Annotated in this window: 45 protein-coding genes and 1 tRNA gene (1 of these 46 running past the window's edge); 17 read left to right on the forward strand and 29 right to left on the reverse strand. The window is 61.0% G+C overall.

All coding sequences use genetic code 11. The features are described from left to right. Window positions 1-173 (forward strand): metallopeptidase family protein (locus tag LKK40_RS00005; protein ID WP_304308912.1); only part of this gene is annotated, 173 nt, incomplete at its 5' end. Window positions 174-266: 93 nt separating this feature from the next. On the opposite strand, the gene LKK40_RS00010 is transcribed toward LKK40_RS00005, so the two are convergent. The 3 genes from LKK40_RS00010 to LKK40_RS00020 are packed head-to-tail and all read right to left on the reverse strand — an operon-like array spanning window position 267 to window position 5,355. Next, window positions 267-1,802 carry a DUF5719 family protein gene (locus LKK40_RS00010; RefSeq protein WP_304308125.1) on the reverse strand — a complete coding sequence of 512 codons (1,536 nt, stop codon included), beginning with the start codon at window positions 1,800-1,802 and terminating at the stop codon, window positions 267-269. Continuing rightward, the gene (locus LKK40_RS00015; RefSeq protein ID WP_304308127.1) at window positions 1,799-5,017 is read right to left on the reverse strand and encodes a glycosyltransferase family 2 protein; all 3,219 of its coding nucleotides are present in this window, start codon (window positions 5,015-5,017) and stop codon (window positions 1,799-1,801) included. Before LKK40_RS00015 ends, LKK40_RS00010 begins: the two co-directional genes overlap by 4 nt. 32 nt (window positions 5,018-5,049) lie before the next feature. Further along, a complete protein-coding gene (locus LKK40_RS00020; protein ID WP_152579873.1) occupies window positions 5,050-5,355 on the reverse strand; it encodes a WhiB family transcriptional regulator in 306 nt (101 codons plus the stop codon). Window positions 5,356-5,663: 308 nt separating this feature from the next. On the opposite strand from LKK40_RS00020, the gene LKK40_RS00025 reads away from it, so the two are divergent. From LKK40_RS00025 to LKK40_RS00035, 3 genes are all read left to right on the forward strand, one after another. Beyond that, window positions 5,664-7,043 carry an LCP family protein gene (locus tag LKK40_RS00025; protein ID WP_304308131.1) on the forward strand — a complete coding sequence of 460 codons (1,380 nt, stop codon included), beginning with the start codon at window positions 5,664-5,666 and terminating at the stop codon, window positions 7,041-7,043. 66 nt (window positions 7,044-7,109) lie between these two features. Further along, window positions 7,110-8,642 carry an LCP family protein gene (locus tag LKK40_RS00030; protein ID WP_304308133.1) on the forward strand — a complete coding sequence of 511 codons (1,533 nt, stop codon included), beginning with the start codon at window positions 7,110-7,112 and terminating at the stop codon, window positions 8,640-8,642. A 382-nt stretch (window positions 8,643-9,024) separates the two neighbouring features. Beyond that, complete coding sequence (locus tag LKK40_RS00035; RefSeq protein WP_304308135.1) at window positions 9,025-10,977, forward strand: TcaA 3rd/4th domain-containing protein; 1,953 nt, start codon at window positions 9,025-9,027, stop codon at window positions 10,975-10,977. 50 nt (window positions 10,978-11,027) lie between these two features. Here LKK40_RS00035 and LKK40_RS00040 read toward each other — a convergent pair whose 3' ends face one another. Further along, window positions 11,028-11,186, reverse strand: coding sequence for a hypothetical protein (locus LKK40_RS00040; protein ID WP_304308137.1), 159 nt, complete (start codon window positions 11,184-11,186; stop codon window positions 11,028-11,030). Window positions 11,187-11,195: 9 nt separating this feature from the next. Here LKK40_RS00040 and LKK40_RS00045 point away from each other — a divergent pair, with 9 nt between their 5' ends. Both LKK40_RS00045 and LKK40_RS00050 read left to right on the forward strand, forming a co-directional pair. Then, entirely contained in the window at window positions 11,196-13,139 is a 1,944-nt protein-coding gene (locus LKK40_RS00045; protein WP_368491384.1) for an FtsK/SpoIIIE domain-containing protein, read from the forward strand. Window positions 13,140-13,248: 109 nt separating this feature from the next. After that, window positions 13,249-13,527, forward strand: coding sequence for a WhiB family transcriptional regulator (locus LKK40_RS00050; protein WP_024462875.1), 279 nt, complete (start codon window positions 13,249-13,251; stop codon window positions 13,525-13,527). A 90-nt stretch (window positions 13,528-13,617) separates the two neighbouring features. Here the strand turns inward: LKK40_RS00050 and LKK40_RS00055 are convergent, their stop codons facing one another. The 6 genes from LKK40_RS00055 to LKK40_RS00080 form a co-directional block, all read right to left on the reverse strand. Then, a complete protein-coding gene (locus LKK40_RS00055) occupies window positions 13,618-16,584 on the reverse strand; it encodes a PQQ-binding-like beta-propeller repeat protein (RefSeq protein ID WP_304308141.1) in 2,967 nt (988 codons plus the stop codon). 180 nt (window positions 16,585-16,764) lie between these two features. Then, window positions 16,765-16,983, reverse strand: a complete 219-nt coding sequence (locus tag LKK40_RS00060) for a hypothetical protein (protein ID WP_304308142.1) — start codon at window positions 16,981-16,983, stop codon at window positions 16,765-16,767. A 334-nt stretch (window positions 16,984-17,317) separates the two neighbouring features. Next, window positions 17,318-17,830, reverse strand: coding sequence for a hypothetical protein (locus tag LKK40_RS00065; RefSeq protein ID WP_304308144.1), 513 nt, complete (start codon window positions 17,828-17,830; stop codon window positions 17,318-17,320). A gap of 190 nt (window positions 17,831-18,020) precedes the next feature. Beyond that, entirely contained in the window at window positions 18,021-20,069 is a 2,049-nt protein-coding gene (locus LKK40_RS00070; RefSeq protein WP_304308146.1) for a leucine-rich repeat domain-containing protein, read from the reverse strand. A gap of 759 nt (window positions 20,070-20,828) precedes the next feature. After that, entirely contained in the window at window positions 20,829-23,120 is a 2,292-nt protein-coding gene (locus LKK40_RS00075) for an InlB B-repeat-containing protein (protein WP_304308148.1), read from the reverse strand. 657 nt (window positions 23,121-23,777) lie between these two features. Further along, complete coding sequence (locus tag LKK40_RS00080) at window positions 23,778-25,292, reverse strand: sensor histidine kinase (RefSeq protein ID WP_304308150.1); 1,515 nt, start codon at window positions 25,290-25,292, stop codon at window positions 23,778-23,780. A gap of 229 nt (window positions 25,293-25,521) precedes the next feature. On the opposite strand from LKK40_RS00080, the gene trhA reads away from it, so the two are divergent. Further along, window positions 25,522-26,406 (forward strand): PAQR family membrane homeostasis protein TrhA, encoded by an 885-nt coding sequence (gene trhA, locus LKK40_RS00085; RefSeq protein WP_304308152.1) that lies wholly within the window; start codon window positions 25,522-25,524, stop codon window positions 26,404-26,406. 125 nt (window positions 26,407-26,531) lie between these two features. On the opposite strand, the gene LKK40_RS00090 is transcribed toward trhA, so the two are convergent. The 5 genes from LKK40_RS00090 to LKK40_RS00110 all read right to left on the reverse strand — a co-directional run bounded on the left by LKK40_RS00090 (window position 26,532) and on the right by LKK40_RS00110 (window position 30,344). Next, window positions 26,532-27,011 carry a GreA/GreB family elongation factor gene (locus tag LKK40_RS00090; protein ID WP_304308154.1) on the reverse strand — a complete coding sequence of 160 codons (480 nt, stop codon included), beginning with the start codon at window positions 27,009-27,011 and terminating at the stop codon, window positions 26,532-26,534. Between the two features lie 121 nt (window positions 27,012-27,132). Next, window positions 27,133-27,540, reverse strand: coding sequence for an FKBP-type peptidyl-prolyl cis-trans isomerase (locus tag LKK40_RS00095; protein ID WP_304308156.1), 408 nt, complete (start codon window positions 27,538-27,540; stop codon window positions 27,133-27,135). A gap of 147 nt (window positions 27,541-27,687) precedes the next feature. After that, window positions 27,688-29,157: an L-serine ammonia-lyase gene (locus tag LKK40_RS00100; protein ID WP_304308157.1), complete on the reverse strand. Its 1,470-nt coding sequence runs from the start codon at window positions 29,155-29,157 to the stop codon at window positions 27,688-27,690. Window positions 29,158-29,452: 295 nt separating this feature from the next. After that, entirely contained in the window at window positions 29,453-30,019 is a 567-nt protein-coding gene (locus LKK40_RS00105; protein WP_304308159.1) for a 4-hydroxybenzoate polyprenyltransferase, read from the reverse strand. A gap of 160 nt (window positions 30,020-30,179) precedes the next feature. Then, window positions 30,180-30,344: a hypothetical protein gene (locus LKK40_RS00110; RefSeq protein ID WP_304308161.1), complete on the reverse strand. Its 165-nt coding sequence runs from the start codon at window positions 30,342-30,344 to the stop codon at window positions 30,180-30,182. A 396-nt stretch (window positions 30,345-30,740) separates the two neighbouring features. Here LKK40_RS00110 and LKK40_RS00115 point away from each other — a divergent pair, with 396 nt between their 5' ends. The 3 genes from LKK40_RS00115 to LKK40_RS00125 are packed head-to-tail and all read left to right on the forward strand — an operon-like array spanning window position 30,741 to window position 34,377. Then, window positions 30,741-32,378: an efflux RND transporter periplasmic adaptor subunit gene (locus LKK40_RS00115; protein ID WP_304308162.1), complete on the forward strand. Its 1,638-nt coding sequence runs from the start codon at window positions 30,741-30,743 to the stop codon at window positions 32,376-32,378. 2 nt (window positions 32,379-32,380) lie between these two features. Continuing rightward, window positions 32,381-33,151 carry an ABC transporter ATP-binding protein gene (locus LKK40_RS00120; RefSeq protein WP_304308164.1) on the forward strand — a complete coding sequence of 257 codons (771 nt, stop codon included), beginning with the start codon at window positions 32,381-32,383 and terminating at the stop codon, window positions 33,149-33,151. After that, window positions 33,148-34,377, forward strand: coding sequence for an ABC transporter permease (locus LKK40_RS00125; protein WP_304308166.1), 1,230 nt, complete (start codon window positions 33,148-33,150; stop codon window positions 34,375-34,377). The genes LKK40_RS00120 and LKK40_RS00125 overlap by 4 nt, the downstream gene beginning before the upstream one ends. A gap of 24 nt (window positions 34,378-34,401) precedes the next feature. Here the strand turns inward: LKK40_RS00125 and LKK40_RS00130 are convergent. The 12 genes from LKK40_RS00130 to LKK40_RS00185 form a co-directional block, all read right to left on the reverse strand. Further along, window positions 34,402-34,482, reverse strand: a tRNA-Leu gene (locus tag LKK40_RS00130). A 49-nt stretch (window positions 34,483-34,531) separates the two neighbouring features. Beyond that, window positions 34,532-35,563, reverse strand: a complete 1,032-nt coding sequence (locus LKK40_RS00135) for a Ppx/GppA phosphatase family protein (RefSeq protein WP_304308167.1) — start codon at window positions 35,561-35,563, stop codon at window positions 34,532-34,534. 113 nt (window positions 35,564-35,676) lie between these two features. Next, window positions 35,677-36,294, reverse strand: coding sequence for a DUF501 domain-containing protein (locus tag LKK40_RS00140; protein WP_434735117.1), 618 nt, complete (start codon window positions 36,292-36,294; stop codon window positions 35,677-35,679). Between the two features lie 92 nt (window positions 36,295-36,386). After that, window positions 36,387-36,947, reverse strand: a complete 561-nt coding sequence (locus LKK40_RS00145; RefSeq protein WP_304308170.1) for an FtsB family cell division protein — start codon at window positions 36,945-36,947, stop codon at window positions 36,387-36,389. Window positions 36,948-37,057: 110 nt separating this feature from the next. After that, window positions 37,058-38,353 (reverse strand): phosphopyruvate hydratase, encoded by a 1,296-nt coding sequence (eno, locus tag LKK40_RS00150; RefSeq protein ID WP_273222076.1) that lies wholly within the window; start codon window positions 38,351-38,353, stop codon window positions 37,058-37,060. 411 nt (window positions 38,354-38,764) lie between these two features. Next, window positions 38,765-42,388: a transcription-repair coupling factor gene (gene mfd, locus LKK40_RS00155; RefSeq protein WP_304308172.1), complete on the reverse strand. Its 3,624-nt coding sequence runs from the start codon at window positions 42,386-42,388 to the stop codon at window positions 38,765-38,767. A 49-nt stretch (window positions 42,389-42,437) separates the two neighbouring features. Further along, window positions 42,438-43,037 (reverse strand): aminoacyl-tRNA hydrolase, encoded by a 600-nt coding sequence (gene pth / locus LKK40_RS00160; protein ID WP_304308174.1) that lies wholly within the window; start codon window positions 43,035-43,037, stop codon window positions 42,438-42,440. A 298-nt stretch (window positions 43,038-43,335) separates the two neighbouring features. Further along, window positions 43,336-44,991, reverse strand: coding sequence for an ABC transporter substrate-binding protein (locus tag LKK40_RS00165; RefSeq protein WP_304308176.1), 1,656 nt, complete (start codon window positions 44,989-44,991; stop codon window positions 43,336-43,338). A 36-nt stretch (window positions 44,992-45,027) separates the two neighbouring features. After that, window positions 45,028-46,044, reverse strand: coding sequence for an ABC transporter permease (locus LKK40_RS00170; protein ID WP_304308178.1), 1,017 nt, complete (start codon window positions 46,042-46,044; stop codon window positions 45,028-45,030). A gap of 2 nt (window positions 46,045-46,046) precedes the next feature. Next, entirely contained in the window at window positions 46,047-47,090 is a 1,044-nt protein-coding gene (locus tag LKK40_RS00175; protein WP_273222066.1) for an ABC transporter permease, read from the reverse strand. Next, complete coding sequence (locus tag LKK40_RS00180; protein ID WP_304308181.1) at window positions 47,077-47,949, reverse strand: ABC transporter ATP-binding protein; 873 nt, start codon at window positions 47,947-47,949, stop codon at window positions 47,077-47,079. Before LKK40_RS00180 ends, LKK40_RS00175 begins: the two co-directional genes overlap by 14 nt. Before the next feature lie 3 nt (window positions 47,950-47,952). Next, window positions 47,953-48,834, reverse strand: a complete 882-nt coding sequence (locus LKK40_RS00185; protein ID WP_304308183.1) for an ATP-binding cassette domain-containing protein — start codon at window positions 48,832-48,834, stop codon at window positions 47,953-47,955. Between the two features lie 491 nt (window positions 48,835-49,325). Between LKK40_RS00185 and LKK40_RS00190 the strand changes: the two genes are divergently transcribed. Then, window positions 49,326-50,282 carry a LysR substrate-binding domain-containing protein gene (locus tag LKK40_RS00190; RefSeq protein WP_304308184.1) on the forward strand — a complete coding sequence of 319 codons (957 nt, stop codon included), beginning with the start codon at window positions 49,326-49,328 and terminating at the stop codon, window positions 50,280-50,282. 56 nt (window positions 50,283-50,338) lie between these two features. Here the strand turns inward: LKK40_RS00190 and LKK40_RS00195 are convergent, their stop codons facing one another. Continuing rightward, window positions 50,339-51,349 carry a LacI family DNA-binding transcriptional regulator gene (locus LKK40_RS00195; RefSeq protein ID WP_304308187.1) on the reverse strand — a complete coding sequence of 337 codons (1,011 nt, stop codon included), beginning with the start codon at window positions 51,347-51,349 and terminating at the stop codon, window positions 50,339-50,341. A gap of 233 nt (window positions 51,350-51,582) precedes the next feature. On the opposite strand from LKK40_RS00195, the gene LKK40_RS00200 reads away from it, so the two are divergent. The 3 genes from LKK40_RS00200 to LKK40_RS00210 all read left to right on the forward strand — a co-directional run bounded on the left by LKK40_RS00200 (window position 51,583) and on the right by LKK40_RS00210 (window position 54,587). Next, entirely contained in the window at window positions 51,583-52,335 is a 753-nt protein-coding gene (locus tag LKK40_RS00200) for an SDR family oxidoreductase (RefSeq protein WP_273328372.1), read from the forward strand. Window positions 52,336-52,389: 54 nt separating this feature from the next. Next, entirely contained in the window at window positions 52,390-53,310 is a 921-nt protein-coding gene (locus LKK40_RS00205) for an AEC family transporter (protein ID WP_304308189.1), read from the forward strand. 68 nt (window positions 53,311-53,378) lie between these two features. Further along, window positions 53,379-54,587, forward strand: coding sequence for an aminotransferase class I/II-fold pyridoxal phosphate-dependent enzyme (locus LKK40_RS00210; protein ID WP_304308191.1), 1,209 nt, complete (start codon window positions 53,379-53,381; stop codon window positions 54,585-54,587). A 112-nt stretch (window positions 54,588-54,699) separates the two neighbouring features. Here the strand turns inward: LKK40_RS00210 and LKK40_RS00215 are convergent, their stop codons facing one another. Then, a complete protein-coding gene (locus tag LKK40_RS00215) occupies window positions 54,700-55,740 on the reverse strand; it encodes a LysR substrate-binding domain-containing protein (RefSeq protein WP_304308193.1) in 1,041 nt (346 codons plus the stop codon). A 197-nt stretch (window positions 55,741-55,937) separates the two neighbouring features. Between LKK40_RS00215 and LKK40_RS00220 the strand changes: the two genes are divergently transcribed. The 3 genes in view from LKK40_RS00220 to LKK40_RS00230 are tightly spaced (each overlapping or abutting the next) and all read left to right on the forward strand, a layout consistent with a single transcriptional unit that may run on beyond the window. After that, window positions 55,938-56,717 (forward strand): LamB/YcsF family protein, encoded by a 780-nt coding sequence (locus LKK40_RS00220; RefSeq protein ID WP_304308195.1) that lies wholly within the window; start codon window positions 55,938-55,940, stop codon window positions 56,715-56,717. Next, window positions 56,717-57,433, forward strand: a complete 717-nt coding sequence (locus LKK40_RS00225) for a 5-oxoprolinase subunit B family protein (protein ID WP_304308197.1) — start codon at window positions 56,717-56,719, stop codon at window positions 57,431-57,433. Before LKK40_RS00220 ends, LKK40_RS00225 begins: the two co-directional genes overlap by 1 nt. After that, window positions 57,430-57,671, forward strand: the 5' end (the start) of a protein-coding gene (locus LKK40_RS00230) for a biotin-dependent carboxyltransferase family protein (protein ID WP_304308198.1). It continues 757 nt past the right edge of the window; only the first 242 of its 999 coding nucleotides appear in the window; its start codon is at window positions 57,430-57,432; the stop codon falls past the right edge of the window. Before LKK40_RS00225 ends, LKK40_RS00230 begins: the two co-directional genes overlap by 4 nt.

The raw sequence follows: 57,671 nt of genomic DNA on the forward strand, positions 1-57,671 counted from the left end.
TCCCCGCCCAGCATGGCGTGCCCGCCAGAATCGTGCTGTACCGCATGGCGTTGCAGATGCAGGTGACGACCCGCATGGAGCTGCAATGGGCGATTCGCGACGAGCTGGTGTCGCGCATCGCCGAACTCTATGGCCGTCGCCCTGAGGAGATCGACCCCGACTGGGGCATGTAGGAGGCAAGCACACTACAGGTGCGCTACAGACGCAATCCCAGCACGCACCGACTAGTATTCGCTGACTGGTATTCGCAACTCGCACGCACCCGCCTAGTGCGCGATCTGCTGGCTCGCAGCGGCGCGCACATGCGCGTGCCGTGGTTCAAGCGGCTGCGGACCCAGCCAGGACACGCCGGGCAGATTGGCGTTGCTCACATCATCCTGCGAAAGCCTGATGCCCCACTGCAAGCCGGCGTTGCCGCTGAGCACGAACAGCTTGGCCTTGTCTGAGAAATCCTTGGAGCTCAGCCGCGACACGCCGTGCGCACCGACTTTCAGCGCATTGTCGCTCACCTGCCGGCCATCGGCGTCGTAGGCGGTAAGCGTCGCCTTGCGCATCCCATCGGAGGGATTGCCCACGATGACGTCGCCCCCGACCTTGTCCGGCAGCGCGATGGCCGAGGACGCGACGGCTGGCGCAGAATCAACCAATCCGAAGTCCTCGATGCCGTCATGGCCGGAGTCGGTGACCTTCGCTGCAACATACAGCGCCGAATCCGAGGTGACCCGCAGCGCCGAAGCATCCTTGGGGGCCTGCCCCAGATCGATTGCCGAGACCTTGCCGCCGGTCAACTGGGCGGTGTGCAGCTTGCCGCCTTCCGAGCCGCCCACCCATGAAGCCTCGACCGCTGCATTCGCCTCGCTGAAGCCAAGCAGAGTGACCGAATCGCCTTTGTTGAAGCCGTTCAACGTCGTCGATTTCGTCGAGGAATTCAACGGCATGGCGAAATCCGACCCCTTGGAGGTCAGCCCATCCATATGCACGATCCGCACCACTGCGGCGACGGGTGCCTCCTGGCTCGACACCGTGACGAACAGAGCGTCCTGATCGCTTGCTCCAGCAGCCAGGTCGAGGGTTGACTCGCCGTAGGCCGCGACGTTGAGCGTTCTACCGGTCGACAGCGTCATCGTACCGGTCTGCTTGGATCCCCAGACGTCAACGCGCAGCGAAGTCGCCTTGGCTGAGGGATTGGCCACGACCAGCTGCTGCGTGGTGCCTGTAGAGGTATCGGGCAAGAGGAAGGACTGCTGCAGGCCAGTGGGCACGCAGGACGCGGCGGACATGCCCTTGAGATCTCCACTCGTGGCCCACGCGGCAATCGACGCTGCGCTGCCAGTGCCTGACTGCGCCTGCAGCAGCCGCGTGTCCACGAGCCGGGCACCGTGATCGGCGTCCCCTGCGGCGACTTTCACATCCGTCTGGTCCTGAGAGTCGACATCCTTGAGCAGCGTCTGCGTGCCGTTGCCGTCCAACGCTCCGACGCTTGACTGGTAGACCGAGCCGAAAGCGGCATACCGCGCCGAAGAGGCGATATTGCCTTGCGAGACATGGTATTGGCTATCGCCATACGATGCGTCGTCCGAAAGCGCCATGCGCGCAGGGCAGTACGCGGTGACCTGCCGTTGCGACACGTCATAGCCGCGTGCCGATGCGGACACACCCGTGGCGTCCGTCCACTGCGGCACAAGCCGCAATACGCTCAGCGCGGCGAACAGCGCGACCAGCAGCACCGTAGTGATCACGGCGAGTATGATGCGGCGGATCCGGCCGGTGCCACGCGATTTGCGTCGAGGTGTTTCGCTCATGATTCCTCCCTGAAACGACGACCGGGCCGCGGCATGGCGACCAAGCCATACAGCACCAGCAGCAGACCGGCGCTCCATAGCCAGGCTCGTCTCCACGCGCTGCCTTCGATCGCCTGCTGCCGGGTCATGTCGATGCCCGGGGCCTGCGGTCCCAGCGCAGTAAGCCGGTAATAGGTCCCCGAAGCGTTGGAGACGACGGACTGCACGCCGTCGGAGGCGGTGATATGGGTGATAAGCGCCTCACTGAGTCGGCTTTGGACAGTGCTGCCCCCGGTCGCGACGTAAATGCCGCCGAAACCGAGCCGCACGATGCTTGTCACGGCATCGTTGTCCATGTCGGTCAGCAGTCTCGCGCTCGCCTCGCTGAGCGTGGCATCATCGGCGTTGCCCACCCCCGAGACGACTTGCGCCCGCTGCGCGGCAGAGGAATCGAGCAGATCGCCCCGGCCGGTTCGCAGAACGCCATACGACACGCCGGCTGCGGAATCGACCCGCAGCGCAAGAATGCGATGCCCGGCACCGTTGCCCAAGTAATCGACGGCGACCGCAGGAAGCCCCCCATTGCTCACGCTCACCTGATGCGCATTCGAACTCGTGATGCCCAATGCGAGCCACAAGGCCGAGCCAAGGGCGAGCAGGATGACAAGCAAGGCGCGGCCTGCGCGTATGGGCAGCGCTGTGGCAGATACGCCGCCAGCGATGCGATGACGCTCAGGTGCTGGTGTTGACGACGACGTTAGCGATGTCGCTGATACCGACGCTGGCAAAGCCGGCGAAGCCGATGAAGACAGTGGTAAAGCAGGCGAAGCTGGCGACGACAACGGCTCGTAGCGCTTGACGGCACCGCCTGCCACCTGACATGAGCAGCACAGTACTGCGAACAGCGCCAGCACGAATCCCGGCGCCACCGAACCGGCCACAGGACCGTCAGCATCCACCGCAATAACGATTCGCGTCGAAACCAAGCCAAGCGCGATGCCGAACACGGCGAGAACCCACATCATGCGCGAGACGCGCAGCGCGAAGGGCAGAAACAGCGCGATGACCGCAAGCGCCACCAGCACGACCAGCACAATGATCGCGCCAATGCCCAGCCAGTACTCCCAGCCGCCTGTGGCTTCGCCGGTCACGGATACGCCATGCAGCGGCACGCCGAAGGCCGAAGCCGCCATATCCATGAAACTCATCGCCCGAGGACGCCCATTGAGCGCAACGGACGGCATCGTGATGTCGCCGAATAGCTGACGCCAGAAGCCCTGCCTGGCATAGCGCACCGCATTGAGCAGCGTCGGGGCCACCATGAACGCCGCCGGCAGCGGAATGAGCAGCAGCATGGCACGATGCCTCGGCACCAGCATCAGAAATACGAGGAACGCCAGCACCAGCGCCAGCAGCAACTGCGGTTCGGCAGCCACCACAGGGATGAAGCACAGCGCCGAGCATGCGGCAGCCTGCACCGAAGAGCGCGGCTGCACCGGGTCCTCGGTGCGGTAGACGGCCACGGCCCGGAATACGAAGGCGAAGGCCGCAGGCAGGAACATCATCACCGTGAGCATGGCAAGGTCGGCGCTGCCGTAGAAGCCCAAGGCCAGCGCGGCGGCGAACCACAGCAGTCCAGAAACTACGCGGACCGCATCGGAGCGCGTGAAGATGCCGGCCAGGGCCCAGAACGACAAGGCGCATACCGGAGCGGAGGCGAAGAACAGCAAGGAAAGCGCCGCTGCGGTGTGTCCCAGCGTGAGCAGCGAGGTCAGCAGCCAGACCAGCAGCCACGGCGCGGGCGGTGCCGGCACCCCGGTCGAGACGCCGAATACCCACGGCGTAGTAGCGGACTGAACAAGCTGAAGGAAGCTGGCCTGCGTGGGTATGAGCCGCGGCGAAAGCAGCGAACCTCCTGCCAGCGCGGAGCGCAGAACATCCCAATACAGCACAACGACCACAGCGCATGCTGCAAGGGCCATCGCCCCGGCGGCACCAAATCTCGCCAGGGCACGCCGACGCAGATGGGCTTTGGCCAACGGATTGAGCAGCACCGTGTGCTGCTGGCTTTCCAGCGCATCGCGCCGCTGCCGCCATTGCGCCAGCTGATGGCGATCCGCCACCAAGGTCGGCAGCTTCTTGAGTGTCGTGGAACTTTGCCGCCGCACGGTGCCCCGCGCCTTGAAGGCTGTCGGCATATCCACCAGCGCATACCAGGGCAGCCGCAGCGCGCACCACGCCGCGTATGGTCTTTTAGCGAAGAAGTGGCGCACGGCAAGCCCCAGCACCTGAATCAGGCTCCACAGCCACACCAGCGGCCACCATGCCCGATGCATGTCCGTGTAGCGATAGCGCTGCTCGGCACGCAGCACCGACATGGCAGGATCCTGCGGATAGCGCTCGTCGACGGGCTCGCCATCCCGCGTTCGGACCCCCTCGAAGCGGGCGCGCCGATGGGCGATGCGCGCGGCAGGAACCACCACCACGCGCGCACCGCCAAGGCAGACGCGCCGCGAGAAGTCGGCGGCTTCGCCATAGGTGCCGAACCACGGGTTCACGCCATCCAGCGCATGCAGCGTCCGCATCGGCACCAGGGCGCCGGCCAGGGAAACCGCAAACACATCCTGTCTGCCGTCGTACTGCTCCTGATCGGGCTCGCCGTCCACGACAAGGCTTTCGAGGCGATGCCTGCCGGCATAGAAGCCCACGTCGTGCAGATTTTCGGCCTGCCAGTCCAGCTGCTTGGCACCAAGCAGCGCCGCAGTCGGCGCATTGCGCCATGTCTCAAGCAGATGCTCAAGGCAGCGTTCGTCGGCAGGGCGCGAATCGTCGTGCAGCATCCATACGCAGCGCAGGCCATTATCCAGATGCACGGCGTCCAAAGCCTTAGACACCGCGTCGCCGAAGGAGGCGGCGTCCTCGACCCCGACAAGCCGCACGCTGACCGTCTTCGTCTCGGGAACCTGGCTGGCCGGCCCCGCAGGAGTGGGAATGACCTCGAATTGCGATTGCACGGGGAGGCCTACCCGGCCTGCGCAGTCGGCGACCACGATGAACTCCGGCAATACGCTCTGGGTCAGCACCGCCCCCAACGTGGCTTCGAAAAAGCGCATGTCCTCTGCGAGCGTAATGACCGCCGCCACGCCGCGTTCCACATCCTGACGATGCGAATAGGGACGAGCCGCTATGATCCGAGCCAATACCTGCTGGATATCGACGCTGCCTGTTGCATTCATACGTCCAGTGTACGCAGGAGTTCGATCGAGGCTCAGGCCTGCTCCCTGCGCTCCCTTTTGTAGCGCCGGCGCTCCCGCTCGCTCATGCCGCCCCATATGCCGAACCGTTCGTCGTGTTCCAGCGCCCATTGCAGGCATTGCTCGCGCACCTCGCATTGTGCGCATACGCGCTTGGCATCCCGTGTGGAGCCGCCTTTCTCGGGGAAGAAGGCCTCGGGATCCGTCTGCGAGCACAACGCCTGATGCTGCCACGACAGATCGTCGTCCGGGCGGAACAATCCCCATAGCGCGCCCTCGGCCTGTGTTCCCTCCTCGGAATCATCAATGACACCCCACATGTCGTATCCTGCCTACGTTTGGATTCATGTCAGCTACGCTAAATTACACACGTGCCACTTGGCCTTTGTCAAATTCCATGCGTGTCAATGCTGCATTTTCCCAGACTTTGTGATATTGCACGAAGACCGCCTTTTCACGAGGGGAATTCAAGGGTCCAGGGGCGGATTTCGTAAACGTATGGCCTTTGAAGACTCGCGTTCCCAGTTTTTCACAAGCTGGTGGCATACAATCTAGGGGTTCAACTACTTATCAGGCTCTCGGCAGGAACATGCGCAATGCATACGCCGGACGGCAGGAAGGCTACAGCGTGACTTCTCATCGCAGCGATGACCGGCTCCCCAATCTGCACGGCTGGCGCGACACACGGCCGCGTCACAGCCCCGGCTACCGTGTGCGGCATACGGCACGCACCGTGGTCGCCTCCGTGCTTGTGGCGGTGCTCGTCCTCTTTGCGACCGTCGCCTCCGCCACAGCCCTCGATCTGATGAACGCGGCTACTGTGATTCCAGTCTTCGGGCCGAGAAACGGCAAAGCCGCCGAACCGATCGACCCGAATGCGGGCAAGCCGATCTCCTTCCTGTTGCTCGGTCAGGACACGCGCGACGGCTCGGGCAATGAGGCTTTGAGCGGCGGCACCGCAGCCGACGCGGGCAGCCATAATGCCGACACCACGATGGTGGTGCAGATAAGCGCCGACCGTTCCTTCATCAATCTGGTCTCGATTCCACGCGATTCGCTGGTGGACGTGCCCAGCTGCCAGACTCCGAAGGGCACGATTCCGGCTCAGTACGGCGTGATGTTCAACTCGATCTTCTCCACCGCCTGGGATCAAGGCGACGGCCTCTCGTCGGCGGCGAACTGCACGCTCAACGCGGTCAACGCGCTTACCGGACTGGACTTGCAGCAGTTCGTCGTCGTCGATTTCCAAGGGCTGAAGGACATGATCGACGCGGTTGGCGGCGTCAACGTGTGCGTGCCGGTCGACACTCAGGACACCTACACCGAACTGGACTTGAAAAAGGGCTTGCAGCATCTCGACGGCCTGCACGCCACGATGTACGCGCGCATGCGGCACGGCACCGGAACCGACGGCACCGATATCATGCGTACGACGCGGCAGCAGTATCTGGTCAAGCAGCTTATGAGCGAGGCGCTGGGCAAGAACCTCTTCACGCAGACAGGCCAGCTTTACCAGCTGTCCAAGGCCGCGCTGCATTCCCTGAGCATCAGTGAAGGGCTGGCCAGCATCCCGACGCTCACCGGTCTGGCCGTGAGCCTGAAGAATATGAATCCCGCGCATTTCTACGCCCAGACCATACCTGTCACTGAGGCCCCAAGCGACCCCAATCGCAGGGTATGGGCCCCCGGTGCGGACGCAGTGTGGGCCAAGCTGCGTACGAACAAGCCGCTGACGGATGCAACCCCCACCGCGGGCAGCTCCGCATCTCCCACGCCACAGGCTGACCAGTCAAGTGCACCGACCGGTGCATCGCAAAGCCCTGCGCCGACTCCTGATCCGAAAACCGGGCTGATCACTCAGGCGGACGGCACGCTGATTGATCCGAATACCGGCGGCACCGTCAACCCCGTGGATGGCTCGATAACCGATCCGAATACCGGCGAGTATATCGGCATCGCAGATCGTTATCTCAATTCCACGGTATGTGCCGTTCCTGCGCAGAAGTGAGCCGAGCCGCACGAGCGGACGAACCATCCGAGTAGAAGTGGAACGGACTCGTGCATTGGAGGGTATATGAGCCTGGAAACGGATGGAACGAACACACCGGCGACACCGCCGAGTTTCGTTCCTGCCAGCACGCGCAAACGCCGTTCACCTCAGGACGCAACCCCTGCCGCCGATGCGATGGAATCGTTCGGCTCGGCTCCTTCACAAGGTGAGCCTGCCCGCTTCGCCCCCCAGGCCAAACGCCGCGCAGCCTTCTCGCACCAGCCGTCGCCGCGCTCTTCCTCGCAATCACCGGCGCATCAGTCGTCCCCTCAGCCATCGGCACGGCAGTACGGCGCTGATGATGCCGCACACGCCTCTTCGTCAGCGCCCAGTTTTCAGCCAGCGCACTCCTCGCACGCCGCAGAACCACAGGCTTCGGCACCGCGCTCCGCCCGCCCGGCACGCCGCACCACCGGCTCAACGAGCCGGGCCGGATCGGCAGCGCAGCCGGCGTCCTTCGTCTCGCAATCACGCAGCACCGAACCATACCGTGCCGAGCAGCATCGTGCTGGGCAGCGGAATAATGCTGCACTGCGCAATGCCGCACCACATGGCCCCGGAAAATCTGGGGCATCGGGCCCGGCACAGTCTGGCGCGACCCGCACTCGGCACCGCGGTCTGCGTCGTCTGCTCATCGCCGTGGCAATAATCATCACTTTGCTGATTCTGGCGATGTTCGGCACATGGAACTGGGTCGATGGCCGACTCAATAAATCCGACTGGGTCACCAACCACGCCGACACCGCAGGCACGAGCTGGCTGATTCTCGGCTCCGACAAACGCGATGGCACCACTGGCGATGATGGCACCACCGGATACCGCACCGATACCATCCTCGTGCTTACCAAGCCCAATTCCGGGCCCAGCTCGTTGATCTCCGTCCCCCGGGATTCCCTGGTCAACGTCAATGGCGAGTACATGAAGATCAATGCAGTCGCGCAGGCCGATGGCCAGAAGCAGCTTGTCGCGCAGGTCGAAAATGTCACCGGGCAGCATATCGATCATGTGGCGCTGATTCAATTCGGCGGCCTCAAAGGAATCGTTGATGCTCTGGGCGGGGTGCAGCTGTGCTACAACCATACGGTCGATGACGTGGATTCCGGGCTGAAATGGCAGGCCGGCTGCCATCTTGCCAACGGCGACACCGCTTTGGCTTTCTCGCGCATGCGCTACTCGGATCCCCAAAGCGACTTCGGGCGGGCAGCCCGCCAGCGTCAGGTCATCGGGGCGATCATCAGCACAGCGGCGAAAAGCTCCACTCTCGCCAATCCTGGAAAGCTGAACAAGGTCGCCACTGCAGCGCTCAAGTCCATCACCGTGGATCAGGCCACCAACCCGTACACGCTGGCGCAGATGGCGATGGCTTTCCGCGCGGCCACTGGCGCGAAGGGCATCAACGGAACCCTGTACTGGACCGATCCGGGCTACTACGTCGACGGCGTGGGTTCTTCGGTGCTGCTTGACGACGCCAAGAACCATGCGCTATTCAGCGAACTCGCCCAGGGCACACATGCGCCCGGCACCGTGGGCACGCTGGAAGAGGCCGCTCAGCAGTAGGCCCGTTCGGCAGCATATCTCCCTGCACCGGTGCCATACCTGTCAACACAGCTGTCATCGTATGCAGCGCTGATGCTTGTATTGGGAATATCGCCATGCTGCTATGCCGCTCGGCACCTCCCAGATTCGCTTTTTGATTCCTTAGTGACTTGCCCATGATTGCTCATACCGGCATCGCATAACTGGCGGAATACCGCGCGACACGCCGAACATTATTGCGTGAAAAGTTTTTCGTCGCTTTTGCGCTGGAGCTGTATATTTGCCCATGAATGCCTCAATGCTCGCCCATAACCAAACGGAGCATCGCAGTCAATAAGCGCAGCAATGAGGGATAAGAAGATGTTCGCAGTTCGAAGATATGTGCAGTGAAATGAGGCAGGCAATGGAAGCACAACAATGGGCAGCGCTTTTCAATCAGGCTTTCTCTCACGAACCAAGTCCGCAGGAGTTCGCGACTGCGAAGGCACAGGGCTTTTCGCTCGCATCGCTGGGCGAAGTGCCGCCGGCGGCGTTGCCGCGCGTCTGGGCATTGGCATACGAGGGAAGATACGGCCGCAAGCCGTCGATTCAAGAGTTCAGCGCAACCAAAGACAGCGGATTCGATCTTGCCGCGCTCGAAGGCGAGCCGGATAACGCAGTGTCAGCTGATGCGATATCTGACACCGCAGCTCTCGATGCCGCTGCTTCCGAAGGCCTCTCACCCGAAAGTACGGCATCAGCCGAGTCACCTTGGCAGGACGACGGCATCGCCACTGAGCTGATTTCTGTCGTGCAGCCCGAGACGCCGGATTATCCGGCTTACCAAACCCACCAAGATGAAAGCGGCAACGCGCAACCGCCCGTGGCGTTAGGCACAGCGATACCCGCTCAACAGGCTCAGGCTCGTGTCACAAGGCCGCTGCCGAAGCATTTCAAGCTGTGGGTGTGGCTGGGCGTCATCCTCTCCGGGTTACTGTGGGCCGCCGGTTCGGCTGGGTACTATTTCCTGAACTACTTCGGCGCTTCACCAACCGGCTTCAGCTTCTACTGGGCGCACCAGCCCAGCGAGCTGAACCGCTACATCAACGACTACAACACGCACAAGCCCTTGAGCAACGACACACTGCACTGGTATGTGTGGTCGGATACCAGCAAGCCGGTGGCCGCAGCCGACCTGAAATACAAGCCGGCTTTGCCCGCTTCGCTCTCCGCCTCATCTTTTGCTCCGCACAACGGCCTGCTACCAGGCACGCATATGCAACGCACCGGAACCCAATACCTCTTCTTCCCCAAATACCAGGTCGCAGTCACGCCTCAGAAGATGAAGCTGCAGACGGATGCCCAAGGGCTCACGCTGTCGGTCGCCGGTTCGAACGTAGGCACGGCAGATTCCAATTCCTACGCGCAATCGCTTAATCGCATGTTCCCGGGCTCATATGATGTCGCCGCCAAGGGAACCATCAATCAGGTCGGCGTCAACCTGAGACAGAACGTGAAGGCGACGACGGGCAGCACCCAAGCTGATTTCAACCTTCAGTTCATCACGTTCCATCTTTATTCGAATGTGCTCGATGGCGATGTGTACGTCGGAGACTCGAAAATCGGGACGCTGAACGGCGGGGATTACAAATTCAACCAGATTCCCGTGCTCGCCAACCAGCAGCTCCGCGTACAGAGGGCCTTCACCGACGGAATCGTGAAAACCAAATCCACGCCGGTAAGCGATATCGCCGACGGCACATCGATCTATCTCAACTGGGGCCAGGAGCTCACACAGAATGCGGCAGGCAGACTGTTCTCCAATGCGCAGAGCATATTGTCGAATACGGTGGACGGCCGTGCTTCGGATGATGCCGCTTCAGTGTTCGAGGGCGGCACCAACAACCCGGTGTATACACGCTTCATGCAGGATGGCGTGACAGATGTGAAATCACCCGTCGCGGGCGGCTTCAAGCCCTCTTCGATAACCTTGAGCAACGCGACTGTAAACAAGATCGTGCAGACGGGCGTGAACACGTATGACGTCACATGGAGTCTGGACTGGGACTTCGATTACTCCGACGTCAGCAATGCGGATGATACGCAGACCGCAAGCGGCGACTACACGCAGACCTGCCTGTACGTCTCGCAGGTCAAATATATACCGGGCAGCAATGTGTCGAGCGAAAACAACGCAACCAATGGATTGAACGGGCAAAACACCCAGTCCGACGGGTCGAGCAGCTTCGATGGCTCCGACAGTTCGGGCGCCTACGCCACGGGCAACGATTCGACGAACTTCCTCATCGCCTCGTTCAACGCGGACTTCACCATCACCAACACGAAGAACGATGTGACTATGGACTCAACGAATTGATCGTCGTTGGATTGACCGTCGTCGGGCTGATTCACGGATAATCGTGTCGCTCAGGGAACGATGATTCGCTCTTCGATTCCCTGCGATTCGCCCATGATCGCCCATACCGGCATCGCATAACTGGCGGAATACCACGCGACACGCCGGTGCCCCAAGCCTTCGACCACATAACCCGGAATCGCTTGCGGACCGACTGCGACCGCCTTCACACTGGAAGCATGAACGCACGCCATCACCAGCCGGGCCACAAGCTGAGCCGCAGACCGGGGCATAAACCGAGCCGACGGCTGAGCCGCAAGCCAGCCCGCCAACATCAACGGCATAAGCGCGAACGGAGCATGCTCATGCTGCGCTATGGAGCGCCGGCCCTCACGCAGATCATGATGGCAGTGCTGATGCTTGTCGAACGACGCTGGCTGTTCGCTCTGATGGTCGCGCCCGGGCTGGTGACCACGCTGATAGCAATGCTGCTCGCCGCGCGCACCGATACGGCATCGTCGCCAGCAGGCATGCCGTCACCATCCAGCATCACGAACCAGGAGACGCAAACGCCCCGTGACGGCATGCGCACGTTAGCTCTGCGGACGCTGGAATCGCTGCTCGGCGTGGATAAGGAGCCGCTGATGTGGCGAAGCGTGGTGCGCCGCTGGCTGCAGCCAGGAAGCCTGCGGGTACCCGTGGCCATGTCGAGCGACGGCGTCTACATGCTCGACCTCGCCGGCCAAGGGCCGCACGCCTTGGTCGCAGGCACCACCGGATCGGGCAAATCGGTGCTGCTGCAAAGCTGGTGCCTGTCGATGGCCTTTGCCAACCCGCCGGAGCGGCTGCATTTCGTCTTTCTGGATTTCAAAGGCGGTTCCGCGTTCAACCGGCTCGAAGAGTTGCCGCATGCGGTCGGCAGCGTATGCGATCTCGATCTGCACCATGCCACGCGCGCTCTGCTCGCCGTCGAGCAGGAGCTCGAACGCCGTGAACGACTGGTTGCTCGGCAGCGCGTGGGCGATCTGCGAGCGCTGCCTGACCGGCCTGCGGCGATGGTGATTGTCGTTGACGAATTCCACGCCCTGAGCAATCAACTCCCCGATTATGTCGACAGGCTCACCCGTATCGCCTCGCTGGGGCGCTCGCTGGATATGCACGTCATCGCCTGCACGCAGAACCCCTTGGGACAGGTCAGCGCCACTATGAAGGCGAATATGAGCCTGAACATATGCCTGCGCGTGCGCGACGGGGTCCAATCCAGCGAGCTGCTGGGAGACACGAGGGCGGCCACGATTCCCCCTGAGCTTCCCGGCAGTGCCTACTGCGCCGACGGCGGGGAGCTGACTGCCATCCGCTGCGCCCAGACGCACAGCATCGAGCGTCTTGTTCAGGCGATGCGGCTGGCTCAGCGTTTTCGCGGAGGGCGTGCTGCCGTTCCATTATTTACCGCTCCGCTGCCACGCATGGTGCACAGCATCGCCAAACATCTGGGCCGCTCCCCCACGGCCTCGCGCTCAGCCGTGCCGTTCGCGCTCGGCGACACCGGCGTGGCACTCGATGCGGCGATGCTGCCCATCGAGCGCGGCAATATCGCTGTCATCGGCATGCAAGGGCGGGGCAAAACCACGCTGCTGCAGACGATATACGCTCAGGCGTGCGCTGTAGAAGGGCTGGATGCGGTTTGGTTTAATGGGGCTGCAGAAGCATCTGCCTGGGAAGGCTCCGTCTCTGCAGAGCTATCTGCTGGGGCAGTTGCCGGGAATCGATCTGCGGCTAATCCCCATGCTCAAACACCTCCCCCGCACGCCATCTGGCTGGTGGACGACGCCGACGCATGGTTCGAGCCGTTGTGCGCCGACTCTGCTGCGAGCAGACTCAGGTCAGCGTTGGCCGATGCTGCGATCACTGTGATCTTCGCCGTGCGCACCTCGCGGCATATCCGCATCCCCGAGCACTGCACGACACGTGTCGTCATGCCCACCGGCGAACGTGCCGTCGACCTCATGAACGGCATACCGGCGAATCTGCTCGCCACCTTCGATGCTGCGGCCGTGCAGACCCCCGGGCGAGCGGTGCTCCTGCGCGATGGCAACGCGACGCTCGTCCAGTGTCTCGCCCCTCGAGTGCAGGAACAATCGGAACAACCGGATAAGTTGGACAAGTTGGGCGAAAACCCTTGAAAATTCGATGCGTTCGTGGTTATCTAGTAGGGAACTTACAGCGTTGACATCATGACGGCAGCTATGCGCCATGAACTCAACATCTGGTTTCAACAGGAAGGCAAATTTGATGAGCAGTGCTTTTGACTGGCGCGCGAAGGCGGCATGCCGCGACAAGGATCCGGAGCTGTTCTTCCCCGTGGGCAACACCGGGGCAGCGTACCAGCAGATCGAAGAGGCCAAGGCCGTGTGCCGCACCTGCAAGGTGATCGATGCCTGCCTGAAGTGCGCGCTGGACACCAACCAAGACTATGGCGTGTGGGGTGGCCTGAGCGAAGATGAGCGTCGCGCTCTGAAGCGTCGCGCCATGCGCGCCCGCCGTTCGCAGAACATGCAGATGCAGATCTGAGTACAGCGGCTATCATAGCCGCCGGTTCAAGAATCGACTAGAATTGGGGCTTCCGGAATTTTCCGGAGGCCCCAATTGCGTCTGATACCGTTAGAAGTCGCCTTCCTTCCACATATGCGCGGTATGGTCGGCCGGCCCGTGGCTAACCTGCACGGCGAAGCAGTTCTCCGGGGTGAATCCTTCCGTCGAGCACCAGCGGTTCGCCTCGTTCGGATCCGAGTACGTGATGCCTGATTCCATGGTGTACCAGTCATGACCCTGCAGCGAGGGCGTGGTCGTGAATCCCAGTGAGCTCCAATCAGCTCCTTTGAGCAGTAAAGCCGTGGGATACTTCTGCTTGAACGTTTGGAACTGGTTCCATATCGCCTTCGCGTCGTAGTCGGTCGTCCCGTCGTTGAAGCCGATGTACTTGGCCGACAATTGAGGCGTCCACATGCCCACCAAGTTCGATTCCACGAGGTCCTTGTCCTGCTTGACCTCGGCATCGAGCTGCGCCTGCGCATCGTCTACCGTCGTGGCCTTCTTCGCATGCAGGCTGTTGCGCTGACCAGCTTGAGGGGTGAAGCTCGAACTCGTCGGGAACGCCGTAGTCGAACCGTCTTTGCCGATCGAAACCGTGTCCGAAGTCTGGCACACCCGTTGCCCGGCGTCGTCCTGCCCGCATACGCCGTCCTTGCCCGAGTCCTTCATCGAGGAGCCTGCAGAGGTTTTGGAGCCCTCATGCAGGATGAACTTGGTGACCGACCCGGCTGACGTTCCGCACGTCAGCAGCAAGCCATCGTCCCATGTCGACAGCGACAACGGAGAAGAGCCGGCAGGGCAGTCGGGAATATCGACCTTGGCGCTCGGCGGGCTGGAGAAGCCGGTCGTCGTACCGGAAGCATTCCACGCATCGGACGCGACATAGGCCTTCGTCGCACCTGAGCCGGTGAACCAGGTCGCCCCGCCATCGAAGCACACCTGCGCGCTCGCATCGTCCTTGTCATACTTGGCGACATAGCAGCCGGTGTCGCTGAACGTCGCCGTCTGCGTGCTGTATAAAGCGCCGTCCGCGTCGATGAAAACGTAATACGTGTCCACGGCAGAGGAGCGGCACACCAGCGTATGCCCGGGCGTATCGCCATTCCATGTCGACCAGCTCACCGGCGTCCACCCCGCCGGGCACGACGCGATGGCGCTAGGCATGCCCTTTACGCGCGGCTGGGGCTTCACCGGGTCGAGGCGGGCGATGGTTTGGGAGGAACCTTGTATTCCAGCGCTTCCGGTAATCACCGGGATAGCGTCGTTGAGTTGCTGAGCAATCGAAGAGGTATCTGAGGCTTCACTCATGCCTTCATACGCGTCAAGCGGTGTGTTTCCATCGGCCTGCCATAACTGTGCACCGGTTTCCCCTGAGAGAGCCACAACGAACCCTATTCCGGCCTCTCCATCAGGGGCGAGGACTGCCGGATGCGTATAGTCCTGTACGAGCACGGTCCCATCGTCCAGAACGGCAGCACGAACGCAGTAATCATCACCTAATTCATGCGAAAAGCCGGTGTACGTTGATGACCACAAGATTTTGCCGCTGCGCTCGTCTACGCGGATCACATGGCCGGTATCATCAAGAAAGACAAGTTCGCCATTGTTATAAGCCCCGACGAATGTGCCATAGACTGACGGCGATTTCAACGTCATGCCCGGCGTCGAGGAGTCAATCGTCCACCCATAGTCCGGGGATGAGATCGCAGTCGGCGGGGCCTCGTAACCTACTGCAGAGCTACTATCGTTGCGCTGCAGTATAGGATGACTCGGGACCGGCGTGCCGGTGGCGAAAGTGACAGGGTCACCTTGGACAATGGTTCCCGCCTTGCCCGATGGCATGGTGAAGGATGACGATGACGCGCTGCCGCCGCTGCCGCCCGCGACAAGCGTGGTCCCGAACAGTTCGCTTCCGGACGCTGACAACAACCCGCCATTGTCGAGATTGATGGCGAACGAGCCGACTCGCCCGGGACTGTAATTGACAAAAACCCCTACGCCATCGGCTATTCGTATATGACTGGCAAACGCTCCAGACATATTGTTAGCCTCCACTCCTGAATAGAATTGCTTCGAACGCCATATCGTTTTGCCGGAGCTATCGAGCGCCAGCAAACTCGTCAGACACTCGATCTTGTCGTTGCACTGGTTTGTCTCATCCTGAAGAATCACGGAATCTTTGTACACCGCGCGCAGCGAAAGCGTGTCCGTGGATGCGGAGGCAAAATCTGCAAGGGGAACAGACGAGGTGATTGTTCCATTGGCCACATCCATGAATAGAAGTTTGTCCGGATGATCTGGAGACCCGGATACCTCGTCAGCCGTATACGACATACATACCAGTTGTTGGTGCATCTGCCCGGAAATGCAGTCGATGCCTGCATACGTAGGAGAAGACCAGATTGTGCTTCCGCTCTGGGCATTGACGCCAACGATCTGCGCCCCGTTGGAATACGCCCACACCTTGCTGGTTTGCGCGACTAGTGTAGGAGTGAAGGCTTGCGATGTATCAGTGTCAGTCTGGGAAGCCAATGTCGATGCATTTTCGCTCCACGCCGTCGTATACCCGTTCGCGAACGAAGGCGTGTTGGCGAGCTTGGCGGCGCGGGCTTCGACAGATTGTGCGCCGCCTTTGGCCCATGCGCCGATATTCGTTCCTGGAATCGTAGCGGAGGATGTATATGCTGCGCCCGCTACGACGAGCATCACGACCACGGCGGCAGCGATGACAGGCGCGAGGTGGGTCGAGACCCAAGACCTTGCGCTGCGCCACGCTTCCGTAGCCGCGACAGTGCTGGGAACGTATGAGGGGGCGGCAGAGGCGGATTGCGAAGTACCGCGTCCGGCAGACCCGTCCGATACGGTATGTTCCGATACGGTACGCGCCAACGCCGTACGCTCCGACGCCGCATGTTCCAACGGTTCCGATGCCGCTCCTTGCGCAAGAGGCGTCACTGGCGCACCGCAATTGGTGCAGAACGCCGCGTCTTCGGCTATGCGCGACCCGCATTGCTCACAAAACATATCTATTCCCATTCCCTTCGCCCTGCGCCTATGGCCCAGCAGTTACGAACAGTTCATTGCGCGCCCGCGATGAGGAGCGACACACCCGGGTTGGCATACACAAGTCGTCAGTTAGCTTTTTTGCTCGTTGCAATTCCGCCAGTGCGAAATCCTAATAGCCGACTTGTGTATGGCTCCCGGAGCCCGGACCCCTTAGTACGTCGACATCGACTGCACCGCTCCATACAGGACCGCATATACGACAAACCAGAACACGACCTGCGCGATCATGCCGATCAGCGCGCCGACCCCTGCGCTATGCGCGCGGCGCGGATGATCCGTCTTCCACACCAAATACAGAATCAGCCCGATCGCCGGGAAGAAGAAACCCAGCACCCCATAGCCGAAGCCCGACGATGTATCCACCGGCATCGGTTGATACGCATACTGTTGAGACGGTATCTGAAGCTGCACTTGAGGCTGTACCTGCGGCGGCACCTGCGATGACGGCTGAGACACCTGCGGACTGACAGTCGCTACATACGGCTGTGAGATCGCCGGTGTCGGCTGCGGCAACGGCTCTGGCGCAGGGACCGGCGCCACCGAAGATGCCGGTGCCGCCGAGCTCGCAGCCCAAACCTGTTTCGCCCCGCAATACCGACAGAAGTTGGCTTGGTGGGGCAGCTCTTTACCACATGACACGCAATTCATCACATAACTCCTTAGGACTGGTTGGACAGTCATTTATTGAATGCTTACTGAATGCTCATTGAATGTTTCTCAAGTCGGCAAGATTGCTCAATGTGCCGATTTTGTAGTTGGTCGCGAACACCCATTCGCCCTGTTCGACCTTGATATTGGAATCGTTGAACTCCGGGAGTGAGGATTTCAGAGCCGCCACATCCTTGACTTGCCCGATAAGCGTGTAATTTATGCTCTGGGACTGCACCGCATTGTCAAGGCCGTAGTATGTCGTACTGAATTTCGATACGCCTGTATACCCTGCATTCAGCAAAATGTCGTAAACGGCGGCCTGCGTGAGGTCGGCAACCTTGGGCATCGAATCGCCCGACGCGGCCGAATCCGTAGAAGATGGCGAAGACGGAGCATCCGCAGGCGCCGAGGAAGGTGAATCCGACGGCATGCTGGATGAAGCCGATGAGTCAGCCGATGAATCGCCTGCCGAGTCTGAATCGCCGCTGGCATCATAGGAACCGCATCCGGTGCCGAGCATCAGCAAGGCAACCACGAGGAAAGTCGCAAATGCATTCCGTTTCATTGCCGCACCTCAGTCGTTTCTGAAGCATAGCCACCCTGCCGCGATGCAATATGCCGCAGCGGCCTGATGATGAATAGCATGACGTAACTCATGTATTCTCCTTTCATTGTTACATGGACTTATTCTCGAATTGCGCTGAAATTAGTATGGGTGCTGTGGCTGGTGGCTGGTGGCCTGTGGCTGCACGGAGTCATAGTCCTTTCCAGGCGGTGCCTTCCTGGTGCCAGCCTGCTTTGCCGACCGCCGCGTACTCCTTGGAGCTCGTGGTGTAGACGTGCTCGCCCGAGTGCGGATTGTACAGGCGGTAGACCGTGACCGGGCCGGCGGGGTTCGTGTACCATGCCACGCCCTCGTCCTTCCAGCCCAACTTGACCAGCGTCTTGTGCTCGCTCGGGTTCAGGGTCCAGTTGTGGTTGCCGTTGTGCGGGTTGTACTCCCGGTACACGGGCTTGAGATCGGAAGCGGAGCCCTGCTTGGCCGCGTTGAACGAGGTGCCTTCGTTGTTCCACCCCAGCGAGACCAGCGCGTCGCGTTCCTTGGCGCTGGTGGTGTAGTGGTGCAGTCCGGAGTTCTGGTTGTACACGCGGTACACCGGCACTGGCGTGCCCAGAGCAGGCTTGGGGGCCGGCTTGGCCACGACCCAACGCGCGTACAAAGTGCGCGAGCTTGCGGCGACCGGCGAACCAGTCACCTTGCTGCCGCCGGTCTTGGCAGTGAACCAGCCTGTGAACGTGTAGCCCGGACGCGAGGGAGCAGCGGCCAGCGCGTATTTCGCTCCCTGCTTGGCCGACACCTTCTGCATGGCCGAACCGTTGGCGAATTTGCCGCCGTTGGCGTCGAACGACACCATGTAGGTCGGTTTGGGCTTGGGAACCGCTTTCCACTGCGCATACAAGGTCAGGTTCACGTTCACCGCAGAGTTGAAGTCGTATGGCTTCGAGCCAGCCTTATCGCTCGTCCAGCCAACGAACGTATAGCCCGAACGCGTCGGATTGGCGGGTCTGACGGCCTTGCCGCCCTTGACGACCGACTGCGAGGAGACAGCCGAGCCGCCCTGTGTGTCGAACGACACCGCATACTTCACCACCGGGGGCTTCGGAGGCGTATACGGCTGTGTGACAGTCACGTCAAACTGATCCGACGCCTTGCCGATCGTCACCGTCGTGCTCGCGTGCAAGCTGACGTTGCCCGACCCGCTTAGGCCCTTCCATGAGGCCTTGCCCGTCTTCGCGTCATACGAGCCGGACGAGGGAGTCAGCGTGTCAGGCTTGATGAACGGGCCATCCACGCTTCTGGCCGTAGGCACCGCCACCGAAGAAGACGACACCGCCGGCAACGACACCGACTGCGGACCGAGACCCAGCACGGTGAGGTTAGTGAGCTTGGACAACGGGCTCACATCACTAACCCGATTATTGTAGAGGTACAGGTCGGTGAGATTGGTGAGCTTAGACAACGGACTCACATCACTAACCTGATTGCCGTCGTTAAGCCCCAGCACGATGAGCTTGGTGAGCTTGGACAACGGACTGACATCACTAACCCGATTCCAGCTAAGACTCAGGCCAGTGAGGTTGGTGAGCTTGGACAACGGGGTCACATCACTAACCCCATTTTTATAGAGGGTCAGGCCGGTGAGGTTGGTGAGCTTGGACAACGGGGTCACATCACTAATACCACTGTCACTGAGATCCAGGCCGGTGAGATTGGTGAGCTTAGCCAACGGATCAAAATCACTGATGGGATTGTAGCTGAGGTCCAGATCGGTGAGCTTGGTGAGCTTGGACAACGGACCGACATCACTGACCCCCCAATTGCCGCCGAGTTCCAGCTTAGTGAGCCTGGTGAGCCTGGACAACGGACCGACATCACTGACATGATTGGACTCGAGGTCCAGACTGGTGAGGTTGGCGAGGTTCTCGATGCCTTGCAGATTGGTGATTTGATTACTCTGAATACCCGGATCGCCTTCAGCGGTTAGTTCAGTGATGCTGGCGATGTCATGTTTGGTCAGAGGCTGGTCCACTTCATAACCACCGGTAGCTTGCGCCACAGCGTCGGCGAGATTCGGGTCCGGGAAGCACTGCCAAATGGTGCTCACATCCGGCGTGCACGTGCTGGTCGCGGCCGTAGCAGCCGGGGCGATGGCGCCCATGCCCAGGGCCATCGCCACCGGCAGCGCCAGACCCAGCACAAGCCGGCCCAGCCGGGCGACCTTGTTCGGTTTTGCTCTTCCCATATTCTCTGCTCCTGTCATCAAGCTACGTGCGGATGCGCAGCGCTGAATGTGCTAAGACACAGCAAAGCACGCAAAATCCAATTCGCCTAAAAACTTTTCATCTTTTTTTATTCGGCGTGATTCGGCACGTTTCCCGTCTGCTGCGTCATGCAGAAACTGCGTGATTCGGCACGCCGCGCGAGCTCGAAGGAGACGGCTGCACGTTCCGCGCCCTGCCCGATATCACGCCCCGGCATTTCGCAAAGACATACAAGACAGAGTCGGTTCTGGCACAAGCCGGCCCATCAGCTCGGCCCTGAGCACATATCCGCATCAACGCCATTCTTCAGAGAATCCAGTAAGCGCATCGAGCGAGATCACGCCCGGCCAAGCCCCGCGCCGCCCACGCGCCCGGACCCAGGAACGGCCATATTCCGCCAAAACCCCGCAACCCGAATCCGGCGCCTACCATGCGAAGTGCTGAATAGGCGAAAAACTGCTGAATAGACACCAGCCAGCCACCAGCCACGCCCAGACACGAACGACCATGAACGACCACGGACGACCGGTCTATGGCGCAGCACGAATGCCCAGCGCAGCCAGCCCCGGCACAACGCCCACCAGGCACCACGAAAAGCGGGCGGCCGCTCCCCTGCCAAGGGAAACAGCCGCCCGCCACCGCCGCGCATCGAGACCGCCAGCAGCCAGCGTCTCAACGCTCCACCGCTTCAATTCCGCACGGCCAGACTCTTAATGCCAACCCGCGCGTTTACACGCTCGTTACAATCCCTTCCACGCAGTGCCCTCCTGATGCCAGCCGGCCTTGCCGACCGCCGCGTACTCCTTGGCGCTGGTGGTGTACACGTGCTCGCCGGAATGCGGATTGTACAGGCGGTACACCGTCACCGGCCCGGCGGGGCTCGCGTACCACGCCACGCCCTCGTCATGCCAGCCCAGGCCCACCAGCGTCTTGTGCTCGCTCGGGTTCAGGGTCCAGTTGTGGTTGCCGTTGTGCGGGTTGTACTCCCGGTACACGGGCTTCAAGCCGGAAGCGGAGCCCTGTTTGGCGGCTTGGAACGAGGTGCCTTCGCTCTTCCAGCCCAGCTTGACCAGCGCGTCGCGCTCCTTGGCATTGGTCGTGTAGTGGTGCAATCCGGAGTTCTGGTTGTACACGCGGTACACGGGCACCGGCGTGCCCAGCGACGGCTTGGGAGCCGGCTTGGCCGCGACCCAGTGCGCGTACAGGGTGCGCGAGCCGGTAGCGACCGGAGAACCTGTCACCTTCGAACCGCCCGACTTGGCCGTGAACCAGCCGGAGAACATGTAGCCCGAACGCGAGGGGGCCTTGGCCAGCGCGTACTTCGCGCCCTGCTTCACCGACACCTTCTGCGAAGCCGAGCCATTGGCGAACTTCCCGCCGTTCGCATCGAAGGATATTGTGGCCGTCGCAGCCGGCTTGGGCTTGTTCTTGGCCCATTGCGCGTACAGAGTACGCGAGCTTGCGGCGACCGGCGAACCCGTCACCTTCGAGCCGCCGGTCTTGGCCGTGAACCAGCCTGTGAACGAGTAGCCCGCACGAGCAGGGGCCGCAGCCAGCGCGTACTTCGCTCCCTGTCTGACCGACACCTTCTGCATGGCCGAGCCATTAGAGAACTTCCCGCCGTTCGCATCGAAGGACACCGTGTAGGTCGGGGTGGGCTTAGGAACTGCCTTCCACTGCGCATACAAGGTAATGTTCCCGTTCACCGCCGTGTTGAAGCTGTAGGGCTTCGTGCCCGCCTTGTCGCTCGTCCACCCGGCGAACGCGTAGCCCGAGCGCGTCGGGTTGACCGGCTTGATCGCCTTGCCACCCTTGACGACCGGCTGGGAGACGACGGCCGAGCCGCCCTGCGCATCGAACGACACCGCATACTTCACCACTGGAGGCTTCGGAGGCGTATAAGGCTGCGTGATGGTCACATCAAACTGACTTGACGTCTTGCCGATCGTCACCGTCGTGCCTGCGTGCAAGCTGACGCTGCCCGACCCGCTCAGGCCCTTCCACGAAACAGTGCCCATCTTCGCGTCATAAGCGCCGGACGAGGGAGCCAGCTTATCGGGCGTCACGAACGAGCCATCCACGCTCCTGGCCGTAGGAACCGACACCGAAGAAGCCGCCACCGCCGGCAACGAAACCGACTGTGAACCGAGGCCCAGATAGGTGAGGTTGGCGAGTTTGGCCAGCGGGCTTACATCACTAACCTGATTGTCGTAGAGGTCCAGATAGGTGAGGTTGGTGAGCTTAGACAACGGGCTAACATCACTAACCTGATTGTCGTAGAGGAACAGCGTGGTGAGGTTGGCGAGCCTGGACAACGGACTGATGTCGCTGACTTGATCACCACCGAGGCTCAGTATGGTGAGGTTGGTGAGCTTAGACAACGGACTGACATCACCACTGACCTGATTGCCGTTGAGTCCCAGCCCGGTGAGGTTGGTGAGTTTGGACAACGGACCAACATCACTGACCAGATTGATATCGAGGTCCAGCCCGGTAAGGTTCATGAGTTTGGACAACGGACCAACATCACTGATTTTATTGCTATCGAGGTCCAGTCCGGTGAGCTTAGTGAGCTTGGACAACGGACCAACATCACTGACCCGATTCCAGCCGAGGTCCAGATAGGTGAGCTTAGTGAGCTTGGACAACGGACCAACATCACTGACCCGATTCCAGCCGAGGTCCAGACTGGTGAGGTTGGTGAGGTTCTCGATGCCCTGCAGATTAGTGATTTGATTACTCTGAATACTTGAATCGTCTTGATCGTCTAGTTCAGTGATGCTGGCAATGTCATATTTGGTCAGCGTCTGGCCCACGTCATAGCCGCCAGTAGCCTGCGCCACTAGGTTGGCGAGATTCGGATCCGGGAAGCATTGCGCGATGGTGCTCACATCCGGCGTGCACATGCCGGTCGCGGCCGTGGCGGCCGGGGCGACAGCAGCACTCATACCCAGGGCCATCGCCACTGGCAGCAATACTCCCAGCGCGAGCCGGGCCAGCCGGGCGATCCTATACGGTTTTGCTCTTCCCATGTTCCCTGCTCCTGTCCTCAAACTGCACACGATACCGAAACGCCGAATGCGTCAGAACACAGCAAAGCACGCAAAAGACAATCCGCCAAAAAACTTTTCATCTTTTTTCCCGCCCAATGCAGACGCAACATCACCAATGACGCATCCGAAACGCCTCCGAGAAAAAGAACGCCCCGCCTGCGACCCCCCACTGGCTTACTGCCCACCTCCTAAGCGGCCCTTTACTGCCAACTGCCCCGGAATACTGGCAGCAAAAAGCCGCCGGCGCGCGGCCAGCGGCCCTTTGCTGCCAGCAGCGAGCAGCTGGATGCTCGCAATCGCCCTGCCCCGAATGCATCAGCGTTATGTGAGGCGTTATGGAGGTGCCGCAGAGGTCTATCTGCATTATATGAGGCGTTAATTCCCTAGCACCCCAAGTATCGCTGGCTGAAAACCGCGGTTTTAGGCCACATAATACTCGACACACCGCAGAATAGCGCCTCACGTAACGCAGATAGACCTCCGCAAAGCCCGGATAACGCCACACATAAGCGAGATAGCCAGATTCCCGCCGGCAAATCACGAAATCAGCAGTGTTCGCACACCAAATTGCGCCCGCCAAAACCGCCAGAGCCAAAACCCCGCCACGCCTGAGCAAGAGCAAGCCTCCCGACCCCCTCACAAAGCCGACACGCTGTCGCCCTCCTGCGGGTCCTGGGCCGCACGCAGACGCATGTCGAGGATGACCTTGGTGCCGCCTTCGCGCCGGGGCTCCCAATGGACGGTGCCACCGAAATCGTTTGTGACGAAGGTGTTGATGATCTGCGTGCCCAGCCCTGAGCCCGAGGACCGCGCCATGCCGTTATCCTCCTCGGTGTCCAGGCCGGACCCGTCATCCTCTACGACCACGTTGAGATTGTTGCCGCCTCGGCCCACGGAAATGGTGATATGGCCCTCCTTGCGCCCTTCGAAGCCGTGCTCGACGGCGTTGGTGATCAGCTCGGTGAGCACCAGCGAGAGCGGCGTGGCATCCTGGGCCGGCATCATGCCGAAGGAGCCGATGTAACTGATATGGATGTGCTGGTCGCGCATGGTGGCGAGGTCCACGGTCATCCTGAGCAGGTTCGAGATGACCTTGTCGTAATCCACCATCTCGTCAGCGGTCTGGCTCAGCCCTTCATGCACCATGGCTATCGTCTGCACGCGGCGCTGGGCCTCCGCAAGCTCCTTCTTGACCTCCTCGGATTTGGTCTTGCGCGCCTGCAGCCGCAGCAGGGCCGAGACGGCCTGCAAGTTGTTCTTGACCCTGTGGTGGATCTCCGAAATCGTGGCGTCCTTCGTCTGCAGCTCCTGGTCGCGCCGACGCAGCTCGGTTACATCGCGGCACAGCACCAGCGCGCCGGACCGCCCATTCACGTCAAACAGCGGCAGGGAGCGAATCGAAACCACGGAGTGATTCGCGTTCAGCTCGGAGTCCACGGCGGCCTTGCCCGAGAGCACCAGAGGCAGAGTCTCAGGGACGGGATCCTTCGTGTGCAGCAGCTGTGTGCCGATTTCGCTCAGGTACTGCCCCTGCATCGTAGTCACCGCGCCGAGGCGACGGAAGCAACTGATGGCGTTGGGCGAGGAGTAGCGCACCACGCCGTCCACGGTCAGCAGGATGAAGCCGTCGGAGACGCGGGCGTTGTGGCGCTGGTTCATCACCGGATCATGGTAGGGGAACTGCTCGCGCGGAATCATCTCAAAGAGCTGCTTGCCGGCGTTGATGCTCTCGGATTCGTAGCGGCCGTTGGACTCTCGCGTCGACATATTCGTCTCGCGGATGACCACGCCAAGCGTTTTGCCATTGTGGCGCACCGGCGCATAGACATTGCACACCGTCGAACGCTCCACATCGCGCAGCACGGTGGAGCGGACGATGTCGTTCGAGCGCATCGTCGTATCCAGCTCACCGATCAGATCGTCCTTGACCTCATTGCCCACCACGTCGTCGATGCGCAGGGTCATCACCGTGGACGGGCGACACTGCTCGGCGACGACATAGCGTCCATCGCCCCGCTGCAAGACAAGCAGCAGATCGGCGAAGCTCAGGTCGGCGACCACCTGCCAGTCTGCGACAAGATGATGCAGCCATTCGCGGTCGCTGTCATCGAAATCAGGGCGCGTTGCGAGAATGTGAGTGAAATCAGCCATGGCCTCCATCATACGCAACGCGTCAACCGCGGCACAGGGTAACGTGCTCAGAGCCGGCAGATTAGGCCACAAGCCGTGGCATACGTGGGCACGCAAGGCAAGATCAGCACGCAAGGCAAGACCTGCATGAAACGTGCACGGAGCTGTACGATGTCATCATCCAGCTTGACATTGACACTGGTTACGGTATCGTAAGTTACGTTTGCGTAACATATGGCAACGGAGGATTATGGACAGCCCGAACCAACTCGAAACCGAGGATGAGAGCAAGCGCGCCGCCGTCATAGCGGCCCGCGAGCAGGCCACGCATGCCAAGGCCGAAGCGGTGCGGGCCAAGGCGCGCAACAGAGCCGATTCCGTGCGTCGTATGGCCGAACGGCGAGCCGCAGCCATCATCGCACGCGGCGAAGCCCATGCCGCACACATCGAAGGCGTGCCAGTAACGACGCGCCGGGTGCGCCTCGACGTGCACGGCCGGCCCAAGCCGCTCCTGCGCGGCTGGATTCATGCGATATCCGCGCCACTTGCACTGGCGGCCGGCATCGTGCTGATCTGTCTGGCGCACGGCACGGGGCTGAAATGGGCTTGCGCGATCTTCATGTCCTGCTCGGCGTTCCTGTTCATCAACTCGGCGGCCTATCATCTGGGCGACTGGTCGCCGCGCGTCACCGACGTGCTGCGCCGCATCGACCATCTCAATATCTTTCTGCTGATCGCCGGCACCTACACGCCAGTCTCCTTCGCGCTCGATTCCTTCTGGCGCACCGCGATCATCGTAGGCATGTGGAGCTGCACCTTCGTGGCCATGATCATCCATGTGATCTGGATCAACGCGCCGCGCTGGCTCTACGTCATCGTCTACATCGTATTCGGCGTGTCAGGCCTCGCATTCATGCGGCTGTTCTGGCTCTCCCCCGCCGCCGGCCCAGTCGTCGTGATACTCATCGCCGCCGGCGGGGCATGCTACATCGCCGGAGCCATCGTCTACGCCCTGCGCAAGCCCGACCCGTGGCCGCGCATCTTCGGCTTCCACGAGATCTTCCACCTCGGCACCGTCGCCGGGTTCGCCTGCCACATGGTCGCCATCTACATGGTCATCGTCAATCTGTGGTAAGCGTCGCGCAGCCCATTACCTGCCTCCTTGCGCGTCTTGCACCATATAACATTGTTCCCCTATGCCAAGCACTCTCTGGCGTAGGGGAACAATGTTTAATGTTTGTTGTCGCCGCCTTCGCAGCGTCACGACAGCGGCTGGGAATCCTTGACCGTCACCGATATCTCGCGGCCGTTCGGCGTCTTGTAGCTGACGGTGTCGCCCTTCTTGGCACCGATGATGGCGGCGCCGATCGGTGATTCCGGGCTGATGACGTCGTATTCGGTGGCCACTGCGATGTCGCGCGACCCCAGTACATAGACCATCTCGTTGCCGGCCAGGTCCAGCGTCACCACGGAGCCGTTGCCCACGGTGCCGGCCTCGGGGGCCTCAAGTATCTTGGTATTGCGCAGCTTGACGATGAGCTCGTTGATGCGGCCCTCGTTCTTGCCCTGCTCCTCGCGCGCGGCCTGGTAGCCGCCGTTCTCCGAAAGATCGCCTTCGGCGCGCGCCGTCGCGATGCGCTCGGTGATCTCGTCGCGGTATTCGCCTTCGCGATAGGCGAGCTCCTGCTTGAGCTTGTCGTAGGCTTCCTGCGTGAGCAGAATCGTCTTTTCCTCGGCCATAATGCCTCCTCCTGACCTTAATTTTGTTATATATATGACTGCGCTGGCCAAGCCCGGTGCACTATGTCTGCGTACCGAACCTCGCCAGCGCTATACGTGTCGTTCTATAAGTCCGCCCGGCTCAGCGGGTCGAGATGATATCGATGACGAAGACCAGCGTGTCCTCGCCGCCGATGCCCGCCTGCGGCATGCCCTGCGAACCGTAGCCGTATTCCGGGGGAATCGAGACCACGAGACGCGAGCCGATGTTGTGGCCCGGCACCGTCTGATCCCAGCCCTTGATGACCTGCCCGACGCCGATGCCGAAGCTGGCCGGCTGATGGCGGTCGAAGCTCGAATCGAAGGGCGTCTCGCCGCCCCAGACCACGCCGTGGTAGTTGACCGTGACGGTGTCGCCGCGGCGGACCATCGGACCGTTGCCTTCGACGACCTCTTCGACCTTCAAGCCGGCCGGCGGTTCGGGCGCGGGGAATGTTATCTCCGGCGCGGCGCCGAACTCGGCGTTGACTTGCGGCATGCTTGCTGTCATATTGGCCTCCTTACGCACAATGTGACCCAGACTAGCACTTGTGGGTTGATAGCGATATCGCAGCGCGTCATTTTGGAACTCAGCTCCGACTTAGCTACAACTCAACTGCACATCAGCTGCACATCAATTGCGAAACAATTGCGAAACCTAGCATTCCACGACGTTGACTGCGAGGCCGCCTTTGGAGGTCTCCTTGTATTTCGACATCATGTCCGCGCCGGTGTCCATCATCGTCTTGATCGCCTGATCGAGGCTGACCAGATGCGAGCCGTCGCCGAACATCGCCATGCGCACCGCGTTGATCGCCGTGTTCGCCGCCATCGCATTGCGCTCGATGCACGGAATCTGCACCAAGCCGCCCACCGGATCGCAGGTGAGGCCCAAATGATGCTCGATGCCGATTTCCGCCGCGTTCTCGACCTGCCGCGGCGTACCGCCCATCACTTCGCACAGTCCGCCAGCCGCCATCGAGCAGGCCGAACCGACCTCGCCCTGGCAGCCGACCTCGGCTCCGGAAATCGAGCCATTACGCTTGAACAGGTAGCCGATGGCCCCGGCCGTAAGCAGGAAGCGCACCACGCCGTCCTCGTCCGCGCCGTCGACGAAGCTCCAATAGTATTGCAACACCGCCGGGATGATACCGGCTGCGCCATTCGTGGGCGCGGTGACGATGCGCCCTCCCCCGGCGTTCTCCTCGCTGACCGCCAGCGCGAACAGGTTCACCCACGCGGCGTCCGAGGATTCCAGCGCGTCCAGCGCCGCCTCGCCACGGTGGTGATCGCGTCGCAGCGCATCGCTGCCCGGAGAGAGCCGCTGGTACATGCGCGGCGCGCGGCGGCGGACTTCAAGGCCACCAGCCAGAATCTCCTCGGTGCTGGTGCACCCCGCGAGAATGCAGCCGTGCATCATATGCCAGATGTGCAGCAGCCGCTCGCGCACCTCGTCAGCCGGTCGCATCGCGGTCTCATTGGCCCAGACGATTTCGCTCACGCGCAGACCCGTGCGCTCGCATAGGGCCATAAGCTCGCCGCAGGACGAGAAGTGGTAGGGCACTTCGGGGCCGAAATCCACCTGTCCGCCGGTTTCCTGCTCCGCGAAGGTCATGCCTTTCGCCGGCCGCTCGTGGATGCCAATCATCGGGTCATCTTTGTCGCCGCGCCGGATGAACCCGCCGCCGATGGAGTACCACACCTGCTCGTCGAGCACGTCGCCGGCGGCATCGAATACTTGGAAACGCATGCCATTGGGATGCGCCGCGAGCCGCTGCCACATCTCGAAGACGACATCATGTGCGTAATCGAACGCAATCTCCTGCTCGCCTCCCAGAGCGAGCGTCCCCCGCTGCTCGCACTCCTGCCGAATGTTCAAAAGGTGCTCGATGTCGACATCCTCCGGCATGCTGCCTTCCAGGCCAGCGACCACCGCGCGGTCGGTGCCGTGGCCCATGCCGGTCATCGACAACGAGCCGTACAGCACCGCGCGCACCCGAGCCACCTGGCCCAGCACGCCGGACTTGCGCAGCGAAGAGACGAAGGCGTTGGCTGCGCACATCGGCCCTACCGTGTGCGACGAGCTCGGCCCGACGCCGACGGTGAACATCTCAAGAACACTGAACATATCACGACCATTCTCTATTTACGTCTGCGCATTCGACTTGCTGTGTGCATGTTGCACGTTGTGCTGTGCTTGCGAGGCTTTTACTCGCACCGGTTTGCATGCGGCGGCTGTACGCAATTGTATATGCGACACCTGCCTCGGTCTGAGGCACGTCATAAACCCACGGATGGCATTATATAGGCACACTGTGGCCGCGCCACGCCGCTCAGCCGTCAGCGCACTGACATCGTTATCGCGTTTGCCGCCGCCGCAACCTTAGTTACAGTGCCGTCTTGGCATAACCGCTGAAGTATTCTCAGTACAGCGCCCCGTACACCTTGGCGAGGGTGAAAGCTCCGAATATTGCAAGCACCAGCGTCAACACGCCGATGGCAATGACCGCACCCTTGCGGCGAGACAGCATCCTAGGTGCAATCGAGCCAAGGAAAAAGGCGGCGAATCCCAATGCGGCGCAGTTCACGCCGATGAGGATTACCTGGCTATTGCTCAGCTCAGCAAGTCCCAGCGGCGTGAGCATCGAGTTGATGAACGCCGTGAACACCGCGCATCCCCAGATCGTGAAGCCGAGCAGCCCCGCGACGCCATAGGCGACCGGCATCAGGGAAGGCCGCAGCCTATTGCCCAGCGACTCGACGCACCACAGCAGCGCGAAACCCACGGTGTAGGTGAACGCCACCGCCAGCAGACATGCCACCGCCGCCCAAGGAGCGAGCGCGAACCGGTTCTGCGCCATGCCGGCAAACATCGGCGCGCAGATGATCTCGCCCACGCACAAAACCCCTGCGGCGGCAATCGCCTGCACAAGCATGATCGGCAGGCCGGATTCCTCGTCGCGCGTGATATTCGTCCATTGTCGAGCCATGACGTTCCTTTGCTGTGTGTTGCCTGTACTGCCGTACCGATTGCTCACTCCATGCTATATGCCCATATGCCTAAGTTTTCAGAAGGCACGGCAGTCAGTGTTTTAGATAGTCAAGCATCCCGTAAACAACAGCATCCCAGCAGAACCAGTTATGACTCAGCTACTGACCTAAACTTTTCAGGCGCTTCTTCAACTCGACCAGCGGCAGGCGATTTTCCGGCTTCAATGCATTTTCGGCGCGTCGCAGCATGCGCTCGCGGAATTCAGGGTCGTTCTCATCCTTTACGAACACCCTGGAATCAAGCAAATGCAACTGTTCAGTCATATAGCCACCATAGCCTAGCTACCTGCAATAATCAACGGAGCAGTAACCATCATATTTCATGAATGAATTACTTAAAAAGATAAATACACATCCGGAATTCGCAATCTCCCTTATCCCACGAAACGCTACCAGCAGATAAGCGAGTTAACACAGCTGTCCTCATTTATGGGGACATTCAGGGGAAATTCAGGGTGTTCCCCGATACCATGACAGCGGGCAATGTGCTGGAATGAATGGTGACCGGATATTCGGCATGCGCCTGCACAGTCAATGGGGCGTTCTGGCGTTTTGCGGTTTTCTGGCACACAGATGTGTTGAATGTCAGACGACGGCAGAGCGCTTGGGGAAGCCAAGGATGCCTCCCGCGCCGTGCCCGCCAGGGAAAGGAACATACCAATGCAAGACGCAAGGCCTGACCACGAATGGACACCGATTCCACAGGCTGACGGCGAGGATGCCGCTCAGTCGCAGGGGGCGGAGACGGAACCTCAAGGAGCACAGCAGCAGGGGGCGCAATCGTCAAACGCGCGATTCCAAAGGGTGCAGCCGCAAGAGGCGCAGCTCAGCGATTTTGTTCAGGAGCAGGGTGTTCAGGAGCAGGGTGTTCAGGAGCAGGAACCCGGGGAAACGACACGCCAGATGCAGCCGGTGGCTGGCCTTGGATCGAGCAACGCTGGCGCGCAATCCGACGTCACCGGTGTGCTGTCCGAAACCTCAGAAAACCTTGAGGGCACTGAAAGCGCTGAATTCGGCAGGCTCATGCAGGAGCGCAAGGCACGTAAGAAGAAGCGCCTGATCCGCCGCATCATCATAGCCGTCGTCATCGCAGCACTGGTGCTCGGCTTCATCGTCTACAACGCATTGCGGCCAGCAGCAGGAAGCGGAGCGTCTGCCGCTCCCACGGCAGCGGTCGAGCAGGGGCTTTTCATCGATCAGGTCAACTCCACCGGATCCATCGAGCCCATTTCCTCGACCGTCGTCGCGCCGGAAGTCGACGGCACCATCGGCGAGGTGAAAGTGCAGGAAGGCGCGAATGTCAACGCCGGGGACGTGCTGTTCACCATCAACAACGACAAGCTCGATCAGGATGTGAATCAGGCCGACCTCGCGCTGCGCGCCGCACAATCGAGCCTCAACGGTGCACAAGCGCAGGTCAAACAGATCAACACCAGCATCGCGAACGCGCGACGGCAGGGCGGCACTCAGGGTGATGCCGCAGCTTCAGCGGCCGGCGAGCAGCTGCCCGCCGCACAGAGCGGAGTGGACAGCGCGCAAATCGCCGTGCAGCAGGCGCAGGCCACCTATGATCAGGCAGCGGCCCAGCTTGGCAAACGCACGGCGACGGCTCCTGTCGCCGGCACGATTCTGACCATGAGCGCGGTCCCAGGCACGGCCGTTTCCGCCGCCGGCACCGCAGCGGCCTCGGGAAGCGGCAAGCCGCTGTGCCAGATATCCGACCTGTCGCGCATGAAGGTCAATGTCAATGTCAACGAGCTTGACATCACCAAAATCGCCAAGGACCAGGCAGCCAAAGTCACTTTCTCCGCCGTCCCCGGCCTCACGCTCGATGCGACGGTCGACACCATAGCCAGCACCACTTCCGCTTCCCAAGGCGATTCTGCAAATTTGGCGGCGGGCGCAGGCTCCCAAGGCTCGGGCAGCACCGGGTATGCAGTGCGCTTGGTGATACCCTCCCCCGACCCACGGCTGAAACCGGGCATGACCGCCAACGTGAAAATCACCACGAAGCGCATTGACAACACGCTGATGGTGCCGATTTCCGCCATCACGGACGATGGCAAAGGTGAAAGCTACGTGATGCTCGAAACCAATGCCGACACCCACGAGTCGAAACGGGTGAACGTCAAGGTCAAAGACAAGAACAGCACCAAGGCCGCGGTCGACGGCAATCTCAAGAAAGGCGATAAAGTCGTCGCGTCCGGCAGCGCGAACTCTGCAGAAGGCTCGTCCGGTACTGATGGGTCTGCGACCGTGGGCAGCGCGTCCGAAGCCCCGCTCGAGAAGGTGCGGTAGCCATGTCACTGCTTCATATTCGATCCCGTGCTAAGGCAGAGCCTGTTAGCACCGACCCGACTGCCACCTCGCAGCGCCCATCGACCAGCGCCGCAATCATCGAGACCCATAGCATCAACCGCATCTTCGAAACCGGAGAGACCTTCACGCATGTGCTCAAAGGCGTGTCGCTGAGCGTGCGCGAAGGCGAATTCCTAGCGATTATGGGGCCAAGCGGCTCGGGAAAGTCCACGCTGATGAGCACGCTCGGCCTGCTCGACCAGCCATCCTCAGGCAGTTACCGGCTCTGTGGCATGGACGTGCACGACTTGAGCGACGACGAGCGTTCCGACCTGCGCGGGCGACTCATCGGCTTCGTATTCCAGTCCTTCAATCTGCTGCCGCGCACCAGCGTGCTGCGCAACGTGATGCTGCCGCTGGCCTACTCCGACTGCCCGGTGCGCCAACGCGAGACACGCGCCATCAAGGCGCTGCGTTCGGTGGCGTTGAGCCCGATGCTCTTCGACCGCAAAACCAATGAACTCTCCGGCGGCCAGATGCAGCGCGTGGCCATCGCCAGGGCGCTGGTGCGCAATCCGCCGCTCATTCTGGGCGACGAGCCGACTGGCAACCTCGATTCCAAAACGGGCGAGGCCGTGATGCGCACCTTCGAACGGCTGCGAGATGCGGGCAAAACCATCGTGCTCATCACGCATAGCCCCGAGGTCGCCGCCCGCGCCGACCGCTGCCTGCACATGCGTGACGGCGTGCTGCGTGAAGGGATGTACCGATGAAGGCTCGTGATCTTATAGCGGAGACCGGCTCCGCGCTCAAAGCCAACAAGGGCAAAAGCGCCCTGACGATACTCGGCATCGTCATCGGCATCACCGCCGTCATCACCATGACCTCTCTGGTCGGCGGCATCCGCGATGCGCTGGTGAGCGAAATGGGCATGAACGCAGCGCGCGCAATCAGCATCTACCCTTATAACGGCGCTGGCGTCAGCGATGATCAGCTGGCTGCGATGCGCGAGCAGCTGCCCGACTACGAGTACCTCTCCCCAGCGAACTACGGCTCCGCGCAGGAAATCGCGACGCCGACCACGACCGAGAAGCTCTCACCGTCCATAACCGGCGTCGATGAGCACTACTTCGATGTCTCAGGCCTGAAAATAGCGCAAGGGCGGGCATTCACCCAAGGCGAGTCCGCCGAGGGCTCGATGTCGGTGATTCTCGACAAACAGGCTGTACAGAAGCTTTTCGGCAGCGCGGATGCGAATCCGGTAGGCAAGATCGTGACCTTGGACGGCACCGAAGCGACCGTAGTGGGCGTCGTCGAAAACTCGGCGCTGATGGGTGGCGGAGGCGGCGGCAACGGCAGTCTGAACATCTACATGCCCGTCTCCGCCGTGTCGCTGCGGTTCGCGAGCGCTGGTGCCGGCTATCAGCAGATCTTCGGGCTGGCCAAGCAAGGCGTCGACGTTGCGAAGCTCACTGAGCAAAGCAAGACCACCGCCGCGAGAATCCTTCGGATACCTGCCGACCAGATCGATCAGGAGCTGTCGGTGTCCAGCGCGCAGTCCGTGATCGACCAGATGAGCAGCTTCATGGGCGCCTTCCAACTACTGGCAGGAGCCGTGGCCGGTATCTCGCTGCTCGTGGGCGGCATCGGCATCATGAACATGATGCTGACCAATGTGACTGAACGCATCCGCGAAATCGGACTGCGCCGCGCTCTAGGCGCAACCCGCCACGACGTGACCGCCCAGTTCCTCGCCGAAGCCATCGCCATCACCGTGATGGGCGGCCTCATCGGCACCGTGCTCGGCTACGGCCTATCGATGTCGCTGTCCGGCCTAGTCGGCGGCATGGTGGGCGGCATGACCATAGCTCCCTCGGTTTCCGCACAGTCGGTCATGCTCGCAGTCGGCATCTGCATCGCCGTCGGCGTCCTTTTCGGCTATTACCCCGCCCGCCGAGCCGCCCGCCTCGACCCAGTTGACGCCCTGCGGCATCAGTAGCGTGCGGACATTGTATTGGAAAAGTACCCCCGGTGGGACTCGAACCCACAAGCCAAAGGCGACTGATTTTAAGTCAGTTGCGTCTACCGATTCCGCCACGGGGGCATAGTCTGGCCTGCATCACGCAGGCTGACCGTAGCTATTATGCCACGGGCTATGCCGTTCGCTTCTCAAAGCGCTCCTTCAGCAGCCGCCGGCCGTAGTCAAGCACGATACCGTCGAGCAGCCCGTGCTCGCTGGCGACGAAGGAATCCAGCGGTTCGGCATGGTCCTGCGCGGCTGCCTCGGAGACCCTGGCGAGCACGCGGTTCCAGACCAGCGCTCCCCCGCCGACCACGTCGATGCGACCGGGATGAATCGTCTTGTATTCGCTGCGCTCGGCGCGGGTCATGTTGAGGAACTGGTTATCAACGTCGAAGGCCTGAGCAAATCGGATACGCACACCGTCCACGGCCTTGTGATCGTATTCCTTCAAGCCCAATGCCAGCGCGGTCATCGTGGTCACGGTGCCCGACACGCCGATGATGGTACGCGTTTTGCCCGCAGGAACCTGCTGGAATGCCTCGTCGATATGCTCGTCGATATCCGTGGCGGCCTCGCGAATCTCCTCGGTCGTCGGTGGATCGGAGCGCAGATGCCGCTCGGTCATGCGCACCGACCCGATGTTCATCGAGAAGGCCGCCTGCACCTGCGTGTCCGGCGTACTCACCCCGTCGCCGCCAAGCACCAGCTCCGTCGAGCCTCCCCCGAGGTCCACGACGAGATAGGGCGCTGCGAGGTCATGCCTCGGCGCGACGCATGTGGCGCCAAGAAAGCTCAGCGCGGCCTCCTCGCTGCCGGGGATGACCTCCGGGCGCACGCCAAGAATGCGCTCCATCGAGGATTCGAACACCTCGCGGTTCTCGGCATCGCGCGTGGCCGACGTGGCTACAAAGCGGATGCCGTCAACCGGGTGCTCGGCCAGCACATCGGCGAATTCGCGCACTGCGGCATCGGCGCGTTCCAGCGCCTCGTCGGCGAAGCGGTGGGTTTTGTCCACATCCTGCCCGAGCCGAATCACCCGGAGCATGCGGGGCACGATGTCATGCGTGCCATCAGCATCGACGCGCGCGATTTTGAGACGAATCGAGTTTGTGCCGCAATCGATGCCCGCGACCGTCACTGCATCCCGTTGTGAACCTTCCATAGCCCTCGCTGCTCCTTCTTCGTGCAGATTGTTCGTGCAAACACAATCCTCAATAACAGTCCTCAATAACAACTCGCCTGAGTATACGCCGCCACGCCGTCTCGCTGCCCAATTCAGTCCTCAATCTGCGTCGTGCATCGGCACACGGTCGGGCTGAACTCGTCATGAACCCGGACCAAAGCCAAGTCGCCTATGGGATTAGCCCCAGACCCCATGACCAGCGTCTGCGCCAGCAGCGCGTGCAGGCATTTAACGCGCGTCGGCATGCCGCCCGCGCTGGTACCCACGATATGCTCCTCGCTGTCACCCAAGCGGGTTGCCAACTCATGTCGGAATGCCAGATACAACGCATGGGCACGTTCATAGGCCTCATGCACTGCGTCATCCGTATTGAGCAGCTCGTTGTATTCGCGCATCACGCCGTTCGCTTCCAGATGCGAGATCGCTTTGACGGCCTCGGGACTGGTGAGGTAGCAAGTCGTGGGGAACGGGGTGCCGTCGTCCAGTTCCGGCCGGGTGACGACCGCGAGTGGCCGGCCGCAGACGCACCGCGCACCGACGGCGACCATGCCTCGGGGAAAGCGCCCCAACTGCTTGCGCACCATAGCGATATCGTGTGCATTGGCCGAGTCAGCGAGGCATCGGTCAACCAGCGTGACGGCCTGCGCGCGCATATCGGCGTCGATTGCGCCCTGCAGTCGGGTCTGAGGCTGGGCCTGGGGTTGAGTCATCTGCGCTCCATTGTCATTGCCGTTGATATTGTGAAAGTCGTCATAATCGCCGCTATCGCCATTCGCTGATATTCTCCATGACCAAGCAGACGTTACTTGCCCGATGTGCCGCCATTCGACGCTGCACCATTCCCTTGCGCGTCGCCAGCACTACCTGTGCCACTAGCACCGCCAGAGCCGCCAGCAGGACTTTTCGCACCCTGCTCGTTGGCGGTTTTAGGAAGCGGCGCGTCAGCCTGCTTGAAGGCATAGGACAGCTCGCCGTACCACGGCAGCGCCTTATGCCCATCCTGCGAGGAAGACCCGTTGGCTTCGGAGTCCTTGGAATTGCCCGTGACCGCCTCGGGGTGTTCGACGCGAATCGCCTGCTCACCGGGGAAGACGAAGCCCAGGCGTTCACGCGCCTGCGCGGTGATGTAAGCCTTGTCGTTCCACCGGGCGATATTGTTCTCCAACTCCTGCTTCTGGGCCACAAGCGAAGCTTCCTGACGCTTGAGATTGTTGAGTTCAGCTAGATTCAGCGCATACGAATGAAATGTGGACACCAGCTGAATCGACCCTAGAGCAACGATGAACAGTGCAATGAAGAACGCGACCGGTCCGCTTCCGCGTCTAGGCGAGGAAGGTCTTGCAGGACGGGTCGATTTGCTCATAGACATGAAAATACCCGTCGCATTCGACTTGACCGAATGCGACGGGCACTGAAAAACCCGCGTGGTGCGGTGCAGCGTCACACGCCACACCGCACCAGGCGAATCACACCTTACTTGATGTACTGCTTGCAGGCCTTGAAGGCGCTGTAGCCAGCGTAGAGCGCGGTGGAGCCAAGCTCCTCCTCGATCTCAAGCAGGCGGTTGTACTTGGCGATACGCTCGCCACGAGCCGGGGCACCGGTCTTGATCTGGCGAGTGTTCTTCGCAACGGCCAGGTCGGAGATCGTGGTGTCCGGGGTCTCGCCGGAACGGTGGGAAACCATCGAGGTGAAGCCATTCTCGGTAGCCAGCTCGATCGCGTCGAGGGTCTCGGTGACGGAGCCGATCTGGTTGAGCTTGACGAGCAGCGAGTTGGCGGCCTTGAGGTCGATGCCCTTCTGCAGACGCTTCGGGTTGGTCACGAGCAGATCGTCGCCGACGAACTGCAGCTGGTCGCCCAGCTCAGCGGTGATCTTCTGCCATGCATCCCAATCCTCTTCGGCGTAGGGATCCTCGATGGAGACCAGCGGGTACTTGGAGACGAGCTCCTTGTAGTAGTCCAGCATGTAGGCCGCATCGCGGTCAGCACCGTCGAAGTGATAGGTGTTGCTCTCCTTGCTGTAGAACTCGGAGGACGCCACATCGAGGCACAGGCCGATCTGCTTGCCGGGCTCATAGCCGGCAGCCTCGATGGCCTTGACGATGTACTTCAGGGAGTCCTCGTTGGACTTCATCTTCGGCGCGAAACCGCCCTCGTCGCCGAGACCAGTGTCGTGGCCGTCCTTCTTCAGGATGCCCTTGAGGGTGTGATAGACCTCGACGCCTGCGCGCAGAGCTTCCTTGTAGGTGTCGAAGCCGTAGGGGGAGATCATGTATTCCTGGATGTCGGTCGCGAAATCAGCATGCGCACCGCCATTCATGATGTTCATGTTCGGAACCGGCAGGATGTGGCCGTTGGTGCCGCCGATGTAGCGGTACAGCGGCAGACCCGCGGACTCGGCCGAGGAATAGAGCGCGGCCAGGGAAACGCCGAGGATGGCGTTGGCGCCCAGCTTGCCCTTGTTCGGGGTGCCGTCGAGTTCGATCATCGTTTCGTCGAGCGCGCGCTGATCGGCGGCATCCATGCCGATGACCTTCGGCGCGATGACCTCGTTGACGGCCTTGACCGCATCGAGGACACCCTTGCCCTGATAACGGGACTTGTCGCCATCGCGACGCTCCCAGGCTTCCGCCTCACCGGTGGAAGCACCGGAGGGGACGAGGCCGAGGCCCTGAGCACCATCATCGGTGTCGAGAACTACTTCAACAGTCGGATTGCCACGGGAATCAAGAATTTCGCGCGCATATACGCTTTCAATTGCTGCCACAACTACTCCTTCAAGCGTTGGTTGTATGACACCGTCAAGAATAGTGTGCTTGTTGGACGACAGCGCGCCTTGACGGCACCGCCCGCTGGGAGCGTTCACATCCGACGGCGGAAGGATGGCGTTTGCGTTGGGCGAATAGCTGGGCAAACCAAAGAAATCGATGCGCTGTGCTTATTGCATCACGATTAAATTAATCACGATGCAATAAATCGTGATGCAATAAGAGAATTTCCGCCTGCTTGCACGGCTTGAGCCACCCTACTGATGAATTAACATAACTTTAACTGATGAATTTGCATATTCTGATTGATGCGCTATTGCGCAGTACACCGCGTGCATGAGTGATTCTTCAATGGATTGGCTCGCACCTTTCGGGCAGCTTCGAAAAAGCGCGAGCGCATCCAGCCGAACTTATCCGCGAGGTGTACCCTTCCACGCCAGATCTTCGAGCAGTTGCTCGGCCCAGTGCATGATCTGCTCGCTGCTCATCGGCGCGGAGCCGAGCGAGCCAGCGAAGGGCGCGGGGATGAGCATGGTGTGGGTGACGGGGCGGTATTGCATGCCGCGGTAGATGCGCGACATACGCATTTGCAGCGATTCGGGCGGGTCGATCTTGCCCACGCGCACGCGGCTGCCCTGCGTCACGATTTCGCTGATGCCCAGCTCGCGCGCCTTGGCCCGCAGCCGCGCCACATCGAAGAGCGTCTCGAATTCCTGCGGCAACGCGCCATAGCGGTCGGCCAGCTCCTCGCGCAGATCGGCGAGATCCTGTTCGCTGCGTGCGGCAGCCAGCTTGCGGTAAGCCTCAAGACGCAGCTTGTCGGAGTCTATGTAATCCACCGGAATCGACGCCTCGATAGGCAGATCGATGGTGACGGCCACCGGCTCGTGGCGCTCCGGTTCCTTGTACTGCTCCACAGCTTCGGAGACCATGCGCACGTACAAGTCGAAGCCGACGCCCTCGATATGCCCGCTTTGCTCGCCGCCGAGCAGATTGCCGGTGCCGCGCAGCTCCAGATCCTTCATCGCCACGTCGAAGCCCGAGCCCAGCGCGGTGTTCTGCGCGATGGTTTCCAAGCGGTCGTGCGACTGCTGGGTCATGGGCTTGGCCGGATCGTAGAGGAAGTACGCATACGCGCGTTCTCGTCCACGCCCGACGCGCCCGCGCAGCTGGTGCAGCTGGCTGAGTCCAAAGCGGTCGGCATGGTCGACAAGCAGCGTGTTGGCGTTTGAGATATCGAGGCCGGTTTCGATGATGGTCGTACACAGCAGCACGTCGACGTCACGATGCCAGAAGTCGCGGATGACCCCGTCGAGCTGCTTCTCCCCCATCTTGCCGTGGGCGACGCCGATGCGCGCCTCGGGCACCAGCTCGTGAATCTTCGCAGAGACACGGCCGATATCCTCCACGCGGTTGTGCACGTAGAACACCTGCCCGCCGCGCAGCAGCTCGCGGTTGATGGACGCCTTCACCTGCGCGTCCTCGTATGCCCCGACGTAGGTGAGCACCGGAAGCCGATCCTCGGGCGGGGTCGCCAGCGTCGACATTTCGCGGATACCGGTGACGGCCATCTCCAAGGTACGCGGGATAGGCGTGGCCGACAGCGACAGCACGTCGACGTTGGTGCGCAGCGCCTTGAGTGTCTCCTTGTGCTCGACGCCGAAGCGCTGCTCCTCGTCGATGACGAGCAGCCCGAGATCCTTGAACTTGATTTTGGGGTTGAGCAGCTTATGCGTGCCAATCACCAGGTCAACCGTGCCGTCCGCCAGACCTTTGAGCGTCTCGTTGATCTCCTTGGTGCTTTGGAAACGGCTCAACGCCGCCACCTTGACCGGGAAGCCCTCGTAGCGCTCGGTGAAAGTCTCGTAATGCTGCTGCACCAGCAGAGTCGTCGGCACCAGCACGGCCACCTGCTTGCCGTCCTGAATCGCCTTGAAGGCCGCCCGCACCGCGATTTCGGTTTTGCCGAAGCCCACGTCGCCGCAGATGAGCCGGTCCATCGGCACGGATTTCTCCATGTCGGCCTTGACCTCGTCAATGGTCGTGAGCTGGTCGGCGGTCTCCTGGTAGGGGAAGGCGTCCTCAAGCTCCTTCTGCCACGGGGTATCGGGGCTGAAGGCGAATCCGGCCGTGCTCTGCCGCGCCGAATAGAGCTTGACTAAGTCCTCGGCGATCTCATGCACATGTTTGCGCGCCTTGGCCTTGGTCGCCGCCCAGTCCGAGCCACCCAGCTTGTTGAGCTTCGGAGCTTCGGCACCGATGTATTTGCTGACCTGGTCGAGCTGGTCAGTGGGGATGAACAGCTTGTCAGGCGGGGCGTTGCGCTTCGAAGGCGCATATTCGATGACGAGGTATTCTCGCGTGGTTTTGTTCGCACCGACACCAATCGTGCGCTGCTTCATCTCGACAAAGCGCCCGATGCCGTGCTGCTCGTGCACGATGTAGTCGCCGGTTTTGAGCTCCACCAAGTCGATGGCCTTGCGACGGCGCTTGGGCGTTTTGGCCTGCGCTCCCGCGCTCGTGCGACCGGTAATGTCACGCTCAGTGAGCAGCGCGACTTTGGCGGCGTTGTCGACAAAACCATCAATGGCATGCGATCGGACACACTCGAACTTCGTGATGCCGGTTTCGTTGATCACGCGCTTCAAGCGTGACAGCGTGCCTTGCGCCGGAGAGGTGACCGTCACCGCATAGCCATCGGCAATCAGCGACTCGATACCATGCGAGGCCTTGGCCTCATCACCGCGGAACTGCGCGGGATCCTGAGCATCGAGCTGCACATGACCCGGCCTGCTTGCATCCACGCCGAAGGACGTAAGCTGAATGACCTCGTGCCGGGAGAATTCCAACGCGCTGATGGTCTCGTCGTAATCAAGAAAACTCGCCTGCTCGAAGCTGATCGGCGCACCCGCACCATGCCCGGCAGCGGCCACATGCCAGCTGGCTGCGAGGAATTCGTTCGCGGTTTTCGTCAGATCCTCGGCGGCGCGGCGCAGCTTCTCCGGGTCGGAAAGCAGCATAAGCGCATTGTCGGGCAGCAGCCCGGCGACCGGCTCCATATCGTCAATCAGCGCGGGCATGAGCGATTCCATGCCTTCTACCGGTATCGCGTTGGCGATTGATTCGAGCATGTCGTCGGCGTTGGGAATCCGGCCGATGAGCGACTTCGCCCGCTCGCGCACCGCATCGTTGAGCTGCAGCTCGCGGCAGGGCGTGGCCCATATGCGCGGTACGTCGTCGCCGTAGGTGCGCTGGTCGGAGGCATGGAACTCGCGGATGGAGTCGATTTCATCGCCAAAGAATTCGATGCGCACCGGGTGCGGCGCAGTGGGCGGGAAGACGTCAAGGATGCCGCCGCGCACCGCGAATTCACCGCGATCCATCACCAAGTCGACGCGCGTATAGGCGTTCTCGACCAGTCTGCCTGCGGCCTCGTCAAGCGGCAGTTCCCTGCCCTGCTCGAAAACCAGCGGCTCCACGTCGCCAAGGCCGGCCACCACTGGCTGGATCAGCGAACGCACCGGCATCACGAGTATCTGAATCGGCCCGAACATGTCGCTGCCGGGCTGCGGGTGCTTCAGCCGGCGCATGACGGCCATGCGGCTCGCCACGGTGTCGGCGCGCGGGGAAAGTCGCTCATGTGGCAGCGTCTCCCACGCCTCAAATTGCGCGATGGCATTGGGGTCGCCCTCATACCAGGAACGCAGCGATTCCACGGTTTCCTCGGCTTCGCGGCTGGATGCCACGACCAGCACAACCGCAGTATGTCGCGCCGCAGCAGCAGCCGCAGCGATCGCCGGGCGCAGACCACTGGGTACACCGACGATGATGCTGGGGTCGGTTTTCGATTCGGGCTGCTCGATGTCTCCGTTGGCCAGCGCTTTGAACGATGGGTCGCGTTCGAGCGATTCGAGGACGCCAATCAGTGACTGGTGATCGGAAAGAACTGCAGCAGCCTTGTTCCTTCTGCCCGCTGGTGCTGCTGCGCTTGCTGCCGCGTTCTTCGTTGTGCTATCCGCCACTACCCTATCCATAACCGCTGTATTTGCTGTCCGATCTATCACTGCCGCATGCACCGCTGTTTCACCTACCATTAAAGCGCTCCTGCGCAGCGTTCAGCCCGTCAACAATCACCGTTTCCGCGGCATCGGCGCCGTCGGCCAGGAATTCCGGCAGCTGCTTGCGCTGGTCAGGATTGAATCCGCCCAGCACCCAGTCCACAGTGTTGTCGTGGGCATGCGGGCCGCGCTGAGCATGGCCCACCCCCATGCGCACGCGCGCATACTGGTTCGTGCTTAAGGACCGGTCAATGGATTTGATGCCGTTGTGACCGCCGGCCGAGCCGCCCGTCTTGACCTTGATGCGGCCGAATTCCAAGTCCATATCATCATGGATCACCACGATGTGCTCGGCCTCGATGCCGTAGTACGCGCTGATGGATGCCACGGCGTTGCCGGAGTCGTTCATATAGGTCAGCGGCTTGGCGAGGAAGAATTTGACCGAGCGTCCTTCGAGATTCATCACGCCCTTGCCCAGTTTGGCAAGCCCCTTATGGTCGGAGAGGGAGAGTGACCAGCGCTCAGCGAGCACATCCGCCGTCATGAAGCCCATATTGTGGCGCGTGCCCTCGTATTTGCTCCCGGGATTGCCCAATCCCACAATCAGCCAGAACGCCGAAGCCATACCATTCTCTCTTTCCACCCGCACAGTTCATCTACATGGACCGTCACCATCGCGCGCCGCAAACCGGCCGCACTCACTGCGCGTCATAATCGCGCATATCAGCCGATTCATGGTACCGAAGGTAAGAGACGAGAGACGCACGTGCTCGGCTGAAAGCGTATCGGCGGAACGCGCAAAAGGCCGGTTCCCGCGCCCGAAGCGTATTGCCTCAGGCGTGGGAACCGGCCTTGCGTACATCGTTTACGATGACGACCTATATATTGGGGCCGCTAGCGCTTTCAACGCTCACACTCTGATGTCAGGACTTCGGCGCCAGAATGCTGTAGTCGACGGTGCTGTCGTAGCGATATGACATGTTCTGCAGCTTGGTGCTGTACGCCTGATTCGGCTGGCGGTAGAGCATGGGAAGGTTGCTTGCCTCATCGTTCAGGAAGCTGCTGAACTTCTGCCAATGGGGAGCAGCTTCCTTGCTCGTGGATTTGCCAGCGTTCTTGGCCGCATCGAGCAGACCAGTGTATTCGTCGGTAGGAGCAAAGGCGCTGTTGTTGTCGCCCTTCGTGGAGAAGAAGTTGTCGAGGCCCGCAGGTGCCTGCGCTTGAGAACGATTCGCCACCATCAGCGCCTGGAAGGTCTTGTTGGCGCGACCGCTGGCGAAGTCCGCCGCGGAAAGCTGCTTCACCGTGACATCGAAGCCGGCCTGCTTGGCGGACGAGGAGATCATCACCGCCGAGTCGATGATGTCAGGCACGAGGCTCGACACGCTCAGCGTGACGGGGACACTCGTCTTGCCCGCTTCCTTCAACAGAGCCTTCGCCTTGGACGGATTATAGGTGTATGCAGGCTTCGCTGAAAGCCCGGGCACGCCCATAGCCGGCGTGATCCAACCGCTGCTTGCCTTCGCCTTGCCCTGGTAGACCTGCTTGATGATGTCATCGTAAGGAACGGCATAGCGGAACGCCTGACGCACACGCTGATCATTGAATGGGGCCTTGTTCTCCACCAAGGTCAGGCCGATGAACTCCGTCGGGTTGTCGACCTTCGGAAGCTGCACTTTGTCGGCAATGGAAGTAGCATCACTCGGGCTCAGCGCCTCGGAGACATCCACATCGCCGCTTGCCAGCATCTGCGCACGGGTGCCGGAATCAGCGACGACCTTCATGGTAATCGTGGTGAACTTCGGCTTGTCCAACGGGTAGTTCGGATTCGCCTTCAGCACCAGCTGCTGTCCTTCGGTCACCGACGAGACGGTATAGGGACCGTAGCCGGCTCCCGTGTTCTGAGCCGCCCACTTCGTCGCCCAAGGGTCGTCCGGCGTCACATGCTTGAGCATCTCGGTTTTGTCCCAGATCCTTCCCATCTGACCGGTGAGGTTGGGCAGGAGCAGTTCACCCTTATCCACGTCATGCAGGTGGATGGCGATCGTGTGGTCGTCGACTATCTGAACCTGATTGATGTTGTCGAAGAGGTTCGCGATCTGCGGCAGCCTGCCGCCGGATACATTCAGCTTGCGCTGCAGTGACCAGTACACGTCCTGTGCGGTGAAGGGATTGCCTGCCTGCGATTTGACGCCCTTGCGCAGATGGAAGGTGTAGGTCTTGCCGCCGTCGCTCACGGTGAAGGGATTGTCCTTGTCAGCCAGGACACCCTCGTACTTGGTGAAGTCCTGCACTTGCACGCCGTTCTTCTCGACATACTTGTACCGGATAAGGTTCACCATGGTCTGCGACCATATGGTGTAGTTCTCGTTGGATGCAGCCCACGTGCCTTCAAGGTCGTAGCTTGTCGGCATCGCCGCAATGGCCGCAGTCAGCGAGCTGCTTGAGGAGGAGCCGCCCGAAGCGGAGCTTCCGCCCGCGTCCGGCACCGAATTGGAGCAGGCGGCCATCGCGAAGACAGTAGCGAGGGCAAGGAATGCCGCCGATATCTTTCTACGAAGTCTACTGTGCATATGCATATGCGTTTCCTTACTTCTCTGTTGTGTGGTTGTTGGTTATTGGTTTCCCCGACGGCCCGCAAGCTGGCGGATGAGGGGGATGGCTTTTGGTATGGCTTTGGAGGAATAGGAGATGCCCAAAACCGATGCGAAGAGGAACAGGGACGGGAATACCGCCTCCCACCAGCGTCCGAGCATCATGGATGAGATGCCCTTGGAGATCATGTATCCCCATTCAGGAGTCGGGGCGTTCACGCCGATGCCGATGAATCCCAAGGCAGCCAGATTGATCACGCAGTTGCCGAAGATGAGCGGCAGATTGCGCAACGCCGGCCCGATGGAGTTCGGGATGACATGGACGAACGCGGATTCGAATGAGGATTCGCCGGCCATCTGAGCCGCCTCAAGATAATTCTCCCGTTTCACCCGCAGTATCTCGACGCGGGTGAGCTTGATGGGGGCCTGCACCAGCACCAAGGTCAGCGAGGTGATCAGCGCGAAATTGGAGGAGCCCATAAGGCCCACAACGACAATGGCCAAGATGATACCTGGTATCGCGATGATATACTCGCTGATCTTGTTGAGTACACGGCCCACGTTGCTGATTACCCCTTTCGAGCTTTCGGTGAGGCCGATGAAGGTGCCGATCAGCACGCCGAGCACCGTGCTGAGCACAGCAACCACAATGGCGAACTGGACGGCGATGCGAGTGCCGTACAAGGTGCGCGAATATACGTCCATGCCCACGGAGTCAGTGCCGAACCAGAATTTGGAATTCGGGCTGAGCCGCGCCGCGCCCACAGTCGTCGTCGGCGAGAAATGCGCGAGTGCGGGAGCGAACAGGCAGATGGCCACAATGATGATCACCGGCAGAAATGCCCCGATGATCGTCAGTATCTTGCGCGCCGTGCTGCTGCCGCGGATTGTTGCACCCGGTTGCGCCGCTGGGGGCTGCGCTGTGTGTAACTGATTGTGAGCCGACTGTGTACGAGACGATGGTGCATGAGCTGGCTTTGCCGGAGTCGGCGTGGCCGAAGACAATGCCACCGAACCTTGAGTCATCGAGATTTCCATGATTAATCCTCCTGATTTGCTACGCCGGGGCGTCTGCGCGGGTCAAGCCACATATTCACCAGATCCACGAGGAAGAACGCGAACATGCAGAACGCGACGCTGAGGATGAGGAAGCCTTGCAGCGCGGGGAAGTCCACCGACGCGACGGAGCGCACCGCCAGCGCGCCGATGCCGCCGAAGCCAAACAGGCTTTCCACCGTGACCGCACCGCCGATAAGACCGCCGAAGATCAGGCCGAATACCACGACGACGCTGGAAAGCGAGCGGCGGAATATGCTGATGTAGATCCACTTCCTGCCCACTCCTGCAGCGACTTGGAACTGGGTGGTGGTTTCGGCGAGCTCACGGTCGAGACCGCCGATCAGCTGCGTGAGCAGATTCGGCGTGTACGTGAGCATCATCGAACCGACCGGCAGGATGTACAGCACCAACGTCTCTCCCAGCTGCGCCCAGTTGCCGGTGAGCATCTCGTCGAGGATTGGGAAGCCTGTTACCACTGGAAGTGTGCCGGAGGAGACCCTGCCGAGCGGGGCCGGCAGCCATTTGAGGATGACGTAGAACAGCATGATGCTGAACACGGCGACAACGAATACGGGAATGCTGGTCGCAAACGATGCATACGTGCGGATGGCGCTGCGCAGCGTGCGATTCGAGGACCGAATGTAGAGGAATCCCAGCAGCAGCGCGAATATCAGCGCCGCACCAAGACCCAAAGTCACCAGTTCGATCGTGGAAGGCAGTCTGCTCAGGACCTCCTGCGTCACTGGCTTGCCGCTGACCGTCGAAGTGCCCAGATTGCCGACGAGCGCCCCTTTGACGAAATTCGCGAACTGATGCCATATCGAGCCGCCAAGGCCCATGGATTCAGCCTGCGCCTCATACTGCGCGTGCGTGTAGCCCTCGCCGCGCGAGGCCAGGGAGAGCTGCACCGGGTCGCCGGGCAGCAGCCGGACCAGAAAGAAGGCGATGATGGAAAATGCCGCGATGTCGATAGGCAGCTCGACGATGCGCCGCAGCCACCACATGTTTTTCTTAAACCAATTCATTGCCCAGCTCCTTCGACGACGGATTGCTCCCCTGTGATTGTTCAGACAACACCTGCTCAGACGATGATTGCCCATACGAGTAGGCGTGCAGCAGCGCCTTGGTGTATTCGTGGCGCGGATGCTCGATGACCTCCTGCACCGAGCCGGCCTCGACCACATCGCCCTGCTTCATCACCATCAGGTCGGAGCTGATGAACGCCGTGGCGGGCAGGCCGTGTGAGATGAATACCAGTCCTATCCCGCGCTTCGCCGACTCCTTCTTGATCAGATTGAGCACCGCGCCTTGCACAGAGACATCAAGCGCCGAAACCACCTCGTCGCAGATGAGCAGTTTGGGACTCACGACCAGCGATCTGGCGAGCGCGAAGCGCTGGCGTTGCCCGCCTGAAAGCTGGCGGGGATAGTGCGAACACAAGGCGACATCCAAGCCAAGCTCGCTGACGATCGTCTCCGTTCGCTGCACGATCTCGTCCTTGTCGTGGATCTTAAGCAGCTTGCGAATCGGAGCGGCAATCGATTCGCCCATCTTCTTTTTCGGGTCAAAAGACGAGGAGGTGTCCTGCGCGACGTATTGCACGATGCGGCGGTATTCGAGCAGATCCGTGGGATTCGCCATCCACTGCTCCAAGGGCAGTCCGTTGATGGTGATTGTGCCTTCCGTGGGCTTTTCGAAGCCCACGATCATTCTCGCCAACGTTGATTTGCCCGATCCGGACTCGCCGATGACTCCTATGGCCGAGTCCGTGGTGGCTTCGAGGCTGATCTTATTGACGGCGGTGAACTGCTGCTTGCCGCGCCCGAAGCGTTTCGTGACGTCTTTGACCGATAGCGTGAAATCGTCATTGCTATTGCCAATCATCGCTCATGCCTCCTTAGTCAGGGCCGCGTTGTGATCCAGCGTCGGCAGCGCGTCCAGATCGTAGGAATTCAGCCGCGGCACGCAGGCGAGCAGCGAGCGGGTGTACGGCGAGCGATTCTCGTCGCCGAGCTGCGCGGTGTCGCAGAAATCCTGCACATGCCCGTGGTAGAGCACCAACGACTTGTTGGTGTACTCCCTCGCCAGATCGATGTCATGCGTGATGATGATCAGCGCGGTCCCCAGCTCTGCGGTCAGTTCGAGGATGAGATCCATGACCCTTCTGCTCACCGAGGCATCTAGCGCCGACGTGGGTTCGTCTGCGATAAGCAGCAGCGGCTTGGAGCACAGCGCCAAGGCGATCATCACGCGTTGGCGCATGCCACCGGACATCTCATAGGAGTGCAGCTTTATCACGCGCTCCGGCTCATGAATGCCTACCTTGTCGAGCCACTGCACGGCCTCCTTGCGAATCTGCGAACGGGACTGGGAGGTGAGCGAGCCAAGCACTGTCCTGAACTGGTGACCGATTGAAGCGACTGGGTCGAGAGATGTCATCGCGTCCTGAAAGATCATCGACACGCCTTGACGCCGCGTGGGTATGACTGCGACGCTCGCGCTCATATCCACGTTTTTGCCAGCTATCGAAGCCGTCGGGCAGTCGATTTTCGCGATTCTCGACGGCAGCAGACCGGCGACCGCCATGGCGAGCGTCGTCTTGCCCGATCCTGATTCCCCGACGATGGCGAGGCGATCCGATTGCTGCAGGCTGAAGCTCACGTCGTTGACCACGGCGTTATAGCGATCATCGCTCACGTAGGCAATGGACATGCCCTGCACCGTTACGGCTTCGCGAACCGGTGGTGCGTCCGGTGAAGCGTGTGTCATATTCTCCTCCATTACGCAAACCTTTCATTGCTCATTGCTTTTGGCTGTTGTTTGTTGCGCTGCGTGCCGCAGCGTGTTGCTTGGCTGAACGAACCGTCCATTGCTGGATTGCCCTTGCGCATGCCTTACGCGATAGGTGCCGTTGCGAGCGGCAGGTTAAGCATCGGCATTGTGGATGCGTTGACCACACCGTAAAGGAGCTTTGTTTCCTCTGGCGATGAAATGCCATGCGCTTTTGTTATCAACCCATAGCATGGGTGTTTTCGCTAGGATTGCGGCCGGATGTCCTCACCCATACGCATTTTCAAGCGACAAATGCCTTGGAAAACGCCTATTCGCGCAGCATCGAGACACGAAGTAGCGTAAAGTCCGGTACTGCGGCGGACGCACCATGAGCCGCGCCATTTCACATTTTCGAAACACGTCAGTAATGCAGACGGAACCGGGACACGCTCCAATGGAATTCGTTTCAACGGGGTATGGAGGCTTACATGGATACGAAAAAACTGTTTTATTTCACTCAATTGGCCGATTACGGCAGCATCGGGCGGACCGCTGAAATTCTCAAGATCTCCCAGCCGGCTCTCAGCAGGCACGTCGCCTCATTGGAGAAGGAGTTCGGTCACCAGCTTCTGACCCGCAGCCAGCACGGCATCGCGCTGACCCCCGCCGGCGAATCGCTGTACCGCTCCTCCCAGATGATCCTGCGCATGGAGCGCGGCACGCTGCGCCAGATGGGCCGGATAGGCGCCGGGCCATCCGGACTGGTATCGCTAGGTTTGGGCGCATACAACTGCGCCAACGACATCGCCTCGTCCGTGCTGGAAACCGTGCTGAGCGACTACCCGGGCATCTCTGTCCACTGCGTGGAGGCGCTGTCGACCACCTTCAGCCAGGCCGTCAAGATGGGCGTGCTCGATGCCGCCATCATCTACGATCCCGGTTTCATACCCGGCATTCACTGCGAGGTAATCAGCACCGAGGACCTTTACGTGGTCGCACGCAGGGATCTGCGCGTCACGGAGCCGGGGACGAACAGTATCAGCCTTGAAGCCATGGGAGGCCTTGAGCTTTTCCTCCCGGAATCAGACAACATCCTGCGCCAAATCGTCGAATCGGCTTTCCGCAAGCACAATCTCGAACTCTTCATCCGCGCGGAAATCGAATCGCCGCTGGTGCTGCGTCAGGTCGTCGAAAAAGGGCTGGGCTGCACATGCCTGCCCCAATCCTCAGCGGAGGAGATATTCCCCGGGCGCGAATTCCAGAAGCTGCGCATCGAGTCGCCCGCCCTCATCGCCTCATTCGCGCTGTGCACGCCCGACACGCAATTCAGGTCAAGTGCAGCGGATGTCGTGGTCGAGCTTATTCGCAACGCCGTCGACAAGCAGCGAGGAACCGGACGCAACGCGAAAAGCCGCAAGACTTCCGAGGCGACGCACAAGCGGTAAAGCAGCGGAGCAGCAAGGCAGCAGGCACGTTTCGCCACCCTAGCCCATACAAATGCTCAGACAGCCGCACCAGCCGTCGAATGCCGTATGGCCAGCTGAGCTGGCAGGCACTGCGACTGGGGTTCGATATTCGCGGAACCAAGCTGCGTGACCAGCATCTGGGCTGCTGACCGGCCTAGCTCATCAGCAGAGGCGGATACCGTGGTGAGCTGCGGCTGCACCATCTGCGCAGCAAAGCAATCGTCGCAGCCAATCACGCTGATATCCTCCGGCACGCGCATGCCGATGTGGGCGAAACGCCGCATGGCGCCCAAGGCGAGCAAGTCGTCGAAGAACATCACGCCGGTCACCCCGCTGATGGCGAGCGCATCTGCCGCCGCCTCCCCCGCGACGAGCGAAGGCCGGTATGGTCCCAGCTCCTTCACCGACACGCCCGGCAGATCGGCCGCCTCGTTCATGACGGCGCGGTACCGGGCGCGGTCCAGCCGCGAATCCGAGGGGCCGTGGACATAGGCGATTTCCTGATGGCCCAGCGATGCCAGATAGCGCAGCGCCTGCTTCATGGCGCTAGACGTGTCGGCGATCACAGAAGACATGCCTTCCAGCTCGCGGTTCACCACGACTATCGGCGTGTTGGCTCCCTTGTGCCGCAGCTCCTCGTCGCTCAGGCGCGGCGAGGCCAGAATCATCCCGTCCACGGTTCCCGAAAGCTCGCTGATCCAGCTGGCCTCCTGATCGCTCGACTCGTCAGTGCTCACCAGCATGAACAGGTATCCCAAAGACTGCACACGGGCATGGCAGCCGCGGATGAGATCGAGCGTGACAGGATTGGTCAGGCTTGGCACGACGAGCGCCACGGTCCCTCGAATGAAGCTCGGAGTAGATGCTCCGAAATCATCGTGGTATCCAAGCTCTTGGGCCGCACGCACAATCCGCTCGTAGGTATGCGAGTTCACGCGCCCGGGGTCATGCAACGCCCGCGACACAGTCGAGGGAGCGAGATGGCATGCCTGGGCGATGTCGGTGAGTGTCACTCGCCGGTCGTTCCTCCGCTGCGGGATGGTCATGGTCCCCCTCTCCTCTTGCCGCAAGGCAGCTGCGCATAGCAATCCTGTGTCACAAAACGTGCCTATGGCAATTTCTGTGACAATTTTCAGCCGGGTAATCTGGCAATCCCCATCAGCGTATAACCCTCACTGCATAAATCTGGCAAACGCCGCTGTGTGTTACATCTCGGTAATACCGGCCAGCATATGGTGTGCCCCATCCGTCACAACCAACGTTACGTAAGGCGACATCCATGACATACAGCGATTACACAACTGCGCTCGTTACCGGCGCTTCCAGCGGCATGGGCAACGCCACCGTACGCAGATTCACCGAACGCGGACTCACCGTCCACGCGGTCGCACGCGACGCGAAACGTCTGGAACAGCTAGCCGAGGAGACCGGCGCAATCCCCCATGTGCTGGATCTGGCCGACACGGACGCCATCGAACGCGAGTTCACGGGGATGCAAATCGACATCCTGGTCAACCATGCAGGAGTGAGTCGACCCGGCAACATTCTCGACGCCACCCGGCAGGACCTCGAGAACATGGTGAACATCAATCTCGGCGCTATTCTGCAGCTTGTCCGCATACTGCTGCCCGGCATGGTGGAGCGCGATCTGGGCCATATCGTGAACACCAGCAGCATCGCAGGACTCTACAATTTCTTCGGCCACACCGGCTACCATGCGACGAAGGCCGCTGTGCACCAGCTCTCCCGGCAGCTGCGCAACGATACGGTTGGCAAGCGCATCCGCGTCACCGAAATCTGCCCTGGTCGCGTGGAGACCGAGATATTCGCACGCAATGTGGGCGGTTCGCCACAAGCCATCGAGGCGGCGCGCAAGGAGTATTTCGACGGCTATGAGTCGCTGACCACCGACGATATCGTCAACGCCATCGACTTCGCCATCGATTCGCCTCGCCGCATGAACGTCGGTCTGATGGAAATCATGCCGACCTTCCAGGTGCCGGGCGGGCTGACCTTCAATCGCCGCGGCTGAGGGCGAGCGAGCGCTTATGAACTCATCTACGCATCTGCAAAGGAATCGACGGCTATGACCGCTGTTCTCTCGAGTTTCCTGGTCGTCGGCTCGATCATCGTGCTGGGGTACTTGCTGCAAAGGAATCACATCCTCGGCAACAACGCCGAGCTCATCATCACACGGCTGGTGTTCTTCGTTGCCTCCCCGGCGCTGCTGTTCACCACTGTCGGCAAATCCAAGCCAGCCGATGTCTTCGGTCCTGCTATGGCCGTGCAGGTGATCAGCGTGGTGGCGGTCGTCATAGCCTACGTGCTGTTCAGCATCCTGGTTTGGAAGCAATCCTGGGCGCAGACCGTCGTCGGCTCCATGTCGTCGTCATACGTCAATGCCGGCAACCTCGGCATACCGCTGGCCGCCTATGTGCTGGGCAATGCGGCTCAGATCGCGCCGATCCTGCTGTTCCAGCTCGCCATCTACACGCCGGTCGTCATGCTGCTGCTGGAACTCACATCGCAGCGCAAGGCCAACATCGGCAAGTCGCTGCTGCATGCCTTCGCCAATCCGATATTGCTGGCGAGTTTCGCCGGGGTGATCGTCATGGTCACCCATTGGCATGTCCCGAATGTCATCATGGAGCCTATTCAATTGCTATCCGGCATCTCCGTGCCTGGCATGCTGCTGACCTTCGGCATGTCCTTCGCCGCCGATCGCACGCTGCTCTCCAGCGGTTCGACGGGACCGGTGGCAACCGCCGTCGTGCTCAAGAACATCGTGCAGCCGGTTATCGCCTTCTTCCTTGCCAGCAGACTGTTCGACCTCACCCCGGCCAACGTGATGGCCTGCGTAGTGATGGCGGCGCTGCCGGCTGCCCAGAATGTGTACACCTATGCCACGCGCTTCGGCACCGGCAAGGAGCTGGCCCGCGACGGCACGCTGATCACTACGCTGGTTTCGGTGCCGGTTATCGTCGTCATCGCCTTCCTGCTGTCGTGATGACGCCAGAACAGCGACGGGACATTCCCCACGAATATCTATAATCCATGCTTATCGAAAGGATCATCATGCCCAGCATACGTTTGAGCGAACGCGTCACATCCATCAAGGAATCGCCGAGCGCCGTGGCGGCGGATCATGTCCGCGATCTGCGCGCCCAAGGGCGCAATATCCTCTCGCTGACGGTGGGCCAGCCGGACTTCGACACGCCCGAATCCATCTGCGAGGCCGCTGTTGAGGCCATCAAACACGGCGAGACGCGCTACACTTCGGCCAACGGCACGCCCGAGCTGCGCAACGCCATCAAGCAGTACTACCTACGCCGGTATGGCCGTCCCTGCGAGGATGACGAGATATGCGTAGGCGTCGGCGGCAAGCAGGTGATCGCGCTGGCACTGATGGCGACGCTGTGCCCTGGCGATGAAGTAATTGTGCCCGCGCCCTACTGGGTGTCGTACACCGATATGGCCATCATGAATTCAGGAACCCCCGTGGTCGTCGAGACCACGGAAACCGACGGCTTCAAGATGACTCCGGAAGAGCTTGAGCAGGCCATCAGCGACTCCACGCGCTGGCTGATCCTCAACTCGCCCAGTAATCCTTCCGGCGCGGTATATTCCACGTCCGAGTTGCAGGCGCTGGCCGATGTGCTGCGCAAGCACAGCGACGTGCTGGTGCTGTGCGACGACATCTACAACGAAATCGTATTCTCCGACGCCAAGCCGGAAGGGCTGGTCAGCATCGCGCCCGATCTCGCCGACAGGATTCTGACGGTCAACGGCGTGTCGAAGACCTACGCCATGACCGGGTGGCGCATCGGATTCGGCATCGGGCCGAAGGCACTGATCGGAGCCATGAACAAGCTCGTCTCGCAGATATCATCCTGCGCCTCGTCGGTCAGCCAGGCTGCGGCCGCCGCAGCGCTGACCGGAGACCAGAGCGCCGTGGGCAAGATGGTGCAGGCCTACCACGAACGCAGGGATTTCGCCGTCGAACGGATCAACCAGATCGACGGACTGTCCTGCCTGTCGCCGGACGGCGCGTTCTACATCTACGTGAACTGCGCCGGACTGATCGGACGCCACTGCCCCGACGGAACGGTTCTTAGCGACGACGCGGCCGTAAGCGACTACTTCCTGTCCCAAGCCTCGGTAGGCACGGTTCCGGGCACTGCCTATGGCCTCTCGCCCTACTTCCGCATCTCCTTCGCCACCTCCATTCAAGTGCTAGGCGACGCTTTCGACAGCATCGAGCAGGCTATCTCCGTGCTGCAGTAACGCCCGCGACGGCCCAGACTTTGGCTTCTAAGCTGAACATCCGACGACTCTTGAGCCGACGCACGATGCTGCGTCGGCTCATTCATTCCTGGGTTCGCCTATGTGCAGAGCCTCAGAAGCCGTTGTCGCTGATTTCCTGGTCGCTTATGGTGTCGCGCAGCACCTGAGCGACCACTTCAGTGCCGCGCGAATGCGTTGCCTCGGCGGATGTCGCTAGGGCGAAGCGCACTTCGACCGAAGGTTCGCGCAAGGGCATGATGGCGAACTTCTCGCTGTCAAATACGGCCTGTGCCACATGCGAGGGAAGAATCGTGTCGCCTATCCCCCGGCTCACTGCCTCGGGCAGCGGCGCGGTGTGCTCAAGCTCCAACGACACCTGCGGTATGCTCATATTCACGCTGTAGGCCTGCTCGACCAAGGCCCTAAGCGTATGCGTAGATCGCGGGAGAATGAGATCTCGGTCCGTGATATCCGCCCAGCGCACGCCGCGAGGTTCGGCTGCCAGCACGTTCTGGCTGTGGCTTTGTTGCCTGCTGTGATCCAGCGTCGTTATGTTCAGCCCTGTTGCATTCAACGCCGTTGCACCCAATCCAGTGCCTGATTCCGTACCTGCTGCTCCTATGAAAGCTGCATCATCGCGTGGGGCCACGAAACACAAGCGGTCATGCAGCACCGTCTGCAGCTTGACGCCCTTGACCGGCCCGGGATGGTAGATCAGCGCGACATCCAGCTGCCCCAGCTTTACCGCCTGACTGTGCACGACCGACAGCGCTTCGACGATGCGCAGCGTTATGCGCGGGTACTGCCGCTTGATCTCCGCGACCAGTCGGACCATGAACGCAGGCGTGATGCTGAACGGGGCCACGCCGAAGGTCACGGTCTCCTGCGGGGACTCATACTCCTCTTGCACCTGCTGGCGCGCGGTTTCCTCGAGTCGCACGATGTCTTTGGCATATCGATACAGCGACCACCCCGCAGCCGTCGGCACCACGCCGACATGTCGCCGCGTGAGCAGCTGCTGATTCATATCGCGTTCGAGTATCGCAATGCTTTGGCTCAGCGCCGGCTGCGCGACATGCAGCAGCTGCGCGGCGCGGGTCATCGAGGCGGAATCGACGATGACAATGAACTGGTGCAGCCGACGAGTTTCCATACGTACCCCAATCGATAGGGAATGTTCCAGACTTTCAAGAAGTTTCAATCTATAAGTAAATCATATATTACTACTTAGGAAACATATCCGATACATTGGCAAACCCATGATGTGAATATCAAAGCCCACACAGGGCACAGACCCGTACGGGTGTAACGAACCCGGCAAGGAAATGATTTCAAGGAAAGGGTGGCATTATGCAAGGCAGTGGCACAACAGCGACGATCGATCTGGTCGCCGACATGGGCGAAAGCTATGGCCAGTGGCGCATGGGAGACGATGATGCGTTCCTGGAAATCATTACCTCGGCCAACATCGCATGCGGCTACCACGCCGGAGACCCGCGGACCATGGACAGGATTGTGAGTCTGTGCGCGCAGCGCGGCATCGGCATCGGCGCACACCCCTCCTTCCCCGACCGCGTGGGATTCGGCAGGCGCATGATGGAGCTGAGCGAGACGGAAGTGCGCACGGACATCATCTACCAGCTCGGCGCGCTGCAGGCCTTCGCCGCCGCGCACGGCACCAAGGTCACGCATCTGTGCCCGCACGGCAAGCTGGGCAACAGCGTCATCACGAGGCCGGACTATGCGAAAGCAATGGTCGACGCCATCTACTCGGTCGACCCGTCCATTGTGCTCTACACGCAACCGGGGCAGACGGCAGACCTCGCACGCGAGCGCGGCCTTAAGATCGCTATGGTCGGCAACATCGACCGCAGCTATGAGGACGACGGCACGCTGACACCCCGAGGGCTGCCGGGAGCAGTACTCAGTGACCCCGAGGAGATCGCAGCGCGCACCATTCGCTTGGTCAAGGACGGCATCCTGGTCAGTCGCAATGGCAAGGAACTGCACCGGCACGTCGACACCATTCTGCTGCACAGCGATGGAGCGAACGGGCTTGGCATCGCCAAGGTCGTGCGTCAGCGCGTTGCAGAGGCCGGCATTACCATCCATCGGTTTGCGAGCATCTGATGACGAATCCATTGCTGATATCGCCCTGCGGCGAGTGCGGGCTGCGCGTGGAATCCACGAGCGGCGAGGACGACGAGGACTGGCGCACCGTGCACAATCTGTCGCGGCTGCTGGGCATGGCGCAGCTGCCGGGGCTCTATGACGCCGTGCCGACCTACAACTCGACCTTGCTGGAATTCAATCCAGTGCTCACCGATGCGGACACCGTCACGGCGTTCGTGAGGCTGCTTGAGCAAGCACATGATCTCACGGCCCCACTGCCCCAGGCCCGCATCTTCGATGTTCCCGTAGTGTATGGCGGCGAGTATGGCCCCGATCTGCCGTTTGTGGCGGACTATCTTGAGCTTTCCCAGTCTGAGGTGATTCGGCTGCACGGCGCACAGGATCTTATCGTGCGTTGCCTGGGCGGCCCTGCAGCATCGTGCATGACCGACGGTCCGGAGTTCGCCAAACCCATTCCGCGCTTGGACGACCCTCGGCTCTCGGTTCCCGCCCAATCGGTTTCACTGGCAGGACGGCAAGGCGTTATCGGGCCGGTGAAGGCGCCGAGCGGGTGGCGGGCCATCGGCATTACCCCGATTCAATTGATGGATCTGGACGACCCCGACCTGGTGCCGTATCGGCCCGGCGATCACATCCGATTCCGCGCCATCGAAGAATCGCAATGGGATCAATACAACGGACGCGCCATGCGCGATATGGAGGTGCAACGATGACGATAACGGTGAATTACGCCGGTCACGCCGTCGTCACGGATCTGGGCCGCAGCAAAGGACCAGTGCGCGGACTGTCCATATATGGTGCGCTCGACCAGACATCGGCCCGGACAGCCAATGCACTCGTTGGCAACGCGCCGAATGCCCCGCTGCTGGAATGCTTGGCCGACGGACTGACGTTCACTGTTGACAACGATGACGTCCTTATCGCGGTGACCGGCAGTCCTATGGATCACGC

Source organism: Bifidobacterium tibiigranuli (assembly GCF_022655035.1).
GTDB classification, from domain to species: Bacteria; Actinomycetota; Actinomycetes; order Actinomycetales; family Bifidobacteriaceae; genus Bifidobacterium; species Bifidobacterium tibiigranuli_A.

Coding starts and splice junctions, on each gene's coding strand:
- LKK40_RS00010 (WP_304308125.1), bottom strand. CDS start 1,802: ATGAGCGAAACACCTCGACGCAAATCGCGTGGCACCGGCCGGATCCGC.
- LKK40_RS00015 (WP_304308127.1), bottom strand. CDS start 5,017: ATGAATGCAACAGGCAGCGTCGATATCCAGCAGGTATTGGCTCGGATC.
- LKK40_RS00020 (WP_152579873.1), bottom strand. CDS start 5,355: ATGTGGGGTGTCATTGATGATTCCGAGGAGGGAACACAGGCCGAGGGC.
- LKK40_RS00030 (WP_304308133.1), top strand. CDS start 7,110: ATGAGCCTGGAAACGGATGGAACGAACACACCGGCGACACCGCCGAGT.
- LKK40_RS00035 (WP_304308135.1), top strand. CDS start 9,025: ATGGAAGCACAACAATGGGCAGCGCTTTTCAATCAGGCTTTCTCTCAC.
- LKK40_RS00045 (WP_368491384.1), top strand. CDS start 11,196: ATGAACGCACGCCATCACCAGCCGGGCCACAAGCTGAGCCGCAGACCG.
- LKK40_RS00050 (WP_024462875.1), top strand. CDS start 13,249: ATGAGCAGTGCTTTTGACTGGCGCGCGAAGGCGGCATGCCGCGACAAG.
- LKK40_RS00055 (WP_304308141.1), bottom strand. CDS start 16,584: ATGGGAATAGATATGTTTTGTGAGCAATGCGGGTCGCGCATAGCCGAA.
- LKK40_RS00060 (WP_304308142.1), bottom strand. CDS start 16,983: ATGCCGGTGGATACATCGTCGGGCTTCGGCTATGGGGTGCTGGGTTTC.
- LKK40_RS00065 (WP_304308144.1), bottom strand. CDS start 17,830: ATGAAACGGAATGCATTTGCGACTTTCCTCGTGGTTGCCTTGCTGATG.
- LKK40_RS00070 (WP_304308146.1), bottom strand. CDS start 20,069: ATGGGAAGAGCAAAACCGAACAAGGTCGCCCGGCTGGGCCGGCTTGTG.
- LKK40_RS00075 (WP_304308148.1), bottom strand. CDS start 23,120: ATGGGAAGAGCAAAACCGTATAGGATCGCCCGGCTGGCCCGGCTCGCG.
- LKK40_RS00080 (WP_304308150.1), bottom strand. CDS start 25,292: ATGGCTGATTTCACTCACATTCTCGCAACGCGCCCTGATTTCGATGAC.
- trhA (WP_304308152.1), top strand. CDS start 25,522: ATGGACAGCCCGAACCAACTCGAAACCGAGGATGAGAGCAAGCGCGCC.
- LKK40_RS00090 (WP_304308154.1), bottom strand. CDS start 27,011: ATGGCCGAGGAAAAGACGATTCTGCTCACGCAGGAAGCCTACGACAAG.
- LKK40_RS00095 (WP_304308156.1), bottom strand. CDS start 27,540: ATGACAGCAAGCATGCCGCAAGTCAACGCCGAGTTCGGCGCCGCGCCG.
- LKK40_RS00100 (WP_304308157.1), bottom strand. CDS start 29,157: ATGTTCAGTGTTCTTGAGATGTTCACCGTCGGCGTCGGGCCGAGCTCG.
- LKK40_RS00105 (WP_304308159.1), bottom strand. CDS start 30,019: ATGGCTCGACAATGGACGAATATCACGCGCGACGAGGAATCCGGCCTG.
- LKK40_RS00110 (WP_304308161.1), bottom strand. CDS start 30,344: ATGACTGAACAGTTGCATTTGCTTGATTCCAGGGTGTTCGTAAAGGAT.
- LKK40_RS00115 (WP_304308162.1), top strand. CDS start 30,741: ATGCAAGACGCAAGGCCTGACCACGAATGGACACCGATTCCACAGGCT.
- LKK40_RS00120 (WP_304308164.1), top strand. CDS start 32,381: ATGTCACTGCTTCATATTCGATCCCGTGCTAAGGCAGAGCCTGTTAGC.
- LKK40_RS00125 (WP_304308166.1), top strand. CDS start 33,148: ATGAAGGCTCGTGATCTTATAGCGGAGACCGGCTCCGCGCTCAAAGCC.
- LKK40_RS00135 (WP_304308167.1), bottom strand. CDS start 35,563: ATGGAAGGTTCACAACGGGATGCAGTGACGGTCGCGGGCATCGATTGC.
- LKK40_RS00140 (WP_434735117.1), bottom strand. CDS start 36,294: ATGACTCAACCCCAGGCCCAGCCTCAGACCCGACTGCAGGGCGCAATC.
- LKK40_RS00145 (WP_304308170.1), bottom strand. CDS start 36,947: ATGAGCAAATCGACCCGTCCTGCAAGACCTTCCTCGCCTAGACGCGGA.
- mfd (WP_304308172.1), bottom strand. CDS start 42,388: ATGGATAGGGTAGTGGCGGATAGCACAACGAAGAACGCGGCAGCAAGC.
- pth (WP_304308174.1), bottom strand. CDS start 43,037: ATGGCTTCGGCGTTCTGGCTGATTGTGGGATTGGGCAATCCCGGGAGC.
- LKK40_RS00165 (WP_304308176.1), bottom strand. CDS start 44,991: ATGCATATGCACAGTAGACTTCGTAGAAAGATATCGGCGGCATTCCTT.
- LKK40_RS00170 (WP_304308178.1), bottom strand. CDS start 46,044: ATGGAAATCTCGATGACTCAAGGTTCGGTGGCATTGTCTTCGGCCACG.
- LKK40_RS00175 (WP_273222066.1), bottom strand. CDS start 47,090: ATGAATTGGTTTAAGAAAAACATGTGGTGGCTGCGGCGCATCGTCGAG.
- LKK40_RS00180 (WP_304308181.1), bottom strand. CDS start 47,949: ATGATTGGCAATAGCAATGACGATTTCACGCTATCGGTCAAAGACGTC.
- LKK40_RS00185 (WP_304308183.1), bottom strand. CDS start 48,834: ATGACACACGCTTCACCGGACGCACCACCGGTTCGCGAAGCCGTAACG.
- LKK40_RS00190 (WP_304308184.1), top strand. CDS start 49,326: ATGGATACGAAAAAACTGTTTTATTTCACTCAATTGGCCGATTACGGC.
- LKK40_RS00195 (WP_304308187.1), bottom strand. CDS start 51,349: ATGACCATCCCGCAGCGGAGGAACGACCGGCGAGTGACACTCACCGAC.
- LKK40_RS00200 (WP_273328372.1), top strand. CDS start 51,583: ATGACATACAGCGATTACACAACTGCGCTCGTTACCGGCGCTTCCAGC.
- LKK40_RS00205 (WP_304308189.1), top strand. CDS start 52,390: ATGACCGCTGTTCTCTCGAGTTTCCTGGTCGTCGGCTCGATCATCGTG.
- LKK40_RS00210 (WP_304308191.1), top strand. CDS start 53,379: ATGCCCAGCATACGTTTGAGCGAACGCGTCACATCCATCAAGGAATCG.
- LKK40_RS00215 (WP_304308193.1), bottom strand. CDS start 55,740: ATGGAAACTCGTCGGCTGCACCAGTTCATTGTCATCGTCGATTCCGCC.
- LKK40_RS00220 (WP_304308195.1), top strand. CDS start 55,938: ATGCAAGGCAGTGGCACAACAGCGACGATCGATCTGGTCGCCGACATG.
- LKK40_RS00225 (WP_304308197.1), top strand. CDS start 56,717: ATGACGAATCCATTGCTGATATCGCCCTGCGGCGAGTGCGGGCTGCGC.